This window comes from Streptomyces malaysiensis subsp. samsunensis (assembly GCF_024519315.1).
Taxonomy (GTDB): Bacteria; Actinomycetota; Actinomycetes; order Streptomycetales; family Streptomycetaceae; genus Streptomyces; species Streptomyces malaysiensis.
The window spans coordinates 1-57,671 of the sequence record NZ_JANIIC010000035.1; the positions used below are offsets into that span (position 1 = coordinate 1).

Here is a 57,671-nt window from a genome sequence, read left to right on the forward strand (position 1 = left end):
GCAACGGCCGTTTTGTCCGTGGCCCCCCCCCGCCCCATCCAGGGGTACACAACCCGCCTGCCCAAGATCCCCGCCACAGAGCGGGGTGCCGTGGCCATGGTCGCCACCATCAGCCTCACCTCCGCCCTGCTGAACTGGGGATTCAGCCTCATCTTCAGCGCCCTGCTGGTCAGGCGCCTGGCCGAGCGCGACAATCTGCGCGTCGACTACCGGGCCGCCTCAGCGGCCGCGTACCTCGGCCTGGGCGGTAGCTGGGCCCTCGGTCTCAGCTCCTCGGCCGCTCAGCTCCAGGCCAACGCGGAGAGCCTGTCGCCCTCCCTGCTGTCGATCACCGGCGTCATACCCTTCCGGGAAACCATCTTCACCTGGCAGTCCCTCACCCTCGCGGCTGTCGTGATCGTCGTCTGTGTGTCCATCGCCTACCTCACCGCTCCCCGTGGCGACAGCGTGCGCACCGCGGCCGACCTCGGCATCGACCCCAGCGACCCGGTCGAGGACGACGAGCCCCGCACCCGGCCGGGGGAGTGGCTGGAGTACAGCCCCCTGCTCACCTTCGTCGTCGTGGCCCTCGTCGCCGGGTGGGCGGTGCAGGAGTTCGCCGACAAGGACCCCATCGTCGCGATCTCCGCACTCAACACCTACAACCTGCTCTTCCTGACGCTCGGCATGCTGCTGCACTGGCGCCCGCGCCGGTTCCTCGCGGCGGTGAACAAGGCGGTTCCGGCCACGGCCGGCGTGCTCATCCAGTTCCCCTTCTACGCCGGTATCGCCGCCATCATGACCCAGGCCACCAACGGCGGGGGCGACAGCCTCTCCCACTACCTGGCCTCGGCCTTCACCGGCGTCGGATCCTCGACCCTCTTCCCACTGATGATGGGCGCCTACTCCGTCATCCTGGGTTTCCTCATCCCCTCCGGCGGCGGGAAGTGGATCATCGAGGCGCCCTATGTCATGCAGGCCGCCAACGACCTCAACGTCAACCTCGGCTGGACCGTCCAGGTCTACAACGCGGCCGAAGCACTTCCCAACCTCATCAACCCGTTCTGGATGCTCCCGCTGCTGGGTGTCCTCGGCCTCAAGGCCCGCGACATCGTCGGCTACACCTTCCTCTACCTCGTCGCCCTGCTGCCGATCGTGCTCGGCCTGCTCACCCTGCTGTCCACCACGCTGCCCTACCACCCGCCTGTCCAGCCCTAGCGCGCTGGCACCTCTCCCCGGGCCCGGGAAGGAACCACGTCAATGCCCCTCGATTCCACAACCGCCGCGCTCTACAAAGACATCGTTCACCGCAATCCCGCCGAACCCGAATTCCACCAGGCCGTCGCGGAGGTTCTGCACTCCATCCAACCCGTCCTTCAGCAGCGTCCGGAACTCGGCGACAATGCCCTCCTCCAGCGGCTGTGCGAGCCCGAACGCCAGGTCATCTTCCGCGTGACCTGGACCGATGACAAGGGGAACGCCCACGTCAACCGCGGTTTCCGTGTCGGCTTCAGCTCAGCTCTCGGGCCCTACAAGGGAGGGCTGCGCTTCCACCGCAGCGTCACCCTCGGCACCGTGAAGTTCCTGGCATTCGAACAGATTTTCAAGAACGCGCTTACGGGCCTGGGGATCGGGGGCGGCAAGGGAGGATCCGACTTCGATCCCAGCGGGCGCTCCGACGGCGAGATCATGCGCTTCTGTCAGGCGTACATGACCGAGCTGCACCGCCACATCGGCCCCCACACCGATGTCCCGGCCGGCGACATCGGTGTGGGCGGACGAGAGATCGGCTACCTCTTCGGCCAGTACAAGAGGATCACCAACCGCTTCGACGCCGGAGCGCTCACGGGCAAGGACCTGAACATCGGCGGCAGCCAGGCACGCCCCGAAGCCACCGGCTACGGCGCCGTCTACTTCCTGGAGGCCATGCTCGCCGAGCGCGGCCACACGCTGGAGGGCAAGACCGCGGTCGTCTCCGGCTCCGGCAACGTCGCACAGTACGCCCTGGTCAAGCTGCACCAGCTCGGGGCCAAGGTGGTCGCCTGCTCCGACTCCACCGGCACGCTCTACGACCCCACCGGCATCCGCGCCGACATCCTGCACGAGGTCAAGCAGGTTCAGCGGCGCAAGCTGGACCACTACGTTGAACTGGTCTCCAGCGCGCGTTTCGCACCGGACAGGAGGCCGTGGGACATTCCCTGCGATATCGCTCTGCCCTCCGCGACGCAGAACGAACTCGGCGAGGCCGATGCCGTGTCCCTGGCCAAGAACAACCTCATCGCACTCGCCGAGGGTGCCAACATGCCCTGCACACCGGAGGCGATCAAGGTGTTCCAGGAAGCGAGGATCGCTTTTGGCCCCGGCAAGGCGGCGAACGCCGGCGGCGTGGCCACCTCGGGCTTGGAGATGCAGCAGAACGCCGCACGCACCAAGTGGTCCTTCGAGCACACCGAGCAGACCCTGGCCCGCATCATGCGCAGCATCCACCACACCTGCCTGGTCACAGCGGCCGACCACGGCAAGCCCGGGGACTACATCACCGGCGCCAACGTCGCAGGCTTCCTGACCGTGGCCTCCGCCATGAACACGCTGGGCCTGGTCTGACCCACCGGGCCCCGTGGCAGCCTGTGATGGGAGTCCGGGGACGGCGACGGCTACGTCATCCGGCCGCGGCGAGCCGCCCCGGAACCGGCATCAGGAGTGGTGGGCCTCCGGCTCTCGAGGGCCAACGGTGGCCATGGCGCGGCCGAGGGCGGAGGCCAAGGAGCCCTTGGGGGTCGAGGCCAGCCAGGAGTGCTGGGCGGCGATGAGGCAGCCGAAGGCCGCCGCGGTGACGGCGCGGGGTGTGGGGTCGTCGTCGGCGTAGGGCGTGCCCGCCGCCTCGGCGCGGGCGCGCAATTCCGATACCACGGCATCCTGCATCCGCTGGAGCCGCTGAAGGTATGCGGCGAGCAGTGCGGGGGTCCGGAAGACGATCCGGTGGATCGGCTCCACCAACTCGGCGTGGCCGGGCGCCTCGGCCAGGGCGACCATCACATCGAAGGTGCGGTGCAGCGACGTCCAGATCGGTTCGGCGGCCGGGCGGTCGCGCAGCGCGGCGAGCATGTCGTCCACGACGAGGTCGAACTTGCCGAGGACGATCTCCTCCTTGCTGGCGAAGTATCGGTGGACGCTGCGCTGGGACATGCCCACGGCGGCCGCGATGTCGTCGATCGTCGTGGCCTCGAAGCCGCGCTCCACGAACAGAGCCTCCGCGGCTTGGGCGATCTCCCGCCGGACCGCGCGACGGGTGCGCGCGCGAAGGCCGGCCTGCTGCTTCTCGCTCATGATGCGCTCGGTCTAACGCGAACCGCCATATCTGTCAGACACTGACAAGCATGGCGTGGGCTGACGCCAGTCAGGATTCGCGAACCATCGGAGATCCCTCATGACCCCCGGCAAAACCATCGTCATCACCGGCGCGAGCGACGGCATCGGTGCCGCGGCGGCGCGCCAACTGCACCGCAGCGGCCACCGGGTCGTGGTCGTCGGCCGCTCTTCCCACAAGACGCGGGCCGTCGCCGACGAGATCGGCGCCGACAGCTACGTCGCCGACTTCACCCGGCTGGACGAAGTCCGCGCCCTCGCGGCGCGGTTGGACGCCGCGTATCCGCGCATCGACGTGCTCGCCAACAACGCGGGCGGCGTCTTCGGCGATCCCGCCAAGACCCCGGACGGGTTCGAGAAGACCTTCCAGGTCAACCATCTGGCGCCCTTCCTGCTCACCCGGCTGCTGATGGACAAGCTGCTCGCCTCCGGGGCTTCGGTGCTCCAGACCTCCAGCGTCGGCGCGCGCATGGCCGGCAAGCTGGACACCGACGACCTCAACCTCGACCGGAACTTCAGCCCGATCCGGGCCTACGGCGCCGCCAAGCTGGAAAACATCCTGTTCACCAAGGAACTGCACCAGCGCTACCACGCCCAAGGGCTCTCCGCCGCCGCCTTCCACCCCGGGAACGTGGCGTCCAGCTTCGGCACCCGGTCCGAGAGCCGGCTGATGCGGTTCATCGCCACCAACTGGTTCACCCGTGCCATGCTGATCTCCCCCGAGAAGGGCGCCGAGCAGTTGACATGGCTGGCCGAGGGCCGCCCGGGCGCCGACTGGGAATCCGGCGTCTACTACGAGAAGCGCAAGCCCGCCCGTCGCACCAACCGCCAGGCCGCCGACGCCGAGCTGGCCCGCCGACTGTGGGATCGTTCGGAGGAGCTGCTGGGCTGAACTCCTCCCCTCGGCGAGGCGGGCGCACGGCGGGTCTGGTCAGCGTGGCGCCGAGCCGCGCACCCGCGACCAGCGCGAAGTTCGCCATGGCCGCACCGTGGCGGAGCCACACGACAACCGCTCCGGAAACGTCATCCCGATACACGCCCTAGGAGCGGGTCCGGCACAGTTCCCGGTCCACGAGTGTGTTCATGGCCCGCTGGGTGTCCTGGCCGCCGTCACTGGTCACGTACACCACGGCGGTCCGGGTCCCGTCTCGGGTGACGCCACCCCAGGTGTGATAGCCGAGCAGTTCGCCCGGGTGGCCGAAGTAGCTGCCGCCACAGGACAACGGGATCTCGCCCAGACCGAGTCCATACCTCACGCCCAGCTCGGGCGCGGGCTTGGTGGTCGTCATCTCGTCGAGCTGCGCCGGAGCCAGCAGACGGCCGCGCAGCAGCGCGGTGTAGAAGCGGTTCAGGTCGTGCGTGGTGCTGATGATCGAGCCGGAGCCGACGGCCATACTCGGATTGAGCGACGTGACGTCCATGCTGGTGTTGGCGCCGAACGCGGCGTAGCCACGGGCGTGCGGGCCCGGAATGGACGGGAAGGCGCCGGGCGTACTGGTACCCCTCAGGCCCAGCGGGCGGATGATCCGGTCGTTCACCTCCTGGGCCCAGCTCCGGCCGGTGACCTCATGGATGATCATCGCGGCGAGAACGTAGTTGGTGTTGGAGTACGACCAGCCGGCGCCGGGGGAGAAGTGGGGAGGGTGCCGCATCGCCAGCCCCACCAATTCCTCGGGGGTGTAGGTGCGGAACCGCTCGGCTCGATAGCCGTCCGCGCTGTTCAACGCGGGTATCTCCGGCAGGACGTCAGGGATGCCGCTCGTATGTTGCAGCAGCTGCCGCACGGTGACCCGGCTGCCGTCGTTGCCGTTGCCCCGGACCACTCCCGGCAGCCACCGCTCGACGGTGTCCTCCAGGGACATGCGCCCCTCGCCGACGAGTTGCAGCACGACCGTGGCGGAGAAGGTCTTGGTGGCGCTGCCGATCCGGAACCTGCCGCCCTGTGGCATCGGCCGCCTGGTGCCCCTCTCGGCCGTCCCGGCACGCGCGCTGTCATATGTGTCCGGTGACGTGACCTCGGCGAGCACACCGACGGCCCCGGTGTCGTGGATCGCGTCCACCTGCTGTTGGAGCGGATCGGCCGGCCGCGGCTTCGCCGCCGCCGTGAGCCCGGTCGACGCGGCGAGGAGGACCGCGGCCAGGCTGGTCAGGACGAGCGGGCCTCGCCGACGCCTTCCCGACACCTGCATGATGATGATCCCCTTCCCGTTCGGGTTGGCTGTGCGCTCAGAGACCGCACAGGTGGCCCGCGGCTGTTTCGCCCCCGGAGCCGGTGGTCGGCGACCATCCCACCAGCGGAGAGCGGACCGGCCAATCCGGCTTTCCCCCCGACGTCCCGACGCACTGCCCTCAGGACGGTGCCTGGGGTTCCCCCCCGCAGAGGCGCTGAGGCTGATCATTACGGGACATCGCTTAACATTGATGCATGGCGGACTCCGGCATGTCTCCGCCCGGCCGGTGGTTTCCCGCGGGAGCGGAGAGTGTCTTCTCGGATCCGGCAGCCCCTGTCCTCGTGACTGATCTCGCCGGGCTGGTGACACAGCGGAGCCCGGGCGCACAGGCCCTGTGGGGACATGCGCCCGAGCACGTCACCGGTACGCCTCTGGCCAGCCCGTTCACGTCCGACGTCACGGCACCCCGGCACCGTGACGGAGAGACCTTGGACGCGTCGGCGCTACCAGCCCCGCCGGCGGGCGCGCAACGGGGGACAGGGCTCCTGGTCCAGGCCGTCCCGGAGGAGGGCGTGGCCGGTGAGCAGCCATTCAGACGGTGAGTCGATCAAGCGGTGGGCGTTCGAGCAGCATCCCGTGGCGACGACGATTTACGACCGGGACGGACGACTGCTGTTCATGAACACCTCGATGCGGCAGGCGACACGACTCTCCGAGGAGGCGACTCGCGGCCAGCTCCTCACCGAGATCGTCCAGGGCGGCGAGTACGCCGAGATCGTCCAGGGCGCCGAGTACGAGGAACTCCAGCAGCGGATCTTCCGGGTACTGGAGACCGGGCATGTGGAGTCCTACGAGTTCTTCGTCAGGCTGGCGAGCGAGACAAAGGCGCATGCCTGGATCGTGGATGTCGTTCCGCTGAAAGACGAGGCCGGTCGAATTCACGGCGCCAGTGTGTCCGCTTACGACTACTCCGAGCAGTACGAGTCCCGGGAGCGGCTGGCGCTGCTGAGCGAGGCCAGGAGCCATATCGGCGCCAGCCTGGACGTGGCCGGCACCGCCCGGGAGTTCACCGAGGTCACCGTGGACCGCTTCGCCGATGTCGTCAGCGTCGATCTGCTGGGTCCCGTCTTCCAAGGCGACCTGCCCGGGTCCGACCCCGCCGAGCCCGCCCCGCTGCGCCGGGCGGCATACCGCTCGGCGTACTCGGGCTCCCGGGGAGCCCGAGCCGCGGGCGAGCTCGGCCGCCGGCCGACTCCCCGGCTCATCACCCGGTGTCTGGCCACCGGCCAGGCCGAGCTGCACCAGGTCACCGACCCCGATGTCCTTCGATGGCTCATCCGCGACCCCGATCAGGAGGCGCGGGCCCTTGCGTGCGGGGTGCACTCCATGATCGTGGTACCCGTCCGCGCCCTGGGCGCCACCCTGGGAGTGGTCGTCTTCCTCAGGTGCGGGTCCCGCACGCCCTTCGCACGCGGTGATCTGGCCGTCACCGAGGACCTGGTCACGCGGACCGCCGTCTGCCTGGACAACGCCCGCCGCTACCTCCGCGAGCGCACCACCTCCGAGACCCTGCAACGCAGCCTGCTGCCGCGGAAACTCCCCGACCAGGCCGCGCTCGAAATCGCCTCACGCTACCTCCCGGCCGAAGCCCAGGCCGGTGTGGGCGGCGACTGGTTCGACGTCATCCCGCTGTCCGGCGCCCGCGTCGCGCTGGTCGTCGGTGATGTCGTCGGCCACGGCCTCCAGGCATCCGTCACCATGGCCAGGCTGCGCACCGCGGTGCGCAGCCTCGCCGACCTCGACCTCCCACCCGACGAGCTGCTCACCCATCTCGACGACATCGTCATCCGCCTGTCCGACGACGTCGAGGCAGACGCCGCCGGAGATGTCGGCGCCACCTGCCTGTACGCGGTCTACGATCCCGTGTCCCGCCGCTGCACCCTCGCCCGCGCGGGCCATCCACTGCCGACCCTGCGCACCCCGGACGGCAGCACCACCATCCTCAACCTCCCCGCCGGCCCACCCCTCGGTCTGGGCGGCCTGCCTTTCGAGGCCGTCGAGGTCGACCTGCCCGAAGGCAGCCTCCTCGCCCTGTACACGGACGGCCTGATCGAAAGCCGCGGCCGCGACATCGACGAAGGCTTCGACGCTCTGCGCCAGGCCCTCGACCGGCCAACCCCCACCCTGGAAGCCGCCTGCGACGCCGTACTCGAAGCGCTGCCTCCCACCCGCCCGGACGATGACGTCGCACTGCTCCTGGCGCGCACCCGCGCTCTGAGCGCCGACCAGGTCGCCACTTGGGATCTGCCGCGTGATCCCGCCACCGTCGCCACGACCCGGCAGAGCGTCTCCGAGAAGTTGACCGACTGGGGACTGGAAGAGCTCAGTTTCGTCACCGTGCTGGTGGTCAGCGAACTGGTCACCAACGCCATCCGCTACGGCCAATCCCCCATTCAGCTGCGCCTGATCCTCCCGCAGCCCGTGGCGGGGCAGGAAGGCACCCCCACCCGCCCTCTGATCTGCGAGGTCTCGGACGCCAGCAGCACCTCCCCGCACCTGCGCCGGGCTCGTGTCTTCGACGAGGGCGGACGGGGTCTGCTGCTGGTCGCCCAGCTCACCCAGCGCTGGGGCACCCGCCACGCCCGCGCCGGCAAGACCATCTGGGCCGAGCAGGTCCTCCCCGCTTCGTGAGCGACGAGGATCCTGCCGGCCAACACGGCGGGCTTCCGCACATCCGGCGTGATGCGGCGCCTGGGCCGCTGCGTCGGCCGGCGATTCATAGCAGGACGACGCACCCGCGTTCCTCCAACTCGGTGAGCAAACGGTGGGAGGGGGTGCAGGTGTTCCAACGAAGGTCCAGCTTCTCCAGGGCGGGCATCCGTGCGACCCAGTCCGGAATCCGGACGATGCGGTTGCTACGGAGGTCGAGTTGCCGGAGCCGGGGAAGGTCGGCCAGCGACGTGGGCACTTCGGTGAACGCGTTCTCACGCAGGTCCAGGTGTCGTAGTTCACGCAGGCCGGTCACCGTCGACGGCAGGGTTCTGAGCGCGTTCCCGCGCAGCCAGAGTTCGCGCAGCTTGTGGAGGCGGCCGATGGTGTCGGGCAATCCGGTCAGCCGACTGTGCTGGGCCCGGAGCTCGATCAGTTCCGCCATCCGGCCGACGGTTTCGGGCAGGGCGGTGAGAGGGTTCTCGCCGACGTTGAGGTAGCGCAGCCGCGTCAGGTTTCCCAGTGTGTCCGGGAGCCGGGACACGTTGTTGTCGTGCAGGTAGAGACAACCGCTGAGTTGGACCAGGTCGCCCAGCGAGTCGGGAAGCGAGGTGAGTTCGTTGTGGCCGAGGTCCAAAGTGGTCAGGCTGTCCAGCTGTCCGATCTTCGGCGAGAGGGCGGTGAGGCCGTTGTCCGCCAGGATCAGCACTCGGAGCCCGGTGTGCTGCCAGACCGACTCGGGCACCTCTCCGAGCTGTCGGCGCCAGAGACTGAGTGTGGGCTGCACGGCCCCGTCCTTTCCGTTCGCGGTAGCTCGGTGGCCGAGGCCAGGGCCCGTCTTCGACGACGGACCCTGGCGCCGGGGTACGAGGCGGTGGCCCGGCTCGGTCCTGTGGAGCCGGGTGGCCCGCCCTGTGGAGTCCGGACCCCGCCCGAGAGCGTCGCCCAGGACTCCGGTCGGCCACTTCCTCGGCGGTCGATGGCAGGCGCCATGCGGCGGCGCGGGTATCCGACCACCTCAGGGTGGCCGCGCCGTGACCGGTGAGCCCCTTACGGCGTGGCGGCCGCGCCGGTGTGCTGCTCGTCGGTCGCCGGCTCCTGCGGCGGTTCGCTGAGCTGTTCGCGCAGGTAGTTCCAGACCACCGCGACCAGCGCGGCGACCGGTACGGCGAGCAGACTGCCCACGATCCCGGCCAGGCTTCCGCCCAACGTCACCACCAGCAGGACCACTGCCGCGTGCAGTCCGAGCCCGCGGCTTTGGATCATGGGCTGGAGCACATTGCCCTCGACCTGCTGCACCACGACGATGATCGCCAGCACGATCAGCGCGTCCGTCGGGCCGTTGGACACCAGCGCGATGAGCACCGCGACCAAACCGGCGAACAGGGCACCCACGATCGGCACGAACGCGGAGACGAAGGTCAGCACCGCCAGCGGGAGTACCAGCGGCACCCCCAGAATCCACAGGCCGAGGCCGATGAAGACGGCGTCGAGCAGGCCGACCAGCGCCTGGGAACGCACGAAAACGCCCAGCGTGTTCCAGCCGCGCGCGACCACGATCGGGACGTCGATGGCGAGCCGGCCGGGCAGCTGGCGAGTGAGCCACGGCAGAAAGCGCGGGCCGTCTTTGAGGAAGAAGAACATCAGGAAGAGCGCCAGGACGGCAGTGACCAGGCCGTTGACCACGGTGTTCACCGCCGTGACGACAGTGGCGACCATGCTGCCCGCGCTGCTTTGCAGACGGGCGATCGCGGCGTCGGACGCCTGGGTGATCTCGTCATCTCCGATGTTCAGCGGTGGCCCGGCGGCCCATTCGCGCACCTTGTGGATGCCTGCCACGACGCCGTCGGTCAGCTCGCCGGACTGGGACGCCACCGGGACCGCGATCAGCGCCACGACGCCGGTGGCCACCAGGAGGAACAATACGGTCACGGTTGAGGCGGCCAGGGCGGGAGGCCACCCGTTCCGACGCAGGAAATGGGCCAGGGGCCAGGTCAGCGTGGTGAGAAGGAGGCCGATGACGAGCGGCCAGACGATCGACCACATGCGGCCCAGGAGCCACAGGGACACTGTGGTCATCGCGAGGACCAGCAGCAAGTCGAGCGAGATACGAGCCGATGAGCGGAGCGCGGCGAGGGTTTTCGCCGCATCGAACGTGGGAGGCATGAGATCACCTGTACCACATTTATGCTTCCCGATCGCAGCTGCCCGCCGAACCCTCGTGTGATCTAGGGAGATTGACGTGCCGTCAGGCGTCCCTCACCCTCCAATCAGGGTCCGGCCTCAGCCCTGTTGACGGGGGCCGCGACGCTTGCACCTGAGGGGGCAGTTCGGGCCGGGTCACCGCGCCGTGCCCGTACTCCGCGTCAGCAGTGCGGCGGTGGCCGCTGAGACGGCGTGGACCAGCGCGGCCCGGTGTCCGGCCAGCGCCGGGGCGCGCCGGGCGGGGGACTCGCCGTGCGCGGCCCCGCCCGGCGGTTGATGCCCTTGAGATATCAGAGCGGCGGGGAGAGGTCTTGGACGGGGGCAAGCCTGGCGGCGCACTCGATCGCCTCCGCTTCTGACGCGTCTGAGTTCACGTATCCCCGAGCACCGCTTATGGGCGCCGACGGTTTACCGGGAGCCAGTCGGGGCGCTGGTCATACGGACCGGCACGCGCTCCGCTCAGGCGGCTTGGGTGAGTTCGGCGCGGCCGAACAGCAGCGCGTAGCCGCTGGGGAGTTGGCGCAGTATGCGGGTGAGCAGTTCGGGGCCGGCGAGGGCGGCGACGGTGGCGAGGACGGAGCCGGTGTCCCAGCGGGTGGTGGCCAGGGGGGTGCCGCCGCGGGTGGCGAGGTCCTTGACGAAGGCCCAGCCGGTCAGGGGCCGGGTGCCGGGGATCTGTTCCGTGAGGATGCGTGCGGCTTCCCGGGGCAGGCGGGCGGCCAGTTCGACGCGTTCCTCGCCCGTCAGCTGGCGTCCGAGTCCCGAAAGGACCAGGCGGACGACTTCCTCGGCCCGTTCCCGGGTGGGGTAGACGCCGTCGTAACGGACCCTGTCCAGCATCTGCTCGAACGTCATCACGGGCAGGTGCTGGAGCGGTGCACACCGGTCGGACATCACTGCGGTGGTTGCCTTTCTGTCGCCCAGGTGGGGATGCCGGTGCCCGGCGGGGTGCGCGGGCACCGGATGTGCGGGTGGTCGGGTGGGCCGGGGTGGCCGAAGAGCAGGCCATGGCCTGCGGGGAGATTCGGCTTCGTCGCTCCGGCGGGGGCGGGGGGGGGGGGGGGGGGGGGGGGGGGGCGCGCCCCCCCCCCCCCCCGAGCCACCCGCCACGCCAAGCCACCCGCCACGCCGAGCCGTCCGTGACGCCGGGCCGTCTGTAGCGCTGGGCCGCCTCACCCCCGCGGATGCCCGTCGGCGCCGTATGCCCTGTCCAGCCGGACGCCGGTCCGTCAGCCGCGCCGGGTGAGGATGCTCAGTGCGTTGGCCGCGACGATGGCGCCCACGCTGATCCACTCCGTCCACCCCAGGTCCTGCCCCAGGCCGGCCCAGCCGACCAGCGCGGCCAGGACGGGGTTGACGCTCATGAAGAGCCCGAACGCCTGGGCGGGCACCCGGCGCAGGGTGAACAGGTCCGCGAGGTACGGCACGGCCGAGGAGAGGACGCCCGCGGTGACGGCGTACACCGCGGCGCTCACGGTCGGCGGCTGCCGGACGGCGATGGCGATCCCGACCGGCAGGAACATCAGGGCGGAGAGCCCCGCGGCCGCCGCCGACCCCTGAGCGCCGGGCACCCGTCGGCCCACGGTGCGGTTGAGCATGATGTACGACGCCCAGCACACGGCGGCCAGCAGCGCCAGCCCCATGCCCAGGTAGTCGGCCGACGGCCGCGGACGCATCAGGGTCACCGCGGCGGCCGCCGCGACCAGCGCACAGCAGGCGTCCACCCGACGCCGTGCGGCGGCCAGCGCTATGCACAGCGGACCGAGGAATTCGAGAGTCACCGCCAGCCCGAGGCCGATGCGGTCGATGGCGCTGTACAGGGACAGGTTCATGGTGCCGAACACCACGGCGAGCCCCGCCACCGGCCGCCACTGCCACCAGGTGAAGGCCCGCAGCCGGGGCCTGCCGACGGCCAGCAGGACGATCGCGGCGACGTACTGGCGGACGGCGACGACCCCGAGCGGACCGAGGACGGGGAAGGCATGGGACCCGCTCGCGGCGCCGGTCTGGTTGGACAGACCGCTCGCGACCATCGTGGCCACACCGGCGAACCGCCGCGCGGTGGGCCGCTGATCAGCGTCCGGGCCCGGGTTCGGGGCCAGACCTGGGTCCAGGTCCGGGCCCGGGGCGGAGTCGGCGGGGGTCTGCGGGGACGCGGAAGCGGGTCGCATGCGTCGATCGTGGGCCCGGTCCACGCATGCACAAAATGCGTTCGTTGACCTATCTATACGCTGGACGTATGGATGTGGAGCTGCGGCAACTGCGCTGCCTCGTGGCGATCGTCGACGAGGGCACCTTCACCGACGCCGCCATCGCACTCGGTGTCTCCCAGGCGGCCGTGTCCCGGACGCTTGCCTCACCGCCAACCAGTACCCCAGGCCCGGTATCGCCTATCGGCCGGTCCGCGACGCCGAGCCGATCGCGGTACGTCTCGCCTGGTGGCGGGACGACCCGCACCCCGCCACCCAATCCGCGGTCGAACTGCTCACCGCGCTCTACCGCAACGGCTGACCCCACCCACGTAGGGGCCGCTCCGTACTGTTCCGGATAATCCAGTACGGATCGAATTGTTACCCTGGGCACATGACCGCGATGGCGCCCACCCAGACCGAACCGGACCTGTCCTTCCTCCTCGACCACACCAGCCATGTCCTGCGCACCCAGATGTCGGCCGCACTCGCCGAGATCGGGCTGACGGCGCGGATGCACTGCGTGCTGGTGCACGCCCTGGAGGAGGAGCGCACCCAGGCGCAGCTCGCCGAGATCGGCGACATGGACAAGACCACGATGGTGGTGACCGTGGACGCCCTGGAGAAGGCGGGCCTCGCGGAGCGGCGCGCCTCGACCATGGATCGCCGGGCCCGGATCATCGCGGTCACCGAGGAGGGCGCGCGGGTCGCCGAGCAGAGCCAGCGGATCGTGGACCGCGTCCACCGGGAGGCGCTGGCGTCGCTCCCCGCTACCCAACGCGCCACCCTGCTAAGGGCGTTGACCCGGCTGTCCGAAGGGCATCTGGCCACGCCCGCCGAGAGCCCCCGCCCGGCCCGGCGGGCACGACAGCGCGAGAAGTAGAGCCGAAACAAATAGTCCGCAACAAAACCATCTGCTACGGTCACTCCTGTCGCGTCTACCGACAGGAGTGACCGCATGTCCGCCACCGCTTCCGGCCCGACCTCTCCCCACGTCCCCCCTTCACACCGGCTGGCCCTCGGGGTCATCGCCACCGGCATGCTGATGGTCGTCCTCGACGGCAGCATCGTGACCGTGGCCATGCCCGCCATCCAGAGCGATCTGCGGTTCTCCCCCGCCGGGCTCAGCTGGGTCGTCAACGCCTATCTGATCGCGTTCGGCGGTCTGCTGCTGCTCGCGGGCCGTATCGGCGATCTCCTCGGCCGCAAGCGGGTGTTCCTGGTGGGCACCGCGGTGTTCACCGCGGCCTCGCTCCTGGCCGCCGTGGCCACCTCCCCCGCGGTGCTGATAGCCGCCCGGTTCCTCCAGGGTGTCGGCAGCGCACTGGCGTCCGCGGTCAGCCTGGGCATCCTCGTCACGCTCTTCACCGAACCCGCCGAACGCTCCAAGGCCATCGCCGTGTTCAGCTTCACCGGCGCCGCAGGAGCGTCGATCGGCCAGGTGCTCGGGGGGCTGCTCACCGACGCGCTCAGCTGGCACTGGATCTTCCTGATCAACCTGCCGATCGGACTGGCGACACTCGCCGTCGCCCTGCGCGTCCTGCCCACCGACCGCGGGTCCGGCCTCGCCGCCGGCGCCGATGTGATCGGCGCCCTGCTCGTCACGGCCGGGCTGATGCTGGGTATCTACACCATCGTCAAGGTGGCGGAGTACGGCTGGACAGCGGGGCGTACGCTCGGTCTCGGCGCCGTCTCCATCCTCCTGCTCGCCCTGTTCCTGATCCGCCAGGCCACCGCGCGCACCCCGCTGATGCCCCTGCGGATCCTGCGGTCGCGCCGGGTCGCGGGGGCCAATCTGGTCCAGGTCCTGATGGTGGCCGCGCTCTTCTCGTTCCAGATCCTCGTGGCCCTCTATCTGCGCAATGTGCTGGGATACGGCGCCACCAAGACCGGCCTGGCCATGCTCCCGGCCGCCCTCGCCATCGGCGCGGTGTCACTCGGCGTCTCCGCGCGGCTCAGCGCCCGCTTCGGTGAGCGCGCGGTGCTGCTGACCGGGCTGGCGCTCCTGGTCGGAGTCCTCGGGCTGCTCGGTCGCGTCCCCGTACACGCCCGGTACCTCCCCGACCTCCTTCCGGTCATGCTGCTCGCCGCCGGTTTCGGACTGGCCCTCCCCGCGCTGACCAGCCTGGGGATGTCCGGTGCGAAGGAGGACGAGGCCGGGCTCGCCTCCGGGCTGTTCAACACCACCCAGCAGATCGGGATGGCGCTGGGCGTCGCGGTGCTGTCCACCCTGGCGGCCGCCCGCACGGACACTCTGCTCGCCCGGGGCAAGGGCCGGGCCGAGGCGCTGACCGGCGGCTACCACCTGGCGTTCGCCGTCGGAGCGGGGCTCATCGTGACGGCCTTCGCCGTGGCGTTCACCGTGCTGCGAGGACCGGCGCGGAAGCCCCCGCCATGCCGCGGAACGCCAATCCGCCCACCACACCGGTCACCACCGCCTGACCCCTCCGCCACCACCAGCGAAAGGTTCACCCTCATGACGACGACCGAGAACAAGAGCCCGGCGAACGGCGCCGAAACGAAGCCCGGTGCCGGACCCGCGCCCCGGGTGCTCACCGAGGACGAGCTGTCCCGGACACTGCGGGACCAGCGCTTCGGTGTGCTCGCCACCGTCAAGCGCGGTGGCCATCCCCATCTGTCGACCGTGATCCACCGCTGGAGCCCCGAGGAGCGGGTGCTGCGCATCTCCTCCACCGCCGACCGGCTCAAGGTGCGTCAGCTGCGCCGCGACCCCCATGCCGCCGTGCATGTGGGCGCGCCGGATGGCTGGTCGTTCGCCGTCGCCGAGGGCGAGGCGGAGGTGTCGGAGGTGACGGCCGTCCCCGGGGACGCGGTCGGGCGGGAACTGCTGTCCATGACGCCCGGTTTCGCCGAGCCACACGAGGAGGCGGCCTTCCTGGAGCAGTTGGTGGCGGACCGGCGGGTCGTGATCAGGATCCGGGTGTCCCGGCTGTACGGAACGGCCCTCGACATGCCCGCCGGCTGACCACCGGGCACACGGCCGCACGGGGGCACCGTTCTCATTGCAGCATGACACCCTCGGTCCCTCTTTCACGGGCCACGAAGTCGCCGGAACTCCTTCCTCCCCCCGGTCCGACTACCCAACCAGTAGGACCGCGAGGGACAGGAGGCACACCGTTGGAACGCAGGCGCTTTCTCAGCCGGACGACCGCGGCCGGCGCGGCGACCATCGCCGCCGGGACACTGACAGCCACCGCCGTGAACACGGGGACGGCGACGGCCGCGCCCCGGCGGACCGGGCCGCTGCGCGTCCATATCGTGATGTTCGACGGGGTCGAAGAGCTGGACTGCATCGCTCCCTTTGAGGTCTTCTCCGCCGCCGCCATGCACGACCCGCGCGGGGTGGAGGTCCGTTACGTCACCACGGGGCAGCCCCGGCAGATCCGTGCGTCGTACGGCACGGGCATCCAGGTGACGCACCGCTGGGCCCCGGAGGAGGCGGATCTGATCGTGGTGCCAGGCGGCGGGTACGGCCGCCGCAACGGCCCCGGTATCTGGGCGGAGATAGCCGATGGTGTCCTGCCGAAGGCGCTCGCCGCGGCACCGCGCGAGGGGCTGACGATCAGTTCGCTCTGCACGGGGGCGCTGCTGCTGTCCGCCGCCGGTCTGACCAAGGGCCGTCCCTGCACCACACATCACGGTGCGAAGGCGGATCTGAAGGAGCAGGGTGGCATCGTCAAGGACGCCCGCGTCGTCGACGACGGGGATCTGGTCACGGCCGGTGGCATCTCCTCGGGCCTGGAGCTGGGCCTGTGGCTGGTCAAGCGTGAGCTCGGAGCGGACGCCGCGATCGGGGTGGAGACCATGCTGGAGTACGAGGCGCGCGGGACGGTCTGGACGCGGTCCTCGTCGTAAGCCCAACGCCCGCGTGTGACAAGCGGGTTGTCCGGTCCGGGCGCGGTGAACACCGTGTCCGGACCGTACGTACCGGGGAGTGCGGCACACCTGGTGAACCGCACCTGGTGGCCGGCGCGGAGGGCTCGGGTGTCCGACCCTTGACGAGGAGAGATACGTGAACGCACATCGTCGTCCGCTGTCCCGCCGGCGCCGGCAGCGGATCGGCGCCCTGGCCTTCGCCACATCGGCGCTCGTCCTCGCCACGGCCGTCCCCGCCCTGGCCCACACCGAAGTGAGCGCCACCGACTCCCACGCACTGGCGAAGAACGTCACGCTGACGTTCGAGTCGGAGGCGGAGGAGGCGTCGGCCGAGCCGGAGAACCCCGCCCCGCTGCTGGAGCTCGGGCCCGCGGCCGCCGGTGGCACCCCGAGCGCCTCACCCTCGGCCACCCCACGGCCGGAGAGCCCGGCGCCGAGCCCGGACGGCAAGGAGCCCTCGAAGGCCGCGTCGTCGGATGACGGGTCCCCGTGGCCCGCCGTGGCAGTCATCGCCGGAGTCTGTCTGGTGGCCCTGGCCGGGGGTTTTGTGCTGTTCCAGCAGCGGCGCGGCTCGGGCGGCGCCGAATGAGCCAAGGGGTGGCGCACCGGTCGGTGCGCCACCCCCGGCGGTCATGCCAAAGCAAAGGGCACGACCCCGGGGACGAGTCGGTGCGGCCCCGTGGGTGCATCGGCGCGCGGGTTTGCTGTCGGGCCGAGTGGTAACGCGGTGGACATGAGCGAGAAGAAGAACGCACACACCATTGCCCGGAGCTCGAACACGAACGCGAAGGCCACCGCCACCAAGGCCAAGGAGACCGCGGGAAAGGCCAAGGACACCGCTGGTGAGGCAGGCACCACGGCGAAGACCGCGGCGTCGGGCGCGGCGACGACGGCGGCGCACACCGCCCATGTCGCGGCCGACAAGGCCCAGGTGGCCGCCGAGAAGGCCGTGGCCACCGGTCGTACGGTGGCGGCCGAGGCGCCCAAGAAGGCGGCCGCGGCGGCCGGTTCGGCCTGGACGGCCATCAAGGCGCGGAAGGTCCTGACAGCCGTCGCCGGTGCGGGTGCCGCGGCTGCGGGCGCCACCGCGGCGATCGTCCTGCGGAGGCGCGCCGCCCGGCGTCGCAGCCCGCTGGCACGGCTGACCGGCGGCCGGTTCGGCGCCTGAGGTCCGCGGGTCGCACAGCACGGCGGGTCGTACGAACACGCGCCGCAGGGTAGAACGATCGCACAGCACGAACGACCACACGGCACGACGACCACACGGCACGATGACCGCTCGACACGACGGTCACGTGACAGAACGCGAGAAGCCCCGGACGCTCACCACGCCCACTCCGGTGTCCAGGCGTCGCCGTCATGGTGGTCGGGCCGCGCGGAGACGAGGTGGTCGCGGAGCGCGGTGAGGGCGGGGTGCGGGTTGTCGCGGTGCCAGATCAGCGAGTGCGGATAGACCGGGGTCGGGTGGTGCACCGCGATGCGGCGCAGACCGTAGTCGGCGGGCCAGACCAGGTGGGTCCATTCGCCGACGAAGGTCGCCAGCGTCGAGGAGTCGGCGATCGTGTCGAGGAGTGGTTCGAGCCCGAAGTAGGGGCCGATCGCGTCGATGGTGAGCCCGAACCTGGCGGCGAGGTCGTCGTAGTAGGCGGCCCATTCGGTACCGGCGACGAGGCCCGGCATCCAGATCCGGTGCCCGGTGAGTTCGCCCGGGGTGACCGCGCGGGCTGCGGCGAGTTCATGGGACGGTCCGGTCAGGAGCTGGACGGGTTCGTCGTGCACACGGGTGGCCTCGACGCCGCCGGGGAGCCGCCGCGCGGGCACGGTGACCGCCCGGAACGACGCGTCGATCGTGCCGGTGCGCACTGCCACGATGGCCGCGTCGGCGTCGAAGAGGGTCACCACATCGAGTTCGACCTCGGGGTGTGCGCGGTGGAAGCCCCGCAGCAGATCGGCCGGTGCGAGCCGCCGCCCGATCACATCGACACGCAGCGCACGACGGCCGGGCCGTACGGAGGCGGCGGCCCGCTCCTCGGCCCGTAGGAGCTCGCGGGCGTGGGGCAGGAACGCCTGTCCGTCGATGGTGAGCCGGGCCCCGCGCGCGGTGCGGGTGAACAGCCGCACACCGAGCTCCTTCTCCAGCGTGGCGATGCGCTTGGAGACGGCCTGCTGGGTGATGGACAGATCGGCGGCCGCCTCCTGGAACTGTCCCGCGTCCGCGACGGCGACGAAGGTGCGCACGGCCTTGAGATCCACGTCGGCCACCTTAGCCGTACAACGTTTGGTTGTGGCATGTCGTGGACGTTGTTTGAACCGCCCGCCACCCGCTCGCTTGGATATCGCCCGTTCCACGTGAGGTTCATCGGGCGAGACGGCGAGGAGTGCGCTGCACATGGGGGCGAGACGGTCGCTGGGGCGGCAGTTCGGATGGCTATGGGCGGCCTACGCGGTCAGCGCGTTCGGCACCTGGCTCGCGTTCGACGCGTTCCCGATCATCGCGATCGTTGTTCTGCACGCCGGGTCGACCGAGGTGTCGCTGCTGGCGGCCGCGGGGCTCGCGGTGGGGGCGATGGTGGCGGTGCCGCTCGGGCCGTGGATGGAGTTCCGCCGTAAGCGGCCGGTGATGATCGCGATGGACGTGGTCCGGTTCGCGGCCCTGATGACCGTCCCCGTTCTGTTTCTGCTCGACCGGCTGACCTTCGCCCAGCTCGCGGTGGTCTCCGTCGTCGTCTCCGCGGCCGACATCGCCTTCACCGCGGCCAGCGGGGCGTGTCTGAAGGCGCTGGTGCCAGGGGACGACCTGCTGGTGGCGAACGGGCGGTTCGAGTCCACGGCCTGGACCGCCACCATGGTGGGACCGCCCATCGGCGGGGCCGCGGTCGGGCTCTTCGGCCCGGTGATGACCGTGGCGGCCAACGCGGTCAGCTTTCTGCTCTCCGCGGCGGGGATCCGTGCGATCGGCGGTGAGGAGCCACGGCCCGCGCGCACCGGCACGCCTTCACGGCTCCGGGCCGGTGATCTGCTGGAGGGCTGGCGGTACATCCTGACGCATCCGGCGCTGCGCCCGCTGTTCTTCAACACGGTCCTGGTGAGCGGGTTGATCATGGCGACGGCGCCGCTGCTCGCCGTCCTCATGCTGGGCGACCTGGGGTTCGCGCCCTGGCAGTACGCCCTGGCCTTCGCACTGCCCTGTATCGGCGGGCTGACCGGCTCACGGCTCTCCCCCCGGCTCGTGGCGCGGTTCGGGCGGCACCGGGTCATGCTGACGGCGGGGGCGCTGCGGGCGTGCTGGTTGCCGGGGCTGGCCTTCGTACGCCCCGGCGTGGCGGGGCTGGTGCTCGTCATGGCGGTCGAGCTGGGGCTGATCTGCTGTATGGGCGTGTTCAACCCGGTGTACGCCACCTATCGGCTCGAACGGACCCCGGCGGACCGGGTCGCCCGCACCCTCTCCGCGTGGTCGGTCAGCAGCAAGGCCACCGTCGCGGCCCTGACCGCCCTATGGGGTCTGCTGGCCGGTGTCACCGGGCCCCGGATCGCGGTCGCCATAGCCGGCCTCCTCAGCCTGGCGACCCCACTGCTGCTCCCCCGGCATGAGCAGGCGCCCCTCCCCGAGCAGGAACCGGCCGCGAGCCACAGCTGACCCCCTGACCCGCGAAACCACGACCCGGCCTACGGCCTGAACCAGCGTTCTGAACGTACGTACTGAACGAATGTCCTGAACGCGCGTTCAAACCTGGGGTAGGGTGATCGGCATGGGACATCGGGAACAGTTGATGGCCGGGGCGAAGCGATGCCTGGAGGAGCGGGGATTCGCCCGTACGACCTCGCGTGACATCGCCGCCGCCGCCAACGCACCGCTCGGCACGATCAATTACCACTACGGTTCGAAGGAGCGGCTGCTCAACGCGGCGCTCCTGGAAACGCTCGACGAGTGGAGCGAGAAGGTGCGGTCCGGCTCGGCGGAGCCCGCGGCGGGCTCCGGGGCGGGGGCGCGAGTGGAGTCGATGTGGGCCCGGGTCGTCGAGTCCGAGACCACGGATCGGCCGCTGCTGGTGGCCAGCGCGGAGGCGCTCGCCCAGGCCGAACGCTCCGCAGAGGTCCGGCAGCAGCTCGCCGAGGCGTTCGAACGGGCCCGAACCACGCTGGCGGCCGATCTGCACGGTATCGAGGGCGCGGAGGACGGCGAAGTGGCCCGTGCGGTGGGGTCGGTGCACATGGCCCTTGTCGCCGGTCTGACCCAGCAGTGGCTGGTCGATCCCGAGCGCGCCCCCTCGGCGCGGGAGGTGGCCACCGGCCTGCGGCGGATCGCCCAGGCCCTCGAGTCCGACTCCTGATCCGGGGGAAGGAGTGGCACAGCCTTTCACCCATCTGCATGTGCACACGCAGTACTCGCTCCTGGACGGCGCGGCCCGGCTGAAGGATCTCTTCGGCGCCTGCCGGGAGATGGGCATGTCGCACATCGCCATGACCGACCACGGCAACCTCCATGGCGCGTATGACTTCTTCCAGCAGGCCACGGCCTCGGGTGTGACACCGATCATCGGGATCGAGGCGTATGTCGCACCGGAGTCACGGCGCACCAAGCGCAAGATCCAGTGGGGGCAGCCCCATCAGAAGCGCGACGATGTCTCCGGTTCGGGCGGCTACACCCACAAGACGATCTGGGCGGCGGACAACACCGGGCTGCACCATCTGTTCCGGCTGTCGTCGGACGCGTATGCCCAGGGCTGGCTCCAGAAGTGGCCACGGATGGACAAGGAGGTCATCGCCGAGCACGCCGAGGGGCTGATCGCCTCGACCGGCTGCCCATCCGGTGAGCTACAGACCCGGCTGCGGCTGGGCCAGTTCGACGAGGCGCTGAAGGCCGCCTCCGAGTACCAGGACATCTTCGGCAAGGACCGGTACTTCCTGGAGCTGATGGACCATGGCATCGAGATCGAGCGCCGGGTCCGCGACGGGCTGCTGGACATCGGCAGGAAGCTGGGCATCCCGCCGCTGGTGACGAACGACTCGCACTACACCTACGCGGACGAGGCCACCGCACACGATGCGCTGCTGTGCATCCAGACCGGGAAGAACCTCTCGGATCTGGACCGCTTCCGCTTCGACGGCACCGGCTACTACCTGAAGTCCGCCGAGGAGATGTACGCCATCGACTCCTCGGACGCCTGGCAGGAGGGCTGCCGCAACACGCTCCTGGTGGCCGAGCAGATCGACACCGCCGGTATGTTCGACAAGCGCGACCTGATGCCGCGCTTCGACGTCCCCAAGAGCCATACCGAGGTCACCTGGTTCCGCGAGGAGGTCCGGCGCGGAATGGCCCGGCGCTATCCGGGTGGCGTACCGGAGGACCGGCAGAAGCTGGCCGAGTACGAGATGGACGTCATCATCCAGATGGGGTTCCCGGGCTACTTCCTCGTGGTCGCCGACTTCATCATGTGGGCCAAGCAGCAGGGCATCGCCGTCGGGCCGGGCCGTGGTTCGGCGGCCGGTTCGATCGTCTCGTACGCCATGGGCATCACCGACCTGGACCCGGTGGACCACGGGCTGATCTTCGAGCGGTTCCTCAACCCCGAGCGCGTGTCCATGCCGGACGTGGACATCGACTTCGACGAGCGTCGGCGGGTCGAGGTGATCCGCTATGTGACGGAGAAGTACGGCTCCGACAAGGTCGCCATGATCGGCACCTACGGCACCATCAAGGCCAAGAACGCCATCAAGGACTCGGCCCGGGTGCTCGGCTATCCGTACGCGATGGGCGACCGCATCACCAAGGCCATGCCCGCCGACGTCGGTGGCAAGGGCATTCCGCTGTCCGGTATCACCGATGAGAAGCACCCCCGCTACAGCGAGGCGGGCGAGGTGCGGGCGATGTACGAGAACGAGCCGGATGCGCGGAAGGTCATCGACACCGCCAAGGGTGTCGAGGGCCTGGTGCGGCAGATGGGTGTGCACGCCGCCGGTGTGATCATGTCGAGCGAGCCGATCGTGGACCATGTCCCGGTCTGGGTTCGGCACACCGACGGGGTCACGATCACACAGTGGGACTACCCCACCTGTGAGTCGCTCGGCCTGCTGAAGATGGACTTCCTGGGCCTGCGCAACCTCACCATCATGGACGACGCCGTCACGATGGTGCGCGCCGACAAGGGCATCGACCTCAAGCTGCTGGATCTGCCGCTGGACGACCGCAAGACCTTCGAGATGCTCAGCGGTGGCCACACCCTCGGTGTGTTCCAGTTCGACGGCAGCGCGATGCGCTCGCTCCTCCGGCTGATGAAACCCAACCAGTTCGAGGACATCACCGCGGTCACCGCGCTGTACCGGCCCGGCCCGATGGGCATGAACTCGCATATCAACTACGCCCTGCGGAAGAACGGCCAGCAGGAGATCACCCCGATCCACCCGGAGCTGGAGGAGCCGCTCAGGGACGTCCTCGACATCACCTACGGCCTGGTCGTCTACCAGGAGCAGGTCCAGAAGGCCGCCCAGGCGCTCGCGGGCTATTCACTCGGCCAGGCCGACCTGCTGCGCCGGGCCATGGGCAAGAAGAAGCAGGAGGTCCTGGACAAGGAGTTCATCCCGTTCCGCGACGGCTGCCGGGAGCGCGGCTACTCCGACGAGGCCGTCCAGGCGGTCTGGGATGTGCTGGTGCCCTTCGCGGGCTACGCCTACAACAAGGCGCACGCCGCCGCCTACGCGCTCGTCTCGTACTGGACCGCCTATCTCAAGGCCAACCATCCGGCGGAGTACATGGCGGCGCTGCTCACCTCCGTCAAGGACGACAAGGACAAGTCCGCCGTCTACCTCAACGAGTGCCGCCGCATGGGCATCAAGGTGCTGCCGCCGGATGTGAACGAGTCGGTGCACCACTTCGCCGCCCAGGGCGACGATGTGATCCTCTTCGGTCTGGAAGCCGTCCGCAACGTAGGGGCCCATGTCGTCGAGGCGGTCGTCCACGCCCGCAAGGCCAGGGGGAAGTTCACCTCGTTTCCCGACTACCTGGACAAGATCGAGATCACCGCGTGCAACAAGCGCACCACCGAATCGCTGATCAAGGCGGGCGCGTTCGACCCGATGGGCCACACCCGCAAGGGGCTCACGGCGCACTACGAAACGCTGATCGACAATGTGGTCGCGGTCAAGCGCAAGGAGGCCGAGGGGCAGTTCGACCTCTTCGGCGGCATGGGCGGTGACGGCGGGGGTGGCGACGGGCCGGGCTTCGGCCTCGATGTCGAGTTCTCCTCCGAGGAGTGGGACAAGCCGTATCTGCTCGCCCAGGAGCGGGAGATGCTGGGACTGTACGTGTCCGACCACCCGCTCCTCGGTCTGGAGCAGCTGCTGGCCGACACGGCGGACGCCGCCGTAGCACAGCTCACCGGCGGCGACTTCCCGGACGGCGCGGTCGTCACGGTCGGCGGCATCATCTCCGGCCTCCAGCGCAAGATGACCAAACAGGGCAACGCCTGGGCCATCGCCACCGTGGAGGATCTCGCCGGATCCATCGAGTGCATGGTCTTCCCCGCCACCTACCAGCTGGTGTCGGGCCAACTCGTCGAGGACACGGTGGTGTTCGTCAAGGGCCGCCTCGACAGACGCGAGGACGTGCCACGGCTGGTGGCGATGGAACTGGCGGTGCCCGACCTGAGCGCCCGCCATGCCCCGCTGTGCCTGGAGATGCTCGAAGCGCGGGTGACCCCGCGCTCCGTGCAGCAGCTCAAAGAGATCCTCCAGGCCCATCCGGGACCGACCGAAGTACATCTGCGGGTGCGCGGCCGGGCCAGGACCACCGTCTACCGGCTGGGCCACCGCGTCGGCATCCGGCCCGAGTTCTGGGCGGATCTCAAGGCGGCGGTGGCGATCACCCGGGCCGATGACAACTCACGTCCCATACCGACCCGTTGAGTATCCTGGCCCGCGAACAGCACGCCCACCCGGCATGGGGCCGGGGGCAACCGCCGTAGTCACACGTTCTACACCCCTCTTACGCAAGCCACTTGCAGTACTTGCGCTACGCTTGCGTGCATGACGCGACGACTTGCTGAAGTGGCGAAGAAGGTCGGTGTCAGCGAGGCCACGGTCAGCCGGGTGCTCAACGGCAAGCCCGGGGTCTCCGAAGCCACCCGGCAGGCGGTGCTGTCCGCGCTGGACGTCCTCGGCTACGAGCGGCCCACACAGCTGCGGGGCAACCGGGCCCGGCTGGTGGGGCTGGTCCTGCCCGAGTTGCAGAACCCCATATTCCCGGCCTTCGCCGAGGTCATCGGCGGGGCGCTGGCACAGCTGGGGCTGACTCCGGTGCTGTGCACCCAGACCAAGGGCGGGGTATCCGAGGCCGATTACGTGGCGCTGCTGCTGCAACAGCAGGTCTCCGGGGTGGTGTTCGCGGGCGGGCTGTACGCGCAGGCCGACGCGCCGCATGAGCACTACCGGCTGCTCGCCGAGCGCAACATTCCGGTGGTGCTGGTCAACGCGGCCATCGAGCATCTCGGCTTCCCCGGCGTCTCCTGTGACGACGCCGTGGCCCTGGAGCAGGCGTGGCGGCATCTGGCCTCGCTGGGCCATGAGCGGATCGGGCTGGTGCTCGGGCCCGGTGACCATATGCCGTCGGCACGCAAGCTGGCCGCCGCGCGGGCGGTCGCCGGCGATCTCCCGGACGAGTTCGTGGCTCGGGCGATCTTCTCGATCGAGGGCGGTCACGCCGCGGCCTCCCGGCTGATCGACCGGGGCGTCACGGGGATCATCTGCGCCAGCGACCCGCTGGCTCTGGGGGCGATCCGGGCGGCCCGCCGCAAGGGGTTCGGCGTGCCGTCGCGGGTGTCCGTGGTCGGCTACGACGACTCCGCGTTCATGAACTGCACCGAGCCGCCGCTGACCACCGTCCGGCAGCCCATCGAGGCCATGGGCCGGGCGGCGGTCGAGCTGCTGAACGCGCAGATCGGCGGGGCGGCCGTACCGGCCGAGGAGCTGCTGTTCGAACCGGAGCTGGTGGTGCGCGGCTCCACGGCCCAGGCGCCCCGGGGTGGGACACGGGGGTGAGAGCGGGCCCGTCGGGAGGCGGCCGACGGGCGGTCGACGCGCCGGCCGAAAGGCAGCCGACGAGCTCAATCCACGGGATTCACAGCGCAGTTGAATAATTACAGAATCTACGCGACATCTTGCGACCTCATGTCGACGGTGCTTGAGTGTGCGGCGCACTCACGGTTGTGTGCGCCCCGCTCGCGGCCGTGGGGCTTCCCTGCTCCTGTACAGAGGGGTCCACCCATGAGAAGCACCGGGTTCCGCCGTTCTCTCATCGCGCTCAGCGCCTGTTCCCTCGTCCTCACCGCGTGCGGCGGGTCGAACGACGGCTCATCGGGCGGCAAGACGCGTATCACGGTCAACTGCATGCCGCCCAAGAGCGCCAAGGTCGACCGCGAGTTCTTCGAGGAGGACATCGCCTCCTTCGAGAAGCAGAACCCGGACATCGACGTCGTCGCGCATGACGCGTTCCCCTGCCAGGACCCGAAGACCTTCGACGCCAAGCTGGCCGGGGGCCAGATGGAGAACGTCTTCTACACGTACTTCACCGACGCCGGGCACGTCGTCGACATCAACCAGGCCGCCGATCTCACTCCGTACATCAAGGAGCTGAAGAGCTACTCCACCCTCCAGAAGCAGCTGCGCGACATCTACACGGCCGACGGCAAGGTCTACGGCATCCCGCGCACCGGCTACTCGATGGGCCTGATCTACAACCGCAAGCTCTTCGAGAAGGCCGGACTCGACCCCGACAAGCCGCCGCTGACCTGGGAGGAGGTCCGCGCCGACGCCAAGAGGATCGCCGCGCTGGGCGGCGGCACGGTCGGCTACGCGGACTACAGCGCGCAGAACCAGGGCGGCTGGCACTTCACGGCCGAGCTGTACTCACAGGGCGGCGACGTGGTCAGCCCCGACGGCAAGAAGGCCACCATCGACACCCCCGAGGCGCGCGCCGTCCTGCGGAACCTGCACGACATGCGCTGGACGGACAACTCGATGGGCAGCAAGCAGCTCCTTGTCATCAACGACGCCCAGCAGATGATGGGTTCGGGCAAGCTGGGCATGTACCTCGCCGCGCCCGACAACCTCCCGATCCTGGTGAAGGAGAAGGGCGGCAACTACAAGGACCTCGCCATCGCCCCCATGCCCGGTGGCAAGGGCACGCTCATCGGCGGCGACGGCTATATGTTCCACAAGAACGACACGCCCGCCCAGATCCGAGCCGGCCTCAAGTGGCTCGACCACATGTTCCTCACCCCGGGCAAGGGTTTCCTCGGCGACTACGTCCGCGCCAAGAAGAAGGACGCCCCGGTGGGCCTGCCCGAGCCGCGGCTGTTCACCGGCGCCGCCGACGCCAAGGACCAGCAGATCAAGAAGGCCAACGCCAATGTCCCGGTGGACAACTACCAGACCTTCCTGGACGGCAACCAGAAGCTGCGGATGAAGATCGAGCCGCCGCATGCCCAGCAGATCTACTCCGTGCTCGACGGAGCCGTCTCCGCCGTCCTGACCAAGAAGGACGCCGATATCGACAAGCTCCTCGAGGAAGCCTCCGACAAGATCGACAACATCCTGGCCCGGGGCTGACCCGATGACCGAAACCACTGCGCGGCCGCCCGCCGAGGCGATCGCCGTGCCCCCGGTACAGGCGCCGCCCCCGGCGGGGGGTCGGGGGCGGCGCCGCCTCGCCGACCAGGCCCGCGCCTATGGCTTCCTCCTCGGCGGCCTGCTCTGCTTCGCGCTGTTCTCCTGGTATCCGGCGATCCGCGCGGTGGTGATCGCCTTCCAGAAGTACACCCCCGGCTCCTCCCCCGAATGGGTCGGCACCGCCAACTTCACCCGGGTGCTGGACGATCCGGAGTTCACCGCGGCCTGGCGGAACACCCTCACCTTCACCCTGCTGGCGCTGCTCATCGGCTTCGCGATCCCGTTCCTGCTCGCGCTCGTGCTCAATGAACTCCGGCACGCCAAGGCGTTCTTCAGGGTCGTGGTCTATCTGCCGGTGATGATCCCGCCGGTGGTCAGCGCCCTGCTGTGGAAGTGGTTCTACGACCCCGGTGCCGGGCTGGCCAACGAGGCGCTGCGCTTTGCCCATCTGCCCACCTCGAACTGGTCCAACGGCGCCGACACCGCCCTGATCTCCCTCGTCATCGTCGCCACCTGGGCCAATATGGGCGGCACCGTCCTGATCTATCTGGCGGCCCTCCAGTCCATCCCCGGTGAGCTGTACGAGGCGGCCGAACTGGACGGCGCAGGACTGCTCCAGCGCATCCGGCATGTCACGATCCCCCAGACGCGGTTCGTGATCCTCATGCTGATGCTGTTGCAGATCATCGCGACCATGCAGGTCTTCACCGAGCCCTTCGTGATCACCGGCGGTGGCCCGGAGAACGCCACGGTCACCGTCCTGTACCTGATCTACAAGTACGCCTTCCTCTACAACGACTTCGGTGGCGCCTGTGCGCTGAGCGTCATGCTGCTCGTGCTGCTCGGTGCCTTCTCCGCCCTCTATCTGTGGCTGACCCGCTCCGGGGAGGACGACGTATGAGCACCCGGACCCTCGTCTCCCCCGCCGCCCTGGCCCGCCCCCGCGGCAGGGCCGTCTACTGGACGGTCTTCACCGCGGTGCTGGTGCTGTTCGTGATCGCCTTCCTCTTCCCGGTCTACTGGATGGTGACCGGTGCGATGAAGTCGCCGGACGAGGTGGCGAAGACCCCGCCCACCCTCGTCCCCGAGCAGTGGCGCTTCAGCGGCTACACCGACGCCTGGGACCTGATGCAGCTTCCGCAGCATCTGTGGAACACGGTGGTCCAGGCGGCCGGCGCCTGGCTGTTCCAGCTGGTCTTCTGCACGGCCGCCGCCTACGCCCTGTCCAAGCTGAGGCCCGCCTTCGGCAAGGTGATCCTCGGCGGCATCCTGGCCACGCTGATGGTCCCGGCCCAGGCGCTGGTCGTGCCGAAGTACCTGACCGTCGCCGACCTGCCGCTGATCCACACCAGTCTGCTCAACGACCCGCTCTCGATCTGGCTGCCGGCCGTCGCCAACGCCTTCAACCTCTATCTCCTCAAGCGGTTCTTCGACCAGATCCCGCGCGATGTCCTGGAGGCCGCCGAGATCGACGGCGCCGGGAAGCTGCGCACCCTGTGGTCGATCGTGCTGCCCATGTCGCGTCCGGTGCTCGGCGTTGTGTCGATCTTCGCGCTGGTCGCGGTGTGGCAGGACTTCCTGTGGCCGCTGATGGTCTTCTCCGACACCGGCAAGCAGCCGATCAGCGTGGCACTCGTCCAGCTGTCGCAGAACATCCAGCTGACCGTGCTCATCGCCGCGATGGTCATCGCCAGCATCCCGATGGTCGCGCTGTTCCTCCTCTTCCAGCGGCACATCATCGCCGGGATCAGCGCGGGCAGCACGAAGGGCTGACACCGCTCCCCTCGACAGAAAGGCACCCACCGTGGCCCAGCGCACCCCTGCCCGGACACCCCACGACTGGTGGCGCTCCGCCGTCATCTACCAGGTGTATGTGCGCAGCTTCGCCGACGGGGACGGCGATGGCACCGGCGACCTCGCGGGCGTCCGCGCCAGGCTGCCGTACCTCGCCGAACTCGGCGTCGACGCACTGTGGTTCAGCCCCTGGTACCAGTCGCCCATGAAGGACGGCGGCTATGACGTCGCCGACTACCGTGCCATCGACCCGGCCTTCGGCACCCTGGCCGAGGCGGAGAAGGTCATCGCCGAGGCCCGGGAGCTGGGCATCCGCACGATCGTCGACATCGTGCCGAACCATGTCTCCGATCAGCACCCGTGGTGGCGTGCCGCGCTCACCGGCGGCCCCGAGCGCGAGCTCTTCCACTTCCGCGCGGGCCGCGGCGACCACGGTGAGCTGCCCCCCAACGACTGGAAGTCGGAGTTCGGCGGCCCGGCGTGGACCCGGCTGCCCGACGGCGACTGGTATCTGCATCTGTTCGCCCCCGAACAGCCGGACCTCAACTGGGCCCATCCGGCGGTGCGCCAGGAGCACGAGGACATCCTGCGCTTCTGGTTCGAGCGGGGTGTCGCGGGCGTCCGCATCGACTCGGCCGCCCTGCTGGCCAAGGACCCCCGGCTGCCCGACTTCGTCGAGGGCCGCGATCCGCATCCGTACGTCGACCGCGATGAGCTCCATGACGTCTACCGCTCCTGGCGCGGAGTGGCCGATGAGTACGGCGGCGTCTTCGTGGGCGAGGTGTGGCTGCCCGACAGCGAGCGCTTCGCCCGCTATCTGCGCCCCGACGAGCTGCACACCGCCTTCAACTTCTCCTTTCTGGCCTGCCCCTGGGACGCCCGGCGGCTGCGGACGTCGATCGACGAGACGCTCGCCGAACACGCCCCCGTGGGCGCGCCCGCCACCTGGGTGCTGTGCAACCACGATGTGACCCGCACCGTGACCCGCTACGGGCGCGAGGACACCGGGTTCGACTTCGCCACCAAGGTCTTCGGCACCCCCACCGACCTCGCCCTGGGCACCCGGCGGGCACGGGCCGCCGCGCTGCTGTCGCTGGCCCTGCCCGGCGCCGTCTACGTCTACCAGGGGGAGGAGCTGGGCCTGCCCGAGGCCGATATCCCGCGCGACCGCATCGAGGACCCGATGCACTTCCGCTCCGGCGGCACCGACCCGGGCCGCGACGGCTGCCGGGTGCCGCTGCCGTGGGTGGCGGAGGCGCCGTACGCCGGATTCGGCTCGCGGGAGGAGCCGTGGCTGCCGCAGCCCGCGCACTGGCCGGCGTACGCGGCCGGTCTCCAGGCGGAGGACCCGGGTTCGATGCTCAGCCTCTACCGCGAGGCCATTCGCATCCGCCGCACCACCCCCGGTTTCGGCGACGGGGCGCTGACCTGGCTCCCCTCGGCCGACGGTGTTCTGGCCTTCGCCCGTACCGAGGGCCTGGTCTGCATGGTCAACCTCGCGGAGACCCCCGCCGAGCTGCACGGCGACTCCCGGCTCCTGCTCAGCAGCGGCCCCCTGGACGACCACGGCCGCCTTCCCCAGGACACGGCGGCCTGGCTGCTCATCTGAGCCACCACCGCACCGCACCACCCCCACCGCACCGCGCTATCCCACCACCCCCACCACGAAGGGATCAGCACATGCACAGCAACAGCACGGCATCGGCATCGGCATCGGCATCGGCCAGGCGCTTGTCCGCGATCGGCGTGGCCGTCGCCCTGGCCGCCGGCACGCTCGTGACCCTGACCCCCACGGCCGCCCACGCGGCGGCGGGCGCCTCCCTCCCGTTCACCTCGGTGGAGGCCGAGTCGGCCACCACCACGGGTACGAAGATCGGCCCCGACTTCACCCAGGGCACACTCGCCTCCGAGGCGTCCGGTCGCCAGGCCGTCCGCCTCGCCTCGGGCCAGCGCGTCGAGTTCACCGCACCGCGCGCCGCCAACGCGGTGAACGTCGCCTACAGCGTGCCCGACGGCCAGTCGGGCACGCTCAACGTCTATGTCAACGGCACCAAGCTGGCCAAGACCCTCGCGGTCACGTCCAAGTACTCGTATGTGGACACCGGCTGGATCATGGGGTCGAAGACCCACCACCTCTACGACAACGCCCGGCTGCTGCTCGGCCAGAACGTCCAGGCCGGTGACAAGATCGCCTTTGAGGCGGCGAACACCCAGGTCACCGTCGATGTGGCCGATTTCGAGCAGGTGACGGCGGCTGCCACCCAGCCGTCCGGATCGGTCTCCGTCACCTCCAAGGGCGCCGACCCCAGCGGGCAGGGCGACTCCACCCAGGCGTTCCGGGACGCCATCTCCGCCGCCCAGGGCGGAGTGGTCTGGATCCCGCCGGGTGACTACAAGCTGACCTCCTCCCTGAGCGGTGTCCAGAACGTCACCCTCCAGGGCGCCGGCGGCTGGCACTCCGTCGTGCACACCTCACGGTTCATCGACCAGACCGGCTCCTCCGGCAACGTCCACATCAAGGACTTCGCGGTCATCGGCGAGGTCACCGAGCGTGTCGACTCCAACCCCGACAACTTCGTCAACGGCTCGCTCGGCCCGGGCTCCAGCGTGTCGGGCATGTGGATCCAGCATCTGAAGGTCGGTCTCTGGCTGACCGGCAACAACGACAACCTCGTGATCGAGAACAACCGCATCCTCGACACCACCGCCGACGGCCTCAACCTCAACGGTTCCGCCAAGGGCGTACGGGTCCGCGACAACTTCCTGCGCAACCAGGGCGACGACTCGCTCGCCATGTGGTCGCTGAACTCCCCGGACACCAACAGCAGCTTCGAGAGCAACACCATCTCGCAGCCGAACCTCGCCAATGGCATCGCGATCTACGGCGGTACGGACATCACGGTCAAGAACAACCTGATCTCCGACACCAACGCCCTCGGCAGCGGTATCGCCATCTCCAACCAGAAGTTCCTTGACCCGTTCCATCCGCTGGCCGGCACGATCACGGTCGACGGCAACACGCTCGTCCGCGCGGGGGCCATGAACCCCAACTGGAGCCATCCGATGGGCGCCCTGCGCGTCGACTCCTACGACAGCGCCATCGAGGCCACCGTCAACATCACCAACACGACCATCACGGACAGCCCGTACAGCGCCTTCGAGTTCGTCTCCGGCGGCGGCAGGGGCTACGCGGTCAAGAACGTCAATGTGACCGGCGCGACCGTGACCAACCCCGGAACCGTCGTGGTCCAGGCCGAGGCGCAGGGGGCCGCGAAGTTCAGCAATGTCACCGCCTCCAGCGTCGGCGTCGCGGGCATCTACAACTGCCCCTTCCCGGCCGGCTCGGGCACCTTCAGCCTCAGCGAAGGCGGCGGCAACTCCGGCTGGAGCAGCACCTGGTCGGACTGTTCCGCCTGGCCCCAGCCCGGCCAGGGCAACCCGGAGCCCGACCCGGGCCGCAACCTCGCCAAGGGCCGTCCGGCCACCGCGACCGGCTCACAGGACGTCTACACCCCCGGCAAGGCGGTCGACGGTGACGCCAACACCTACTGGGAGTCGGCCAACAACGCCTTTCCGCAGGCCCTGACCGTGGACCTGGGCTCCAGCCAGGCCGTGCGCCGGCTGGTGCTGAAGCTGCCGCCCGCCGCGGCCTGGGGCGCCCGTACCCAGACCCTGTCCGTACTGGGCAGCACGGACGGCTCGTCGTACTCGACGGTGGTGGGCTCGCAGGGCTACCGCTTCGACCCGGCGAGCGGCAACAAGGTCACCGTCACCCTGCCCGGCAGCGCCAATGTGCGCTATCTGAGGCTGAATGTCACCGGCAACACGGGCTGGCCGGCGGCCCAGGCCAGTGAGGTGGAGGCGTATCTGACCTCCTCATGATCCCCACCCCCGCGCTTCGCCGTCGTCCCGGACCACGCGGACACCTCGGGTCCCCGGCCCGGCGAAGCGCGGGACGGGGTGTGGTCCGGAGCCGGTGTGGATCGGACGAGGACCCGGACGGGTGCGGACCGCACGAGGGGCCCGTCAAGGCCACCACCAGCAAGCCTTGCATGATCATGCGGAAGACTGCATACTCCTGCTGTGTCCAAAGTTCTCACCTCCCTCCCTGTCGGCGAACGCGTCGGGATCGCCTTCTCCGGCGGCCTCGACACCTCGGTAGCGGTCGCGTGGATGCGCGACAAGGGCGCTGTGCCCTGCACCTACACCGCCGACATCGGCCAGTACGACGAGCCCGACATCGCCTCGGTCCCCGGGCGCGCCACGACGTACGGCGCGGAGGTCGCCCGCCTGGTGGACTGCCGGGCGGCCCTGGTGGAGGAGGGGCTCGCGGCCCTGTCCTGCGGGGCGTTCCACATCCGCTCCGGCGGCCGCAGCTACTTCAACACCACCCCGCTCGGGCGGGCGGTCACCGGCACCCTGCTGGTGCGCGCCATGCTCGAGGACAATGTGCAGATCTGGGGCGACGGCTCCACCTTCAAGGGCAATGACATCGAGCGGTTCTACCGCTACGGCCTGCTGGCCAACCCCTCCCTGCGGATCTACAAGCCCTGGCTGGACGCCGACTTCGTCAGCGAGCTCGGCGGCCGCAAGGAGATGTCGGAGTGGCTGCTCGCCCACGACCTGCCCTACCGGGACAGCACGGAGAAGGCGTACTCCACCGACGCCAACATCTGGGGCGCGACCCATGAGGCCAAGTCGCTCGAGCACCTCGACACGGGCATCGAGATCGTCGAGCCGATCATGGGCGTGCGGTTCTGGGACCCGACGGTCGAGATAGCGGCCGAGGACGTCACGATCGGCTTCGAGCAGGGCCGGCCGGTGACGATCAACGGCAAGGAGTTCGCCTCCGCCGTCGATCTGGTGCTGGAGGCCAATGCCATCGGCGGCCGCCACGGCATGGGCATGTCCGACCAGATCGAGAACCGCGTCATCGAGGCCAAGAGCCGGGGCATCTACGAGGCGCCGGGCATGGCGCTGCTGCACGCGGCGTACGAGCGGTTGGTCAACGCGATCCACAACGAGGACACCCTCGCCACCTACCACAACGAGGGGCGGCGGCTCGGCCGGCTGATGTACGAGGGCCGCTGGCTGGACCCGCAGGCGCTGATGGTGCGCGAGTCGCTCCAGCGCTGGGTGGGCGCGGCGATCACCGGCGAGGTGACCCTGCGGCTGCGGCGCGGTGAGGACTACTCCATCCTGGACACCTCCGGACCGGCGTTCAGCTACCACCCGGACAGGCTCTCGATGGAGCGGACCGAGGACTCCGCCTTCGGGCCGGTGGACCGGATCGGCCAGCTGACCATGCGCAACCTCGACATCGCCGACTCGCGCGCCAAGCTGGAGCAGTACGCCGGTCTCGGCATGGTCGGCAGTTCGCATCCGGCGCTGATCGGCGCCGCGCAGGCGGCCTCCACCGGGCTGATCGGCGCGATGCCGCAGGGCGCCTCCGAGGCGATCGCCTCGGGCGGCCAGGCGTCGGGGGAGGACACGCTGCTCGACCGGGCCGCGATGGAGTTCGGCGCCGACTGACGCTCCGCCCCCCACCCGCGACAACGGCCAGGGTGCCCCGCTCCGGGGCGCCCTGGCCGTACCCGTTCGACGCCACCCGTCGACCGCCCCCGACGCCAAGCGGCGCGGCACCCCCGTGCGGGGGCGCCGCGCCGCCGTGCGGACCGGCCAGCGGCCGGGCGGGGTCAGCCCGCGGACCGCCCCGCCGTGCCGCCGCCCAGGCCGTCGACGTAGGTGGCGATCCAGGCCAGCGGCGCGTTCCAGTTGATGGTGATCTCGTTGGTGGAGAACGCCATGATGTCGTCGATGTAGCACATCGCCGGGGCGCAGCCGTTCAGCTTCTCCTTGGCGACCGGGTCCTGGAGCCCGGAGTTCGGGCCGCCCGCCAGCGAACCGGGTGCCGGATGCGGCAGCTTGTGGTCGAGCTGGTGGGCCCAGAAGCGGTGGTGCTGGTTGTGCGAGTTCCGTTCGCCGTAGCCGGTGACGTAGGACTGGTTGAGCGGATTCGCGCCCAGCAGGTAGTCCATGCCGCGGAGCACCGCGTCGCGGTAGCGGGGCTTGTCCGTCAGGTCGTGCGCGGTGGCGAGCACGATCATGTTGTTCAGCACCTGACTGTTGGAGCCCCACTCGTACTTGCCGTCCTTCGGCGCGTACGGAACGCCGTAGGCCGACTTCGCGGAGTCCGCGGCGTAGTGGTCGGCGGCCTTCGTCACCATCGAGCGCACCTCGGCGCGCTGCCGCGCGGTGAGCTTGTTGGGGACGGTGGCCAGGTCCAGCGCTCCCAGCCCCGCGGTCGAGGCCCAGGACATGCCGCCGCCGCGCGGGAAAAGCGCGCCGACGTCGCGGTGCAGCGGCGAGTCGAGCACCGCCTTGGCGTAGGTGTGGTCGCCGGTGGTGATGAACAGCTCGGCCGCGGCCCAGTAGAACTCGTCACCGACGGACTGGTCGCCGTAGGCGCCGCCGCCCGTGGAGTCGCTGTCGCTCGCGAGGATCTTCGGATGTGCCTTGGCCGCGGCCCACGCGGTCCGGGCCGCGTGCAGCGAGCGGGCGGCGAACTCCGGGTCGTAGGACTTGAACAGGCGGGCGCTCTGCGCGGCGGCGGCCGCCAGGTTGAGCGTGGCCGCGGTGGACGGCTTGTGCAGCTCACGCTGTTGCTGGTCCTGATCCGGCCGGGTCGGGAAGCCGGTCCACTCCTTGTCGTGCACCTTATGGAAGGCCATACCGGCGAGCGGCTTGCCCTTGGGCACCTGCATGCGCAGCAGGAACTCCATCTCCCAGCGGGCCTCGTCCAGGATGTCCGGGACGCCGTTGCCGCGCTCGGGCACCCGGAGCCGGCCGTCGCCCAGCGACGCGCCGTCGGCGCCCTTGGTGGTGCGGGTGCGCTCGTACGCGGACATCAGCTGGGCCACGGAGATACCGCCGTTGACGACGTACTTGCCCTGGTCACCGGCGTCGTACCAGCCACCGGAGACATCGCGGCGGTAGTCGCACACACCGTCCTGGCACGGGACGTCGGTGTCGCCCCGGTGCGGGGCTGCCTTGTCATGGCCCGCGGGACGGGCGTACTTCGGCCCCACGAGATCCGCGTCGATCTTGATGCCGCTGCGGTTGCGGTAGAAGTACGCCAGCGCGTCGCTCCGCAGTGAGCTGTAGAGGTGGTCACCGATGGTGAACGGCTCGCTCTTCTTGCCGTCGACGGTGACGGTGTACCCCTTGCCCTCGTTCGTGACCTTGCTGAAGTCGAAGGTCTGAACGTTCTGCCGGGAGCTCGGGTCGACGCCGGCGGGGGTGGTGGTCCCGCTCGCCTGCTCGGTGCCGTCGGCGGCCCGGAGCGTCCAGGTCAGGGGCTTGGTGGCGCTGGTGACGACCGTGCCCCTCTTGGGTCCGTCGGTCAGATAGCCGACCTGGTTCACCCGCACCGGCGAGCCGGTGTCGGGCTTGGGAGCGGCCTGGGGCAGGGCCGTCTCGGCGCCATGCCGTGCGTGGTGGCCCACGGCACCCGCGGCGGGTGCGGTCAGGGCGCCGAGGGTCAGCCCGGCGGCGACCGCCGCGCACACCATGCTCCGGCGGCGGCGGTCGGTCCGGTCAGGGGCGGTCCGTACACGAGGAGCAGGAGGAGACAAGACTCAGCACTTCCGGGGTTCGGCGTCTTTTCCGTCCCCCAGAGGCTATGAACCCGTCCTGGCCTGCGGCTTCGTACGCTTAGCCGAAATCCGGGTACACCAGGTGACCGAGGCCGGCCTCCTTCGATCGAGGTATCGCGCGAGGTGAGGGGCGGTGGCGGCGGGGCTACCAGCGGGCGAGATCCGGCTGGAAGGACGGGTCGAAGCGCCGCATGTACCCGGTGTCATCGCGGTTGCGCTGTCCGCAGCGCACGTACTGCTCATGCAGGCGCGCCAGGGCGTCGGGGTCCAGCTCCACACCGAGGCCGGGGGCGCCCGGCACGGGCACCGCGCCGTCCGTGAAGGTCAGCACGCCGTCCACGATCACGTCCTCGGTCTTCCACGGCCAGTGGGTGTCACAGGCGTAGCTGAGATTCGGGGTGGCCGCGGCCAGGTGGACCATCGCGGCCAGGCTGATCCCCAGATGCGAGTTCGAGTGCATGGACAGGCCCATGCCGAAGGTGTCGCAGATGCCGGAGAGCAGCTTGGAGCGGCGCAGCCCGCCCCAGTAGTGGTGGTCGGAGAGGACGACCTGGACGGCGTCGGCGGCCACCGCGGGGGCCAGCCCGTCGAAGGCCACCACACACATGTTGGTGGCCAGCGGCATGGGGACCTCGCGGGCGACCGCGGCCATGCCCTCGATCCCGGGGGTGGGGTCCTCCAGGTACTCCAGCACACCGTCGAGCGCGCGCCCGACCTTCACCGATGTCCGCGTCGTCCAGACGGCATTGGGGTCCAGGCGCAGCGGATGGTCGGGGAAGGCACGGCGCAGCGCCCGTATCGCCTCGATCTCCTCCTCCGGGGGCCTGACGCCGCCCTTCAGCTTGATCGCGGTGAAGCCGTAGTCGTCCACCATCCGCCGGGCCTGCGCCACGATGGCGTCGGGGTCGAGGGCCTCGCCCCAGGAGTCCGGTTCCCGGCCGGGGTGGCCGGCCCACTTGTAGAAGAGGTACGCGCTGAACGGGACCGCGGACCGCACGGCGCCGCCGAGGAGGTCGCAGACCGGGCGTCCGATGGCCTTGCCCTGGATGTCCAGGAGCGCCACCTCGAACGGGGAGGCGACGCGGTCGACGGTGCTGCTGGTGGTGATCATGCCGGTGAGCCCGGAGCCGCCCGCGCCGCCCACGCGGTCGATGACCCGCTGGACGCGCTGGTGGAGTTCCTCGGTGGCGAAGGCGTCCAGCCCGACGATCTCGTGTCCGACGGCCGTGAGGCGCTCCAGGTGGAGTTCGTCCGCGTAGGTCTCGCCGAGCCCGGTCAGACCCGCGTCGGTGTGGACCTGCACGATCGAGCGGAGCGCGAAGGGCTCATGGACGCCGACGGAGTTGAGCAGGGCCGGGTCGTGGAAGGCGACGGGGGTGATGGTGACATCCGTGATGCGCGGGGCTGCTCCGTCAGACATCGACGTCCATTCATATGGTTGAACGGGTGGTAGATGGGTGAACGATACCAAGGTGCCGCCCCGACGAGGAGGGGGCGCCCGCCGCAACTCATGTGATTCCGCATGGAATTATTGCTTCCGGAGCCATTGACCTGGGCGAACGGGCGATCGTAAGGTCTGCGCACACCTAGCCCCGCATTCACATGCGTGACCGCCGTTCACCATGGCTCTACCCGGATCGCCTCAGGGTGACCACGGCCCCGCCCCGCCCTGAACCATGCATTTCGGGCAGGACGGGCCGTGGCGCGTCACCGGCGGAGGGCCGCATCCGTCGGGGTGCGGTCAGCGGTGGACCGACGAGGGCGTACGCCGTCCGCGCGGAGCGGATCAGGCGCCGACGCGGAGGACCAGCTTGCCGCGGGTGTGGCCGTCCTCGCCCTTGCGGTGGGCGCGGGCGGCCTCCTCCAGCGGGAAGACCTCCTCGACCTCGACCACGGCCTCCCCCTTGTCGATCAGCCCGGCGATCGCGGTGAGGTCGGCGCCGTCCGGCTCGACGAGGAAGCCACTGGTACGCATCCCGGCGGCGTCCGCGGCCTGCCGCACCTCGGGGGCGACGCCACCGGGGACGGCCACCAGCAGTCCCCCCTTCTTCAGCACCTTCAGGGAACGGGTGCTGGTGGCGTCGTGGTCCTCGCCCAGAAGGTCGATCACCACATCGATGTCCTCGACCACGTCCTCGAAGCGCCGCTCGGTGTAGTCGACCAGCTCCGCCGCTCCGAGCCGGCCGAGCCATTCGTGCCGGCTCCCCCGGGCGGTCCCCACCACCCGCGCCCCCAGGTGCCGTGCGAACTGGACGGCGAAGTGCCCGACACCGCCGGCGGCGGCGTGCACCAGAACCCGCTGACCCGCCGTCACCCGGGCGGTGTCCACGATGATCTGCCAGGCCGTCAGCGCCGCCAGCGGCACGGCGGCCGCCTCCTCATGGCTCAATGTGCCGGGCTTGCGGGCGAACTGACGAGAGGGGGCCGTGACGAACTCGGCGTAGCCACCGGCCTGGCGGGGGAACCACGGCATGCCGTACACCTCGTCGCCGGGGGCCAGGGTGGTCACCCCGAACCCGACCTCCTCGACCACGCCGGAGACATCCCAGCCCAGGGTGAACGGCGGATCGCCGAGCACACCGGCCATGCCGCCGCCCTGGCGGGTCTTCCAGTCGACCGGGTTGATACCGGCGGCGCGCACCCGCACCAGCACCTCGGTGGGCAGCGGCTCCGGGCGCGGGACCTCCGCGACGCGCAGCACCTCCGGGCCGCCGAGCGCATCCTGCACCACCGCACGCATCATGGACCTGGCCACGTGTGCCTCCTGAGCTCATCCGTTCTCTCGCGCCCGCTCTCCGGACGCGTTCGCACGCTATCCGCCGGGCTCTGGTTACCCACAAGGGACACTGCTACCTTTTGGGTAGTACCAGCATTCGGAGGTCGCTCCATGAGCACGCGATGTCACACCGGCCAGCACGACCATCATGATGTGTACGAGGCCCAGTGCCCGTGCCGCGCCATGCTGGATCTGCTGGCGAACAAATGGGCGGCGCTCGCCATCGGGGCCCTGGAGGACGGCCCGCTGCGGTTCGGCGCGCTCCAGCGCCGCCTTCAGGGCGTCAGCCCGAAGGTGCTCACCCAGACGCTGCGCCGCCTCGAGGACGCCGGACTCGTCGAGCGCACCGTTTACCCGGCCGTCCCGCTCCATGTGGAGTACGAACTCACTCCCCTGGGCCACAGCGCGTCCATCCCGCTGCGGAATCTGCGCATATGGGTCGAGGACAACCTCGACCTCACCACCGCGCCCGCGACGCCCGCGTGACGGCGCCGGTCCCCCGTCACCGCCGCCCGCCCCCTCAGCACCCTCCCCACGGACGAGGGGGCGCCCTTTTCGAACCCCGCGGCTCCCTGCGAGCCAAGGGCTCCGTCAGAACGCGGGGGCGGTGCGGATGGCCGCGATGTCGAACTGGAGGCGGACCTTCTCACTCACCAGGGCGCCGCCCTCCGCCAGTCTGGCGTTGTAGGTCAGGCCCCATTCGGAGCGGTTGATGGTGGTCGTACCGTCGAAGCCCGCCCGCTGGTAGCCGAAGGGGTCCGTGACCTGCCCGATATAGGTGAGGTCCAGGATCACGGGGCGGGTGATGTCTCTGATCGTGAGGTCCCCGGTCATCCGGTAGACGTCCGTGCCCACGACCTCCACGGCGGTACTGGCGAACCGGATGTGCGGGTAGGTTCTGGCGTCCAGGAAATCCCGGCCCATCAGGTGGTCGTCGCGCTGCTCGACACCGGTCTGGACACTCGCGGTGGACATCAGGACCTCGGCCCGGGAGCGGCGCGGATCACGGCCGTCGAAGTAGAGGCGGCTCTGGAACTCCGCGAAGGCGCCACGCACCGTGGTCACCATGGCGTGCCGGACAGAGAAACCGATCCGACTGTGCGCCGGGTCGACGATCCACTCTCCGGTGAGAGCCGCGAGATCGGGATCCGGCAGAGCGACGGCACCGACGGACGTCGCCCGGGTAGGGGGGACCGCCGGCGCGGCGTTGGGGACCGCACGGCGGGGGGTACTGCGGCTGAACAGGTTCATGCCACCCGTTGTTACTTTCAACCTAGGGGGTGACGCAACCCTTGATCAAGAGCAGATACACAAGAATCTTGAGTAAGTGCCTCCGGGGCCCCGCCAGCGTGCCCGCCGGTGCCCGCCCACACGCCTGGCGCGACCAAGGTGCGGGCGGCGTGCGCACCGCCGGATACGTCATCCTGGTCAACGCCCTTTGATCACCGCGATGTTCCCGCCGAGGAGAAGCACCCGTTGACGACCGACAGCTACTACGAGCCGATCGACGAACACCGCTACAAGCCCACCTCTCACGTCAGTGGCGCCTGGAGCACCGATGAGCAGCACTTCAGCCCGCTCGGCGGTCTCATCGTCCACGCCATCGACCGCCATCTCGCCACCCGTCCGGACACCGGACTGCTCCTCAGCCGGATCAGCTTCGACATCCTCGGGCGCCTCGCCCTCGACGAGTGCGAGATCCGGGTGGAGACCATCCGGCCCGGCCGCACCATCGAACTCCTCGAAGCCGTCGTGCTCATCGCCGACCGCCCGGTGGTCCGGGCCCGAGCCTGGCTCCTCGCCGCCGTGGACACCGCCGCCGTCGCCGGTGGCACCGGGGACCGGCTCACCCCTCCCGAGCGGCTCGCCCCCTGGGCGATGGCCTCGCTGTGGCCCGGCGGGTACATCGCCTCCCTGGACTCCCGTCCGCTCGCACCGCCCCGGCCGGGCCGCGCCACCGTATGGGTCTCCACCCCGCTCGACCTCGTGGCCGGGCAGACCAGCACCCCGCTGGCCTCCTACATCACGCTGATCGACACCGCCAACGGCATCGCCGTACGGCAGTCGCCCACCGCCTGGATGTTCCCCAACGTCGATCTGACCATCCACCTCCACCGCCGGCCGGAGGGCCGCTGGGCCGGGCTGGACACCACGGTCACCTTCGGCGACACCGGCCAGGGCATCACCAGCACCGTGCTGCACGATCTGCGCGGTCCGGTCGGCCACGCCCAGCAGATCCTCACCGTCCGCCCCCTGCCCGGCAGCTGACCGCGTACGGGACCCGCCGCCACCGGTGAGGTGGCGGCTCGCCTGTACGATGACGCCGCAAGCAACGAACCACTCTGCCTGACGCAGAGCTGGCGCGACCGCTCGGCGGCCGCGGTCTTCTGCCCCTGCTCGGCGCGGACCCGGTATCTACCCCGGTCCAGCGCGAGAGGACAGCTCTCGGCGCACTCCGCCATGCCGGCCCGGGTGCGCTACCAGGCGGCGGAAAGGCGTCGGCCGTGGCATCCGCGGTCTCCAGGACCACCCCTTCTCCCGTAGAGCCCCCTCCCGCACCGCGCGCGGGCTACGGGCAACTGCTGCGCACACCGGGCGCGTGGAGCTTCCTGCTGCCCGGTTTCGCCGCCCGGCAGCCGTTCGCGATGCTGACGATCAGCATCGTGCTGCTGCTGCGCCACACCACCGGGTCGTACGGTGTCGCCGGTGTGGTCGCGGCCGTCACCGGCGTCTCCATGGCGCTGTTCGCGCCGCGGAGCGGCAAGCTGGCCGACCGCCACGGGCAGAGCGCGGTTCTGGTGCCGGGGGTGCTGATCCACGCGGCGGCCGCGGCCCTGCTGACCGCGCTCGCGCTGGTACACGCGCCACTGTGGGCGCTGATCGCCGCCGCGGTGCCGACGGGCGCCTCCGTCCCGCAGGTCGGACCCATGGTGCGGGCCCGCTGGGCGGCCGTACTCGGGGACGGCGCCACGGGCGGACCCGGCCCACGTTCGGGGCGCCATCCGCTGCCGGCGACCGCGGCCGCGTTCGAGTCCGTGACGGACGAGCTCACGTTTGTCATCGGCCCCGTGCTCGCGACCGGCCTGAGCACCGGAGTGCACCCGGCCTCCGGCCTGATCGCGGAGGCCGCGCTGACCCTCGCGGGCGGACTGCTCTTCGCGGCCCAGCGCCGTACCGCGCCGCGGCCGGGCTCCACGCGGGCGGACACGCGGGAGCGGCACGTCTCGGCCCTGTCGGTGCCGGGTGTGCGTGTCCTGGCCGTGGCCTTCCTGGGCATCGGCTCGGTCTTCGGCGGTATGCAGGTGGCGCTGACCGCCTTCACCCAGGAGCACGGTCAGCCCGGCCTGAACGGTGTGCTCTACGGCGTCTTCGCGGCGGGCAACATGCTCGCGGGCGTGGCCTGCGGCGCCATCGCCTGGCGCACCTCCCCGCGGCGGCGGCTGCTGACGTCCTACACCGCGCTGACTCTGGTCTGCTCGACGCTGTGGGCGGTGCCCACACCACTGCCGCTGGGCGGTCTTGGACTGCTCGCGGGGCTGTGCGTCGCACCGGCGCTGATCACCGGCTACACCCTGGTGGAGGCCCTGGTCCCGGCCACGTCCCGGACGGAGGCGTTCACCTGGCTGACCGGCTCGGTCGCGCTGGGGCAGGCCGCGGCGGTGACGGCGGGCGGACAGCTGGCGGACGGCTTCGGCGCGAGCGCCGCCTTCACGGTGCCGCTCATGGGCACGGCCCTCGCCCTGCTGACGGTGGTGTCCCTGCGCGCCCGGATCGCACCGCGCGGCGCCACGAAAGAGATACGCCACGAGCGGGACCCCGCCGCCCCTCGCCCCGAGTCGCTCCGGGCGGCGGACACCTCCTGAGCGACATCCCGCTCCGGGGGGCGGTACCGAGCCGGGCGGCGGCCGTACGGTCGCCGCCCGCTCACGGTGCTCCGAACGCGGGGTCCGAGATGTGAGCAGCCGCAGGTCCCGGTCAGCCGCGGGCGATGACCTTGCCCGGGTTGAGGATCCCGTGCGGGTCGAGGGCCGCCTTGACGGCGCGGTGCATGTCCAGGACGGCCGGTGTGAGCTCCCGCTCCAGACCGTCCCGCTTCAGCAGCCCCACACCGTGTTCACCGGTGACCGTGCCGCCGAGGTCGATGGCGTCCGCGATGATGTCGTGGAACGCGGCCTGGGCCCGCTCCCGGGCCGCCGTGTCGCCGGGCTGGGTGATGAGCAGCGGATGGAGGTTGCCGTCACCGGCGTGGGCGATGTTGGCGATGAGCGTGTCATGGCGGGCGGCGGCGCGCTCGATCCGCGCCAGCATCTCCGGTACGGCCGCCTTGGGCACACAGACGTCCTCGGTGAGCACCGGGCCCAGCCGCTCCAGCGCGGGATAGGCCAGCCGCCTGGCCGCGAACAGCGCGTCGGCCTCCTCCTGGTCCGTGGAGCGCGCGGCCCAGGTCGCCCCGGCCTCCTCGAAACAGGCGAGCATGCGCTCGGCCTCCTGCGCACCGGCCGGGCCCGGGGCGTCCGTACGCCCGAGGAGCACCACGTCCGCGTCGACGGACAGGCCCATGTTCTTCCACTTGTCGACCGCCGCCAGGCAGTGCCGGTCGATCAGCTCCAGCGCGGACGGGGTGAGCCCCGCGGCCCCGATCGCGGCGACCGCGCGTCCCGCCGCCACGACCGAGGAGAAGTATCCGGCGACCGTGCGCTCCGCCTCACGCCGTGGCCGCAGCCGCACCGTGATCTCGGTGATCACGCCGAGGGTGCCCTCGGAGCCGACTATCAGCCCCGCCAGGTCGTACCCGGCGACGCCCTTGGCGGTTCTGCGGCCGAGCCGCACGAGCTCACCGGTGCCGGTCACCGCTTCCAGGCCGAGCACATAGTCGCGGGTGACGCCGTACTTCACACAGCACAGCCCGCCCGCGTTGGTGGCCACATTGCCGCCGATGGTGGACCAGGGCGCGCTCGCGGGGTCCGGTGGGTACCAGAGCCCCCGTTCGGCGCAGGCGGCCCGCAGATCGTCGTTGACCACACCGGGGCCGACGACCGCCAGGCGCTCCACGGGGTCGATCTCGTGGATGGTGTCCATGGCCTCGGTGGAGAGCACCACACAGCCCTCGACGGCGTTGGCGCCACCGGAGAGGCCGGTGCCGGCGCCCCGGGTGACCAGCGGCACGCCGTGCCGTACACAGGCACGCACCACCGAGCGCACCTCCCGCGCCGTCCGTGGCCGCACCACGACGCGGGGGGTGCCGTACGGCGCCCACTCCGCCTCGTCGTGGACGAAACCGGCGGCGACACCGGGGTCCTCGACCAGCCGGCCGTCCGGCAGCTCCTGCCGCAGATCGTCGATCAACACGTGCGGTCCCCTGCCTTGTCGTCGAGCACGGTGCTTTCCGTCCGCACGGTACCCATCGCCAGGAGAAAGCGAGCTCGCCGCCCCCTGTCACCCGGAAGGCGGCCGTGCCGCACTTGCACGAGAACCGCCGTTCTCCTACCGTCGTACCCGACGAGGAGAATGCCCGTTCTCTCCGCCCCTCCCCCATGCCCAAGGAGACGACGTGGCCGACGCTCCCCGCCCTCCCTTCCCGCCGTTCACCCGCGAGACCGCGATCCAGAAGGTCCGGCTGGCCGAAGACGGCTGGAACTCCCGTGACCCGGAGAAGGTCGCCCTGGCCTACACCGTCGACTCGCGCTGGCGGAACCGCGCGGAGTTCGCCACCGGACGCGACGAGATCGTCGCCTTCCTCACCCGCAAATGGGCGAGGGAGCTGGACTACCGGCTCATCAAGGAGCTGTGGGCCTTCGACGGCAACCGCATCGCCGTGCGCTTCGCCTACGAAAGCCACGACGACTCCGGCAACTGGTTCCGCTCCTACGGCAACGAGAACTGGGAGTTCGACGACAACGGCCTGATGCGCCTGCGCTACGCCTGCATCAACGACCTCCCCATCAAGGAGTCGGAGCGCCTGTACCACTGGCCGCTCGGGCGCCGCCCCGATGACCACCCCGGGCTGAGCGACCTCGGCCTCTGACCGACCGGCACCATCCGACCGTCCGGCACCAGGAGATCGGCGAAATGATCAGTACCGAAACCGCGGAGCTCCGGATCCTCGACGCGGCCGAGCGCCTGTTCTACGGACGGGGGCTCCAAGCGGTGGGCATGGACGAGATCCGCTCCGCGTCAGGCGTCTCCCTCAAAAGGCTCTACCAGCTCTTCCCCTCCAAGGGGGAGCTGATACAGGCGTATCTGCGGCGGCGCGACGTCCGCTGGCGCCAGAAGCTGGCCGCGTACGCCGATGCCCGGACCACACCCGAGGAGAGCATCCTGGCGGTCTTCGACTGGCTCTACGAGTGGTTCGGCGAGCCGGACTACCGCGGCTGCGCGTTCAGCAACTCCTTCGGGGAGCTCGGCGCCACCTCTCCGGCCGTCGCCGAGACGGCACGCGCCCACAAGGAGGCGTTCTTCGGGTACCTCACCGATCTGACGGCGGCCGCGGGCAAACCGGCCCCGCTGGCCGACCACTTGGCCCTCCTCGCCGAAGGCGCCATCACCACCGCGGCGATCACCGGCAGCGCCGAACCCGCGCGCCGGGCCAAAGAGGCCGCACGCGTCCTGCTGGCGGCAGCGTAGCGATGACCGTCCTGCCTCGTGCGGGGGTGGCGGGAGCGGGGGCGGGCGCCGGGAGCAGCCCGGACGATGCCGCCGGACGACGGCAGGACCCGGTCCGCCTCATGTGTCACCGCCCCCGCCCCGCCACCCGTGACACGTCTCAGTCCGCCTTGAGGGACGTGAGGATGTTCAGCCGGGCCGCCCGGCGAGCGGGCCAGAGTCCGGCGACCACCCCGACCAGCACGGCGCCCGCGAGGGCCACGGCGATGCGGCCCCAGGGGATGACCATCTCGTACCCCTGGATGCTGTCGGAGGCGAGCCGGCCCGCGGCCCAGCCGAGGAAGATGCCCGCGCCGATGCCCAGAACCGCCCCGAACAGCGAGATGAGGACGGACTCCAGACGGATCATCCGCTTGGTCTGCTCGGGCTGGAGCCCCACCGCGCGCAGCATCCCGATCTCACGGGTGCGCTCGAACACGGACATCGCGAGGGTGTTGACGACTCCCAGGACGGCGATCACCACCGCCATGGCCAGCAGCCCGTAGAGGACATTGACGAGCAGTGTGATGGCCTCGCCACCGGCCGCCTCGGCCAAGTCGTCGGTGTTCCGCACCCGGATCAGCGGGTTCTGGTCGAGGGCGCGCTCGAGGGAGTGCCGTGCCGTCTCGCCGTCACCGGCCTTGGTGCGCACCAGGACCGAGGCGTCCTCGATCTCCTTCAGATGGGGCTGGAGAGTGGCCAGCGGCATCATGGTGGGCGGGAGGAATTCGTCGTCACGGTAGATGCCGCCGATCCGCAGGGTGGCCCGGCCGCCGTCGTCGTAGACCACCGGGACACGCTGCCCCATGGTCCATCCGTAGATGTCGGCGGTGGATGTGTCGATCAGCAGGTCCTTGCCCCCGCCCGCGCCCAGTGCCGCGAGCGACCCGGAGACGAAGCCGGGGTCGAGGAGGTCGCCGATGGTGCGGGGGTCCACACCGGTCAGGGTGACTTCGTCGCCGCCGATCCGCACGGCGCTCTGGCGCCGCGGGCTGGAGGAGGTCACGTCCGCGGACTTCGCCAGGGTGCGGTGGACCGACGCGGGCAGGCCGCCGCCGTTCTTCGACGTGATCTCGAAGTCGGCCCTGACGGTGTTCTCGGCCCGCTGGTGCAGCGCCGTCGTGGCGGACACCGCGACCACCGTGAGGCCGGTGACCAGGGACAGCCCGATCATCAGGGCCGAGGCCGTGGAGGCGGTGCGCCGGGGGTTGCGGCGGGCGTTGCGCGGGGCCAGTGTGCCGGGGACGCCGAATCGGCGCAGCAGGGGTGAGGCGAGCGCGATGGCCGGGCCGGAGAGCGCGGGTGTCACCACGATGATGCCGATGAGCAGCAGGGTGGCGGGGAGGAGGACGGTGGTCCTGCCCTGCTCGCCGCTGGACGCCGTGTAGAGCACGCCGAGCACACCGAGCACGATCGTGGTGGCGCCGATCGCGTTGCGCCTGCGGAGGCCGCGGGCCGGCGGAGGTGTGTGGACCGCGGACATGGCGGCCACGGGGGGCACGGCGGCGGCGCGGCGGGCGGGCAGATAGGCGGCGAGCATGGTGACGACGACGCCCACCAGGAACGCGATCAGTACGGTGCTCGGGGAGACGCTCAGCGGCCCGTCGGGGAGGCCGGATCCGGTGGACGCGAACAGCTGCCGGATGCCCATGGCCACGCCGATGCCGAGGAGGAATCCCACGGCCCCGGCGCACAGCCCCAGCAGGGCGGCCTCGACGAGCACGGAGCGGGTCACCTGGCGGCGTTCGGCGCCGACGGCCCGCATCAGGGCCATCTCCTGCGAACGCTGGGTGACGAGCATGGTGAAGGTGTTGCCGATGACGAAGACACCGACGAACAGGGCGATGGCCGCGAAGACGAGCAGCACCTGGCTGAGCCCCCTCGTCCCCTCGGCGGCGTCCGCCCGCTCCCGTTCGCGCAACTGCGCGCCCGTGCTGATCTCGGAGTCCTTGGGCAGCAGTTCGCGTGCCTCGGCCGCGAGCCGCTCCTCGGAGGTGCCGCGGTCGGCCTCGAGGGTGATCCCGTCGTACTGGCCGGGCTTCAGGAGCAGCTTCTGCGCGGTCGTGTCGTCGAAGAGGACCAGGGTGCCGCCGGAGCCGTAGGTGTCGTCGGTGCGGACGATGCCGACGAGTTTCTTGCGCAGCACCGGTCCGTCGACGGCCAGCCGGACGGTGTCGCCGACCTCGTAGCCGCCCCGGTCGGCGGTGCTGGTGTCCAGCAGCACCTCGTCGGGCCCGGTGGGGGCGCGTCCGGCGGTCAGGGGGTGGCGGTCGTCCTTGCCGTCGGCCTGGGGGAAGTAGTTGCCGGCCGCGGTCGAGTGGTCCCCGCCGAGGGGGTGGCCGTCCTTCGCGGCCACGGCGGCGAACCCCTCGACGGAGCCGGTGACGGACGCCACGCCGGGCAGCCGTCGCAGGCTCCGCAGCGTGTCCTCCCCCACGGTGCCGGGCTCACCGGCCTTCTCGTCGAACGGCGGTGTGGCCTGGACCGAGATACTGCGCAGAGTGGTGAGGAAGCGCTCCTTGTAGGCGTTGCCGACGGTGTCGGTGAAGACGAGGGTGCCCACGACGAAGGCCACACCGAGCAGTACGGCGAGCATGGTCATCAGCAGGCGGGCCTTGTGCGCGAGGACGTTGCGCAGGGCGGTACGGAACACGGGACGGCCTTCCGGAAGGGTGCCGGGCGTGAGGTGCCTGGGTGGGTGCGGGCGTCAGACCTGGTGCGCGGGCGTCAGGCGGCCCATGCGCTCCAGGACGGCCTCGGCGGTGGGCGCGTGGAGTTCGTCGACGATGCGGCCGTCGGCGAGGAAGACGACGCGGTCCGCGTAGGAGGCGGCGACGGGGTCGTGGGTGACCATGACGACGGTCTGGCCCAGCGCGCTCACCGAGCCGCGCAGGAAGTCGAGGATCTCGGCGCCGCTGCGGGAGTCGAGGTTGCCGGTGGGCTCGTCGGCGAAGACGATGTCGGGCCGGCCGGCCAGCGCGCGGGCGACGGCGACGCGCTGCTGCTGGCCGCCGGAGAGCTGGGCGGGCCGGTGGCCGAGCCGGTCGGCCAGGCCGACGGTCTGGATGATGCTCTCCAGCCAGGCCCGCTCCGGTTCGCGACCGGCGATGTCCATGGGGAGGGTGATGTTCTCCAGGGCGTTCAGGGTGGGCAGCAGGTTGAACGCCTGGAAGACGAAGCCGATGCGGTCGCGGCGCAGCCGGGTGAGCTGACGGTCATTCAGGGAGCCGGTCTCCGTGTCACCGAGGCGGATCGATCCGAAGGACGGCGAGTCCAGACCGGCCATGCAGTGCATCAGTGTGGACTTCCCCGACCCGGACGGCCCCATGATCGCGGTGAACTGCCCCCTGACGAAGCCGACGGTGACCGCGTCGAGCGCCACGACACGGGTGTCCCCCGTGCCGTACACCTTCGTCAGATCGGTGGCGTGGGCCGCGTAGCTGTCCGGGGCGGAAAGGGGCTGGTGTGGGTGCATGCCGGTCCTCGGTGGGCGCTCGGTGAATACCCCTCGTGGCAGAGGGCGTCGCCGCTGATGGCGACGCCTCCGAGCCTCCCGCCCGGCCACCGGCGGGCGGATCCCCCGAACATCCGGATCCGCCTCCCCCGATCGGGGGAGATCGCCGCGGGACCGCTATTCGGCACGCCCCGTACGGAAGGCCCAGGCCGCGACCTCGACCCTGTTGCGCAGGCCCAGCTTCGCCTGGGCCGACCCCAGATGCGTCTTGACCGTGCTGGGCGCGATGTACAGCTCGGCGGCGATCTCCGGGTTGGTCAGCCCGCGGGCGATGCCCTGGATGACCTCCTCCTCACGGTCCGTCAGCGGCTCGGCCGGCTCATGTGTGCCGCGTCGCCGGGCCTTGGTGAAGTGCTGGAGCAGACGGAGGGTGATCTGCGGGGCCACCATGGCGTCCCCGCGGACGGCCGCCCGGACGGCCTCGGTCAGCAGCGCGGGACCGGCATCCTTCAGGAGGAAGCCCGACGCTCCGTTCGACAGCGCCGTGTACACATATTCGTCGAGGTCGAAGGTGGTGACCACGACCACTTTCGGTGCTCCGGGCAGACCGCCGCCGGCCAGCCGGCGGGTGACCTCCAGACCGTCGGGCGGGGGCATCCGGATGTCCACCAGGCACACGTCCGGCCGTGTCTCGCGGGCCAGCGAGAGCGCCGAGGCCCCGTCGGCGGCCTCGGCCACCACCTCCATGTCGGACTCGGCCGACAGCACCATGCGGAACCCGGCCCGCACCAGATGCTGATCGTCCGCCACCAGGATGCGTATGGTCATGCCGTTCTGCCCTCCCGTAGCCCCAGCCCGGATCGTACGGCGTGGCGCCCGCGCGCACGCGTACTCCGTGCGGCCTCGTCGGGACGCAGCGGTACGGAGGCGTGGACCCGCCATCCGCCTTCGGCGCGGTGCCCCGCCTCGAAGGCGCCGCCGAGCAGCTCGATCCGCTCCCGCATGCCGATGATGCCGAAGCCGCCGCCGAGCCGGCCGAGGCTGCCGCGGTGTCCGGACTGGGAGCTGTGTCCGTCGTCCTCGACGACCAGTTCGGCATGGTCTGCCGCCACCCGCGCGGACACGTCCACCGACCGCACTCCGCGCGCATAGCGGTGGGCGTTGGTCAGGGCCTCCTGGAGCACGCGGCCCAGCCCTCCGGTGATCTCCGCGGGGATGTCCTCCGGCAGGTCCCGCCCGAGGTCCAGCCGGACCGGCAGCCCCGTCGCCCGTGACTCCTCGACGATGCGGGTGAGGACCTCGCCGAGGTTCTCCGGATGCCGCGGCGTCTCGTCGCCGCGCATCGAACCCACCAGGCGCCGCATCGACGTCAGCGCCTCGCCACCCGCGTGCTCGACGGCCTCGAGCATCTCGTTCAGCGCCTGTGGGTCGGGGGTGCCCCGCCCGGCGACATGGCGCACGGCCTGGAGCTGCACCACGATCGCGGTCACCTGGTGGGCCACGGTGTCATGCAGGTCCCGGGCCAGCGCGAGCCGTTCCTCCTGGCGCACCAGCTGGCCCATGCGATCCTGCTGGGCGTCGTACAGCCGCAGCACCAGGCCGCAGACGAAGGCCAGTGCCAGCAGGAGCAGCAGATTCTCGGCGGCATCGCCGGGATCCGCATCCCTCCGCACCGGTACGGAGAACACGCTGACGCTCAGCACCGACACGGCCACCAGGGCCGGCCGGGGCGCGCAGCGGCGCGCCGCCACGGCGAGGAGGACCAGCTGGCCCATGAGTTCGCCGCTGCTGGTCTCGCTGGTCACCATGTTCACCGGCAGCAGGTGGTAGGCCACGGTGGCCGCGAAGGTGCCCGCACCGGCCACCAGCGCGGCCCGCGGAACCCATCGGGGATCGCGTACGACGGCCAGCACGGCCATCGCCCCGGCCAGGGCTCCGGAACACACCGGCGCCCAATCCCCGGTGAACGCGGGGGTGTCCGAGGCCGGGTCGAAGACGATCCGTTCCTCGATGTCCTGGTAGACGGAGAGGAGGAACAACAGCGCAAGCGCGGATCGCGCGGCCCACACCGGCCAACGTCGATAACCGGCGCGCCGGCCGGAGGACACAGCTATTCGCACCCGCGCCACCCTACGCACCTACGGCGACGATCGCCGCCCGCCGGTCGCGTCCGGGTCGGTGGGCATGGGCGCGGGCCGTGCGTCGCGCACCCGCTCCGGTTCCAGTACGAGGGGTCCGGCGGCTCCGCGCGGTGGGTCCGCGGGGTGTCGGGGGCGGGTGGATCTCCGGTGTCCTCGCCCCGGGCGGTGGCGGCGAGGGCCGCGACGACGCCGGTTCCCACGATCGCCGCCGTGGTGAGGAGGGCTGCGGTGAGCGGACGCATGACGTTCTCTCCCGATGCTGGAGGCCGGGGCCCCTGGTTCGGGGCCCCGGCCGAATGCGGTGTGGTGCTCGGCCGTTGGCGGTGTTGTTGTAAATCGTTTGGATCTTGTTGTCGAAGTAGGGGCTGTCGATATAGGCGGGCCGATCGGTCCGGGTGCTGGTGACCGCGATCTCGGTCCCCAGGCCCGTGGTCTCGTTGTAGTCCCGCAGCCAGGGGCCGCCGCTGGCGCCCTCGACCATGGTGCACCCGTTCTGCACCCGCGAGCCGTCCTGCCATGTGCCGATGTTCTGGCAGACGTAGGGCACCTCACCGTCGTAGCCGAAGGCGGCCGGATAGCCCCAGACGGTCACGGTGTTGACGTACCCGTAGGTGTAGCCGAGCCCCATGCCGCCGACGGTGTCGACCAGCTTGCTGGAGCCGTTGTCCCAGACGTTGACCACGCCGATGTCGTAGTTCAGATCGCTGCTGTTGATCCAGCCGTTGAACGAGGTCAGCGTCTTGGCGGACCAGGTGCCGTACGGCCGCGAGCCGTTGTAGTAGGCGGGTACGAACACCCAGTTGGTCGCCCAGGTGCCGCCGGCGCCACCGTGGACGCAGTGGCCGGCGGTGAACACCATGTTCTTCGTGGGGTTGTTGACCGCCGCGGCGGAGCAGGCGTAGTCGCCACCGTTGGTCGGGTTGTGGAAGAAGACCTTGCCCTGCACGATCGAGGTGGCGATCCGGATACCGGGCGCCTTCTTCGATGTGGTGGCCTTCTGGGGTCTCGCGAGCCGCGCGGGCTTGGCCGCCGCGTCGATGGCCGCCTTACGGGACGCCTTGGCGTCGGCGGGCGTGTCGGCCTCGACGGCTCCGCGCATGCGCTGCGGCGTCCAGTAATTCTCGGCGGACACGCGGGACGCGGCACTCTTCTCCGTGGACACCGCGTGATCCGCGGCCTGTGCGACGGTGAGGAATTCCGAGGTGTCAACGCGCGTCAACGACCGGCACCGTCCACGTGGCGGCGGCCACCCGCCCCCCCACGGTGTCCGGAACCCGCAATCACATTTCTCCGCGCGAATTCCTGGAAGAGCATTTACGCATTCACAGCAGTCCCGCACAACGTGATGGGCACCGCCCGCCGCAGCGGATGCTGGAGCACGATGGACCGCTCACCGTCCCACCGCGCCCACGACCGATCCGGCGCACCGGACCCCCTCGCCGTGGGATTCATTCACGGCAGGGAAGTTGGCCAGAGGCGATCACTTCGTTAGCCTCCCGGCAGCCCAGCAGACCCGCCGCTCCGAGGAAGTCAACACAGTGACGAACCCCCAGGACGACCAGGACCCGCAGGCCCCGGACCATGCGCCGGACACGCCGCCCCCGGGCTGCCCCGCACACGCCGCACGGCTGTACGGGCCGGAGTTCCGGCGCCACCCGGCCCAGACCTACCAGCGGATACGGCGTGACAGCGGACAGGTGGCCCCCGTCCTGCTCGAAGGCGATATCGACGCCTGGTTCGTCCTCGGCTACCGCGAGACACGCCATGTGCTGTCCGACACCGACACCTTCGGCCGGGACCCGCGCCGCTGGAACGGATGGGACGGCGTGCCGCCGGACTGGCCGCTGATGCCGTGGGTGGCGTACAGCCCGATGATGACCTTCACGGAGGGGGATGAGCACCGGCGGCGCTCCACGGCCGCCAGCGAGGCCCTCGCCACCGTCGACCCCTTCGTGCTGCGCGGCCACTGTGAGCGCTTCGCCGACCAGCTGATCGACAAGTTCACCCCGAACGGCAGGGCCGACCTGGTGTACGACTACATCTACTCGGTGCCCGCCCTCGCCACGGCCGAGCTGTTCGGCCTGTCCGAGGACGAGGCCGGGCTGGGGGCCCTGGCGCAGGGGCTGACAGTCTCGTTCCTCTCCGACGAGGAGGCCATCGCCGGGCAGCAGCGGGTCGCCGCGTACGTGGCGGAGCTGGTGAAGGCCAAGCGCGAGGCGCCGGGCCCCGATCTCACCTCGCAGTTCGTCCTGAACACCCCGGAGCTCACCGAGGAGCAGCAGACCGCGGACGTGATGGTGCTGATGGCGGCGGCGCTGCCGCTCACCTCGTACTGGATCGGCAACACCCTGCGGCTGATGCTCACCGACGAGCGGTTCGCCATGACGCTCTCGGGCAACCGCCGCAGCATCGGCGAGGCCATGAACGAGGTGCTGTGGGCGGACTCCCCGCTCCAGAACCTCATCGGGCGCTACGCCACCCGCGACACCAGCCTCGGCGGCCGGCGTATCCGCGCCGGCGACCTCGTCGTCCTCGGCCTCGCCGCCGCCAACGCCGATCCGCTGCTGTGGCCGGACACCCCCGTCGGCCACGCCGGGAACCACTCGCACGTCGCGTTCAGCGGTGGCGAGTACGGCTGCCCGGTGGGCGGTCCCGAGACGGCCAGGATCATCGCGGAAACGGCGATCGAGGTGCTGCTGGACCGCGTACCTGACCTGACGCTGGCGGTCGAGCCCGAGGAGCTGTCGTGGGTGGACTCCTTCTGGTACCGCTGCCTGGACTCCCTGCCGGTCACCTTCAGCCCCACCTCGGTCACCGCGGGTTAGCACACGAGGGGTCGGAATAGACACGGGAGGTACCCTGGTTATGTAGTTCAACAGTCAACTACTTCAGGAGGATGAGTCCGGTGCAGTTCGGGATCTTCACAGTCGGGGATGTGACGGAGGACCCCACCACGGGCACGACGCCGAGCGAGCATGAGCGGATCAAGGCCATGGTCACGATCGCGCTCAAGGCCGAGGAGGTGGGCCTCGACGTCTTCGCGACCGGCGAACACCACAACCCGCCGTTCGTGCCGTCCTCCCCCACCACCATGCTCGGCTACGTCGCGGCGCGCACCGAGCGCCTGATCCTCTCGACCTCCACCACGCTGATCACGACGAACGACCCGGTGAAGATCGCCGAGGACTTCGCCATGCTCCAGCACCTGTCCGGCGGACGGGTCGATGTGATGATGGGGCGCGGAAACACCGGTCCGGTGTATCCGTGGTTCGGGCAGGACATCCGCCAGGGCATTCCGCTCGCCATCGAGAACTACGCACTGCTGCACCGGCTGTGGCGCGAGGACGTGGTGGACTGGGCGGGGAAGTTCCGCACCCCGCTCCAGGGCTTCACCTCCACTCCGCGGCCGCTGGACGGCGTGCCGCCGTTCGTCTGGCACGGCTCGATCCGCTCGCCGGAGATCGCCGAACAGGCCGCCTACTACGGCGACGGCTTCTTCGCCAACAACATCTTCTGGCCCAAGGACCACTACCAGCGGCTGATCGACCTCTACCGGCGGCGCTACGCCCACTACGGCCACGGCACGCCCGAGCAGGCGATCGTCGGCCTCGGTGGCCAGGTGTTCATCCGTCCCAACTCCCAGGACGCGGTCCGTGAGTTCCGCCCGTACTTCGACAACGCCCCGGTCTACGGCCACGGCCCGTCCCTGGAGGACTTCACCCGTGACACCCCGCTGACCGTGGGCAGCCCGCAGGAAGTGATCGAGAAGACCCTCACCTTCCGGGACTCCTTCGGCGACTACCAGCGCCAGCTGTTCCTCATGGACCATGCCGGGCTGCCGCTGAAGACCGTCCTGGACCAGCTCGACCAGCTCGGCGAGGTCGTCCGGGTCCTGCGCGCCGAGTTCGCCGAGGACCGCCCCGCCACCGTTCCCGACGCCCCGACCCATGCCTCGCTCGTCGCCCGGCGCGACGCCGAGGCGGCGGGTACGGACACCGACCTCCAGGAGGTGACGCCATGAACCCCGGACGTCCGCTGCGGCTCGCGGTCGTCTCGGCCGGACTGAGCACCCCCTCCGCCACCCGGCTGCTCGCCGACCGGCTCGCCGACGCCACCCGCCGGCAGCTGGCCGACGAGAACCGGGAGGTGGAGGTCCAGGTCGTCGAGTTGCGGGACCTGGCCGTCGACATCGCCAACCACCTGGTGTCCGGTTTCCCGGCACCTCCCCTGGCGGAGGCCATCGAGACCGTCACCGCCGCCGATGGGCTGATCGCCGTCACCCCCGTCTTCTCGGCCTCCTACAGCGGGCTGTTCAAGTCGTTCTTCGACGTCATCGACAATGACGCGCTGACCGGCAAGCCCGTGCTGGCCGGGGCCACCGGGGGCACCGCACGCCACTCACTGGTCCTGGAACACGCGCTGCGCCCGCTCTTCGCGTATCTGCGTACGGTCGTCGTGCCCACCGCGGTGTACGCGGCGTCCGAGGACTGGGGCGGCAGCGGCGATCCCCTCACCGACACCCTGCCCACGCGCATCGTGCGCGCGGCGGGCGAGCTGGCCGAGCTCATGCGGCAGCGCCCGGGCGGGAGTGCCGTACGGCCCGCCGAGGAGACGGTCGTCCCCTTCGAGCAGCAGCTGGCGGCACTCCGGCCCGAGTAACCGCCGGCTCAGTGGCCCGGCGGCTGCTGGAGCATGGCGAGGGTCAGGACCTGGCCGCCGATGCCCCAGCCGCCGTCGGTCACCTCCTCGACCAGGACCAGGGTGGTGGCACGGGCGCGCTCACCGTAGATGTCGACGTACAGCTCGGTGGCACGGGTGACGATCTCCTGCTTCTGCTTCTCGTCGAGCGATCCGGCAGGGACCTTGAAGTTCGCGAAGGGCATGGTGTCGTTCTCTCTCGTCGGGTGTAGTGGCGACGGTCAGACGATGCCGCCGTTGGCGCGGACGACCTGGCCGTTGACCCAGTGGCCGGCCGGGGAGGCGAGGAAGGCCACGACCTCGGCGATATCGGCGGGGGTGCCGAGGCGCTCCAGCGGAGGCTGGGCCGCCAGCCGGGCGACGGTCTCCTCGTCCTTGCCGTCGAGGAACAGATCGGTGGCGGTGGGGCCGGGGGCGACGGCGTTGACGGTGATGTCCCGGCCGCGCAGCTCACGCGCCAGGATCATGGTGAGCGCCTCGACCGCTCCCTTGCCGGCGCTGTAGGCGCCGTAGGCGGGGAGGGCCAGGCCCACGACGGACGTGGAGAAGGTGATGAGCGCCCCGCCGCCGCGGATCCTGCGGGCGGCCTGCTGGGCGACGACGAACGTACCGCGGATGTTGGTGCGGTGCAGCGCGTCCAGCTCCGCCAGGTCCAGCTCGGCGATGGGGGCCAGGTGCAGCCGGCCGGCCGCGTGGACGACGACGTCGACCCCGCCGTACTCGGACTCCGCGGTGTCGAAGAGCGCGGCCACCTGCCCCTCGTCGGCGACGTCGGCCCGGACCGCGACGGCCCGGCCACCGGCGGCCGTGATGTCCTTGGCGACGGCCTCGGCCGGGTCACGGTTGCCCGCGTATCCGGCCACGACGGCGTATCCGTCGGCGGCCAGCCGCTTCACCGCCTCGTGGCCGATGCCACGCGAGCCTCCGGTGACGATGGCGACGCGGGGCCGGTCGATGGGGTGGTGGGGCGCGGTTTCCTGAGCTGACATGGAGACTCCAGGGACTGGTGGGACTGGTGCGGCCGACGGATGCCACGAGATGTGGCGTGGCCCGGGACCTCGGCGCTGTTCGCCGCCGGGCCCCGTCGGTGGCACCAGCCTGGGCCGGAGTCCCCGGGCCGGCCAGGGCTGTCCCCACCCTGGGGTTGTCAGCCCCTGGCTCGGCCCACCGGCACACGCGACCATGGAGGGTGTGAACCACTCCGCCCTCGCCGCGTTCCTGAAGTCCCGCCGCGACCGCATCCGCCCGGCCGACGTCGGCCTGCCCACCGGTCCACGACGCCGCGTGCCCGGTTTGCGGCGCGAGGAGGTCTCCCAGCTGGCCGGGCTGTCCG

48 protein-coding genes and 3 pseudogenes (1 of these 51 running past the window's edge) are annotated in these 57,671 nt (G+C 70.5%); 32 read left to right on the forward strand and 19 right to left on the reverse strand.

The features are described from left to right. The first annotated feature begins 18 nt into the window (after nucleotides 1–18). Both NQU54_RS27110 and gdhA read left to right on the forward strand, forming a co-directional pair. Nucleotides 19–1,197 carry a TIGR00366 family protein gene (locus tag NQU54_RS27110; RefSeq protein WP_257633452.1) on the forward strand — a complete coding sequence of 393 codons (1,179 nt, stop codon included), beginning with the start codon at nucleotides 19–21 and terminating at the stop codon, nucleotides 1,195–1,197. Nucleotides 1,198–1,239: 42 nt separating this feature from the next. After that, nucleotides 1,240–2,583 carry an NADP-specific glutamate dehydrogenase gene (gene gdhA, locus NQU54_RS27115; protein ID WP_257633375.1) on the forward strand — a complete coding sequence of 448 codons (1,344 nt, stop codon included), beginning with the start codon at nucleotides 1,240–1,242 and terminating at the stop codon, nucleotides 2,581–2,583. A 90-nt stretch (nucleotides 2,584–2,673) separates the two neighbouring features. Here the strand turns inward: gdhA and NQU54_RS27120 are convergent, their stop codons facing one another. Further along, nucleotides 2,674–3,306 (reverse strand): TetR family transcriptional regulator, encoded by a 633-nt coding sequence (locus tag NQU54_RS27120; RefSeq protein WP_257633376.1) that lies wholly within the window; start codon nucleotides 3,304–3,306, stop codon nucleotides 2,674–2,676. Between the two features lie 100 nt (nucleotides 3,307–3,406). Here NQU54_RS27120 and NQU54_RS27125 point away from each other — a divergent pair, with 100 nt between their 5' ends. Continuing rightward, nucleotides 3,407–4,237, forward strand: coding sequence for an SDR family NAD(P)-dependent oxidoreductase (locus tag NQU54_RS27125; RefSeq protein WP_257633377.1), 831 nt, complete (start codon nucleotides 3,407–3,409; stop codon nucleotides 4,235–4,237). A 148-nt stretch (nucleotides 4,238–4,385) separates the two neighbouring features. On the opposite strand, the gene NQU54_RS27130 is transcribed toward NQU54_RS27125, so the two are convergent. Beyond that, nucleotides 4,386–5,534 carry a serine hydrolase domain-containing protein gene (locus tag NQU54_RS27130; RefSeq protein ID WP_257633378.1) on the reverse strand — a complete coding sequence of 383 codons (1,149 nt, stop codon included), beginning with the start codon at nucleotides 5,532–5,534 and terminating at the stop codon, nucleotides 4,386–4,388. Between the two features lie 561 nt (nucleotides 5,535–6,095). Here NQU54_RS27130 and NQU54_RS27135 point away from each other — a divergent pair. Then, nucleotides 6,096–8,207 carry a SpoIIE family protein phosphatase gene (locus tag NQU54_RS27135; RefSeq protein ID WP_372506049.1) on the forward strand — a complete coding sequence of 704 codons (2,112 nt, stop codon included), beginning with the start codon at nucleotides 6,096–6,098 and terminating at the stop codon, nucleotides 8,205–8,207. Between the two features lie 85 nt (nucleotides 8,208–8,292). Here the strand turns inward: NQU54_RS27135 and NQU54_RS27140 are convergent, their stop codons facing one another. The 4 genes from NQU54_RS27140 to NQU54_RS27155 form a co-directional block, all read right to left on the reverse strand. Continuing rightward, nucleotides 8,293–9,012, reverse strand: a complete 720-nt coding sequence (locus NQU54_RS27140; protein ID WP_257633379.1) for a leucine-rich repeat domain-containing protein — start codon at nucleotides 9,010–9,012, stop codon at nucleotides 8,293–8,295. 263 nt (nucleotides 9,013–9,275) lie between these two features. After that, on the reverse strand, nucleotides 9,276–10,391 hold the full coding sequence (locus NQU54_RS27145; protein WP_257633380.1) for an AI-2E family transporter: 1,116 nt from the start codon (nucleotides 10,389–10,391) through the stop codon (nucleotides 9,276–9,278). Between the two features lie 498 nt (nucleotides 10,392–10,889). Next, nucleotides 10,890–11,324: a DUF2267 domain-containing protein gene (locus NQU54_RS27150; protein ID WP_257633381.1), complete on the reverse strand. Its 435-nt coding sequence runs from the start codon at nucleotides 11,322–11,324 to the stop codon at nucleotides 10,890–10,892. A gap of 335 nt (nucleotides 11,325–11,659) precedes the next feature. Continuing rightward, nucleotides 11,660–12,601 carry an EamA family transporter gene (locus NQU54_RS27155; protein ID WP_257633382.1) on the reverse strand — a complete coding sequence of 314 codons (942 nt, stop codon included), beginning with the start codon at nucleotides 12,599–12,601 and terminating at the stop codon, nucleotides 11,660–11,662. Between the two features lie 68 nt (nucleotides 12,602–12,669). Here NQU54_RS27155 and NQU54_RS27160 point away from each other — a divergent pair. From NQU54_RS27160 to NQU54_RS27195, 8 genes and pseudogenes are all read left to right on the forward strand, one after another. Further along, nucleotides 12,670–12,738 (forward strand): annotated as a pseudogene (locus NQU54_RS27160) (hypothetical protein); the annotation flags it as partial. Between the two features lie 50 nt (nucleotides 12,739–12,788). Continuing rightward, nucleotides 12,789–12,941: pseudogene (locus tag NQU54_RS27165) on the forward strand (LysR family transcriptional regulator); the annotation flags it as partial. A 72-nt stretch (nucleotides 12,942–13,013) separates the two neighbouring features. Continuing rightward, a complete protein-coding gene (locus tag NQU54_RS27170) occupies nucleotides 13,014–13,502 on the forward strand; it encodes a MarR family winged helix-turn-helix transcriptional regulator (protein WP_257633383.1) in 489 nt (162 codons plus the stop codon). Nucleotides 13,503–13,577: 75 nt separating this feature from the next. Then, nucleotides 13,578–15,026: pseudogene (locus NQU54_RS27175) on the forward strand (MFS transporter); the annotation flags it as partial. A 69-nt stretch (nucleotides 15,027–15,095) separates the two neighbouring features. After that, nucleotides 15,096–15,605: a pyridoxamine 5'-phosphate oxidase family protein gene (locus tag NQU54_RS27180; protein ID WP_257633454.1), complete on the forward strand. Its 510-nt coding sequence runs from the start codon at nucleotides 15,096–15,098 to the stop codon at nucleotides 15,603–15,605. 152 nt (nucleotides 15,606–15,757) lie between these two features. Then, nucleotides 15,758–16,495: a DJ-1/PfpI family protein gene (locus NQU54_RS27185; protein WP_257633384.1), complete on the forward strand. Its 738-nt coding sequence runs from the start codon at nucleotides 15,758–15,760 to the stop codon at nucleotides 16,493–16,495. A 157-nt stretch (nucleotides 16,496–16,652) separates the two neighbouring features. Further along, entirely contained in the window at nucleotides 16,653–17,105 is a 453-nt protein-coding gene (locus NQU54_RS27190; protein ID WP_257633385.1) for a hypothetical protein, read from the forward strand. Between the two features lie 144 nt (nucleotides 17,106–17,249). After that, nucleotides 17,250–17,684 (forward strand): hypothetical protein, encoded by a 435-nt coding sequence (locus NQU54_RS27195; RefSeq protein ID WP_257633386.1) that lies wholly within the window; start codon nucleotides 17,250–17,252, stop codon nucleotides 17,682–17,684. Nucleotides 17,685–17,839: 155 nt separating this feature from the next. Here NQU54_RS27195 and NQU54_RS27200 read toward each other — a convergent pair whose 3' ends face one another. Then, nucleotides 17,840–18,769, reverse strand: a complete 930-nt coding sequence (locus tag NQU54_RS27200) for a LysR family transcriptional regulator (RefSeq protein ID WP_257633387.1) — start codon at nucleotides 18,767–18,769, stop codon at nucleotides 17,840–17,842. A 136-nt stretch (nucleotides 18,770–18,905) separates the two neighbouring features. On the opposite strand from NQU54_RS27200, the gene NQU54_RS27205 reads away from it, so the two are divergent. The 10 genes from NQU54_RS27205 to argG all read left to right on the forward strand — a co-directional run bounded on the left by NQU54_RS27205 (nucleotide 18,906) and on the right by argG (nucleotide 34,504). Further along, entirely contained in the window at nucleotides 18,906–20,153 is a 1,248-nt protein-coding gene (locus tag NQU54_RS27205; RefSeq protein WP_257633388.1) for an MFS transporter, read from the forward strand. A 112-nt stretch (nucleotides 20,154–20,265) separates the two neighbouring features. Continuing rightward, complete coding sequence (locus NQU54_RS27210) at nucleotides 20,266–20,847, forward strand: TetR/AcrR family transcriptional regulator (RefSeq protein ID WP_257633389.1); 582 nt, start codon at nucleotides 20,266–20,268, stop codon at nucleotides 20,845–20,847. Nucleotides 20,848–20,860: 13 nt separating this feature from the next. Next, complete coding sequence (gene dnaE, locus NQU54_RS27215) at nucleotides 20,861–24,418, forward strand: DNA polymerase III subunit alpha (RefSeq protein ID WP_257633390.1); 3,558 nt, start codon at nucleotides 20,861–20,863, stop codon at nucleotides 24,416–24,418. A 120-nt stretch (nucleotides 24,419–24,538) separates the two neighbouring features. Continuing rightward, complete coding sequence (locus tag NQU54_RS27220) at nucleotides 24,539–25,549, forward strand: LacI family DNA-binding transcriptional regulator (RefSeq protein ID WP_257633391.1); 1,011 nt, start codon at nucleotides 24,539–24,541, stop codon at nucleotides 25,547–25,549. Between the two features lie 225 nt (nucleotides 25,550–25,774). Next, nucleotides 25,775–27,118, forward strand: a complete 1,344-nt coding sequence (locus NQU54_RS27225) for an ABC transporter substrate-binding protein (protein ID WP_257633392.1) — start codon at nucleotides 25,775–25,777, stop codon at nucleotides 27,116–27,118. A gap of 4 nt (nucleotides 27,119–27,122) precedes the next feature. Continuing rightward, complete coding sequence (locus tag NQU54_RS27230; protein ID WP_069873051.1) at nucleotides 27,123–28,079, forward strand: carbohydrate ABC transporter permease; 957 nt, start codon at nucleotides 27,123–27,125, stop codon at nucleotides 28,077–28,079. Then, nucleotides 28,076–28,951 (forward strand): carbohydrate ABC transporter permease, encoded by an 876-nt coding sequence (locus tag NQU54_RS27235; RefSeq protein ID WP_257633393.1) that lies wholly within the window; start codon nucleotides 28,076–28,078, stop codon nucleotides 28,949–28,951. The genes NQU54_RS27230 and NQU54_RS27235 overlap by 4 nt, the downstream gene beginning before the upstream one ends. Before the next feature lie 31 nt (nucleotides 28,952–28,982). Next, nucleotides 28,983–30,581, forward strand: a complete 1,599-nt coding sequence (locus NQU54_RS27240; RefSeq protein WP_257633394.1) for a glycoside hydrolase family 13 protein — start codon at nucleotides 28,983–28,985, stop codon at nucleotides 30,579–30,581. A gap of 71 nt (nucleotides 30,582–30,652) precedes the next feature. Continuing rightward, complete coding sequence (locus NQU54_RS27245; protein ID WP_257633395.1) at nucleotides 30,653–32,854, forward strand: discoidin domain-containing protein; 2,202 nt, start codon at nucleotides 30,653–30,655, stop codon at nucleotides 32,852–32,854. A gap of 201 nt (nucleotides 32,855–33,055) precedes the next feature. Continuing rightward, entirely contained in the window at nucleotides 33,056–34,504 is a 1,449-nt protein-coding gene (gene argG, locus NQU54_RS27250; protein WP_257633396.1) for an argininosuccinate synthase, read from the forward strand. Nucleotides 34,505–34,668: 164 nt separating this feature from the next. Here argG and NQU54_RS27255 read toward each other — a convergent pair whose 3' ends face one another. From NQU54_RS27255 to NQU54_RS27265, 3 genes are all read right to left on the reverse strand, one after another. After that, nucleotides 34,669–36,543, reverse strand: coding sequence for a glycoside hydrolase family 9 protein (locus NQU54_RS27255; RefSeq protein ID WP_257633397.1), 1,875 nt, complete (start codon nucleotides 36,541–36,543; stop codon nucleotides 34,669–34,671). A 229-nt stretch (nucleotides 36,544–36,772) separates the two neighbouring features. Then, nucleotides 36,773–38,047, reverse strand: coding sequence for a glucarate dehydratase family protein (locus NQU54_RS27260; protein ID WP_257633398.1), 1,275 nt, complete (start codon nucleotides 38,045–38,047; stop codon nucleotides 36,773–36,775). A 366-nt stretch (nucleotides 38,048–38,413) separates the two neighbouring features. After that, entirely contained in the window at nucleotides 38,414–39,382 is a 969-nt protein-coding gene (locus NQU54_RS27265; RefSeq protein WP_372506050.1) for an NADP-dependent oxidoreductase, read from the reverse strand. A 132-nt stretch (nucleotides 39,383–39,514) separates the two neighbouring features. On the opposite strand from NQU54_RS27265, the gene NQU54_RS27270 reads away from it, so the two are divergent. Next, a complete protein-coding gene (locus tag NQU54_RS27270) occupies nucleotides 39,515–39,889 on the forward strand; it encodes a winged helix-turn-helix transcriptional regulator (protein ID WP_257633399.1) in 375 nt (124 codons plus the stop codon). A 105-nt stretch (nucleotides 39,890–39,994) separates the two neighbouring features. Here the strand turns inward: NQU54_RS27270 and NQU54_RS27275 are convergent, their stop codons facing one another. Then, on the reverse strand, nucleotides 39,995–40,654 hold the full coding sequence (locus NQU54_RS27275) for a YceI family protein (RefSeq protein WP_257633400.1): 660 nt from the start codon (nucleotides 40,652–40,654) through the stop codon (nucleotides 39,995–39,997). Nucleotides 40,655–40,722: 68 nt separating this feature from the next. On the opposite strand from NQU54_RS27275, the gene NQU54_RS27280 reads away from it, so the two are divergent. The 3 genes from NQU54_RS27280 (at nucleotide 40,723) to NQU54_RS27290 (ending at nucleotide 43,266) form a co-directional block, all read left to right on the forward strand. After that, nucleotides 40,723–40,845, forward strand: coding sequence for a hypothetical protein (locus NQU54_RS27280; protein ID WP_257633401.1), 123 nt, complete (start codon nucleotides 40,723–40,725; stop codon nucleotides 40,843–40,845). Between the two features lie 34 nt (nucleotides 40,846–40,879). Continuing rightward, nucleotides 40,880–41,671: a thioesterase family protein gene (locus tag NQU54_RS27285; RefSeq protein ID WP_257633402.1), complete on the forward strand. Its 792-nt coding sequence runs from the start codon at nucleotides 40,880–40,882 to the stop codon at nucleotides 41,669–41,671. A gap of 236 nt (nucleotides 41,672–41,907) precedes the next feature. Beyond that, a complete protein-coding gene (locus tag NQU54_RS27290) occupies nucleotides 41,908–43,266 on the forward strand; it encodes an MFS transporter (protein ID WP_372506052.1) in 1,359 nt (452 codons plus the stop codon). 112 nt (nucleotides 43,267–43,378) lie between these two features. Here the strand turns inward: NQU54_RS27290 and NQU54_RS27295 are convergent, their stop codons facing one another. Continuing rightward, complete coding sequence (locus tag NQU54_RS27295; protein WP_372506056.1) at nucleotides 43,379–44,737, reverse strand: FAD-binding oxidoreductase; 1,359 nt, start codon at nucleotides 44,735–44,737, stop codon at nucleotides 43,379–43,381. Between the two features lie 217 nt (nucleotides 44,738–44,954). Here NQU54_RS27295 and NQU54_RS27300 point away from each other — a divergent pair, with 217 nt between their 5' ends. Then, on the forward strand, nucleotides 44,955–45,428 hold the full coding sequence (locus NQU54_RS27300; protein ID WP_069873026.1) for a nuclear transport factor 2 family protein: 474 nt from the start codon (nucleotides 44,955–44,957) through the stop codon (nucleotides 45,426–45,428). A gap of 44 nt (nucleotides 45,429–45,472) precedes the next feature. Next, nucleotides 45,473–46,027 carry a TetR/AcrR family transcriptional regulator gene (locus NQU54_RS27305; protein ID WP_257633403.1) on the forward strand — a complete coding sequence of 185 codons (555 nt, stop codon included), beginning with the start codon at nucleotides 45,473–45,475 and terminating at the stop codon, nucleotides 46,025–46,027. A gap of 139 nt (nucleotides 46,028–46,166) precedes the next feature. Here NQU54_RS27305 and NQU54_RS27310 read toward each other — a convergent pair whose 3' ends face one another. The 5 genes from NQU54_RS27310 to NQU54_RS27330 all read right to left on the reverse strand — a co-directional run bounded on the left by NQU54_RS27310 (nucleotide 46,167) and on the right by NQU54_RS27330 (nucleotide 52,859). Beyond that, the gene (locus NQU54_RS27310; protein WP_257633404.1) at nucleotides 46,167–48,698 is read right to left on the reverse strand and encodes an ABC transporter permease; all 2,532 of its coding nucleotides are present in this window, start codon (nucleotides 48,696–48,698) and stop codon (nucleotides 46,167–46,169) included. Nucleotides 48,699–48,752: 54 nt separating this feature from the next. Beyond that, the gene (locus tag NQU54_RS27315) at nucleotides 48,753–49,520 is read right to left on the reverse strand and encodes an ABC transporter ATP-binding protein (RefSeq protein WP_257633405.1); all 768 of its coding nucleotides are present in this window, start codon (nucleotides 49,518–49,520) and stop codon (nucleotides 48,753–48,755) included. A 156-nt stretch (nucleotides 49,521–49,676) separates the two neighbouring features. Beyond that, nucleotides 49,677–50,327 (reverse strand): response regulator, encoded by a 651-nt coding sequence (locus tag NQU54_RS27320; RefSeq protein ID WP_257633406.1) that lies wholly within the window; start codon nucleotides 50,325–50,327, stop codon nucleotides 49,677–49,679. Next, a complete protein-coding gene (locus NQU54_RS27325; RefSeq protein ID WP_257633407.1) occupies nucleotides 50,324–51,619 on the reverse strand; it encodes a sensor histidine kinase in 1,296 nt (431 codons plus the stop codon). The genes NQU54_RS27320 and NQU54_RS27325 overlap by 4 nt, the downstream gene beginning before the upstream one ends. A 10-nt stretch (nucleotides 51,620–51,629) precedes the next feature. Continuing rightward, entirely contained in the window at nucleotides 51,630–52,859 is a 1,230-nt protein-coding gene (locus NQU54_RS27330; RefSeq protein ID WP_257633408.1) for a trypsin-like serine peptidase, read from the reverse strand. 319 nt (nucleotides 52,860–53,178) lie between these two features. Between NQU54_RS27330 and NQU54_RS27335 the strand changes: the two genes are divergently transcribed. The 3 genes from NQU54_RS27335 (at nucleotide 53,179) to NQU54_RS27345 (ending at nucleotide 56,299) form a co-directional block, all read left to right on the forward strand. Continuing rightward, nucleotides 53,179–54,465, forward strand: a complete 1,287-nt coding sequence (locus tag NQU54_RS27335; protein WP_257633409.1) for a cytochrome P450 — start codon at nucleotides 53,179–53,181, stop codon at nucleotides 54,463–54,465. 80 nt (nucleotides 54,466–54,545) lie between these two features. Next, nucleotides 54,546–55,661 (forward strand): LLM class flavin-dependent oxidoreductase, encoded by a 1,116-nt coding sequence (locus NQU54_RS27340; protein ID WP_257633410.1) that lies wholly within the window; start codon nucleotides 54,546–54,548, stop codon nucleotides 55,659–55,661. Beyond that, nucleotides 55,658–56,299, forward strand: a complete 642-nt coding sequence (locus NQU54_RS27345; protein WP_257633411.1) for an FMN reductase — start codon at nucleotides 55,658–55,660, stop codon at nucleotides 56,297–56,299. Before NQU54_RS27340 ends, NQU54_RS27345 begins: the two co-directional genes overlap by 4 nt. 8 nt (nucleotides 56,300–56,307) lie before the next feature. Here the strand turns inward: NQU54_RS27345 and NQU54_RS27350 are convergent, their stop codons facing one another. After that, the gene (locus tag NQU54_RS27350; RefSeq protein ID WP_069873003.1) at nucleotides 56,308–56,523 is read right to left on the reverse strand and encodes a tautomerase family protein; all 216 of its coding nucleotides are present in this window, start codon (nucleotides 56,521–56,523) and stop codon (nucleotides 56,308–56,310) included. Nucleotides 56,524–56,559: 36 nt separating this feature from the next. Continuing rightward, nucleotides 56,560–57,327: an SDR family oxidoreductase gene (locus NQU54_RS27355; RefSeq protein WP_257633412.1), complete on the reverse strand. Its 768-nt coding sequence runs from the start codon at nucleotides 57,325–57,327 to the stop codon at nucleotides 56,560–56,562. Between the two features lie 202 nt (nucleotides 57,328–57,529). On the opposite strand from NQU54_RS27355, the gene NQU54_RS27360 reads away from it, so the two are divergent. Beyond that, nucleotides 57,530–57,671, forward strand: partial view of a helix-turn-helix transcriptional regulator gene (locus NQU54_RS27360; RefSeq protein WP_372506053.1) — the 5' end (the start) only. It continues 722 nt past the right edge of the window; only the first 142 of its 864 coding nucleotides appear in the window; the start codon lies at nucleotides 57,530–57,532; its stop codon lies off the right edge, out of view.

Excerpts from the sequence above, each read along its gene's own strand:
- NQU54_RS27235 (WP_257633393.1), top strand. The coding sequence starts at position 28,076 with ATGAGCACCCGGACCCTCGTCTCCCCCGCCGCCCTGGCCCGCCCCCGC.
- NQU54_RS27305 (WP_257633403.1), top strand. The coding sequence starts at position 45,473 with ATGATCAGTACCGAAACCGCGGAGCTCCGGATCCTCGACGCGGCCGAG.
- NQU54_RS27270 (WP_257633399.1), top strand. The coding sequence starts at position 39,515 with ATGAGCACGCGATGTCACACCGGCCAGCACGACCATCATGATGTGTAC.
- NQU54_RS27320 (WP_257633406.1), bottom strand. The coding sequence starts at position 50,327 with ATGACCATACGCATCCTGGTGGCGGACGATCAGCATCTGGTGCGGGCC.
- gdhA (WP_257633375.1), top strand. The coding sequence starts at position 1,240 with ATGCCCCTCGATTCCACAACCGCCGCGCTCTACAAAGACATCGTTCAC.
- NQU54_RS27230 (WP_069873051.1), top strand. The coding sequence starts at position 27,123 with ATGACCGAAACCACTGCGCGGCCGCCCGCCGAGGCGATCGCCGTGCCC.
- NQU54_RS27155 (WP_257633382.1), bottom strand. The coding sequence starts at position 12,601 with ATGCGACCCGCTTCCGCGTCCCCGCAGACCCCCGCCGACTCCGCCCCG.
- NQU54_RS27125 (WP_257633377.1), top strand. The coding sequence starts at position 3,407 with ATGACCCCCGGCAAAACCATCGTCATCACCGGCGCGAGCGACGGCATC.
- NQU54_RS27210 (WP_257633389.1), top strand. The coding sequence starts at position 20,266 with ATGGGACATCGGGAACAGTTGATGGCCGGGGCGAAGCGATGCCTGGAG.
- NQU54_RS27345 (WP_257633411.1), top strand. The coding sequence starts at position 55,658 with ATGAACCCCGGACGTCCGCTGCGGCTCGCGGTCGTCTCGGCCGGACTG.
- NQU54_RS27245 (WP_257633395.1), top strand. The coding sequence starts at position 30,653 with ATGCACAGCAACAGCACGGCATCGGCATCGGCATCGGCATCGGCCAGG.
- NQU54_RS27350 (WP_069873003.1), bottom strand. The coding sequence starts at position 56,523 with ATGCCCTTCGCGAACTTCAAGGTCCCTGCCGGATCGCTCGACGAGAAG.
- NQU54_RS27170 (WP_257633383.1), top strand. The coding sequence starts at position 13,014 with ATGACCGCGATGGCGCCCACCCAGACCGAACCGGACCTGTCCTTCCTC.
- NQU54_RS27130 (WP_257633378.1), bottom strand. The coding sequence starts at position 5,534 with ATGCAGGTGTCGGGAAGGCGTCGGCGAGGCCCGCTCGTCCTGACCAGC.
- NQU54_RS27260 (WP_257633398.1), bottom strand. The coding sequence starts at position 38,047 with ATGTCTGACGGAGCAGCCCCGCGCATCACGGATGTCACCATCACCCCC.
- NQU54_RS27225 (WP_257633392.1), top strand. The coding sequence starts at position 25,775 with ATGAGAAGCACCGGGTTCCGCCGTTCTCTCATCGCGCTCAGCGCCTGT.
- NQU54_RS27120 (WP_257633376.1), bottom strand. The coding sequence starts at position 3,306 with ATGAGCGAGAAGCAGCAGGCCGGCCTTCGCGCGCGCACCCGTCGCGCG.
- NQU54_RS27145 (WP_257633380.1), bottom strand. The coding sequence starts at position 10,391 with ATGCCTCCCACGTTCGATGCGGCGAAAACCCTCGCCGCGCTCCGCTCA.
- NQU54_RS27255 (WP_257633397.1), bottom strand. The coding sequence starts at position 36,543 with ATGGTGTGCGCGGCGGTCGCCGCCGGGCTGACCCTCGGCGCCCTGACC.
- NQU54_RS27315 (WP_257633405.1), bottom strand. The coding sequence starts at position 49,520 with ATGCACCCACACCAGCCCCTTTCCGCCCCGGACAGCTACGCGGCCCAC.
- NQU54_RS27220 (WP_257633391.1), top strand. The coding sequence starts at position 24,539 with ATGACGCGACGACTTGCTGAAGTGGCGAAGAAGGTCGGTGTCAGCGAG.
- NQU54_RS27355 (WP_257633412.1), bottom strand. The coding sequence starts at position 57,327 with ATGTCAGCTCAGGAAACCGCGCCCCACCACCCCATCGACCGGCCCCGC.
- NQU54_RS27275 (WP_257633400.1), bottom strand. The coding sequence starts at position 40,654 with ATGAACCTGTTCAGCCGCAGTACCCCCCGCCGTGCGGTCCCCAACGCC.
- NQU54_RS27195 (WP_257633386.1), top strand. The coding sequence starts at position 17,250 with ATGAGCGAGAAGAAGAACGCACACACCATTGCCCGGAGCTCGAACACG.
- NQU54_RS27180 (WP_257633454.1), top strand. The coding sequence starts at position 15,096 with ATGACGACGACCGAGAACAAGAGCCCGGCGAACGGCGCCGAAACGAAG.
- NQU54_RS27150 (WP_257633381.1), bottom strand. The coding sequence starts at position 11,324 with ATGTCCGACCGGTGTGCACCGCTCCAGCACCTGCCCGTGATGACGTTC.
- NQU54_RS27205 (WP_257633388.1), top strand. The coding sequence starts at position 18,906 with ATGGGGGCGAGACGGTCGCTGGGGCGGCAGTTCGGATGGCTATGGGCG.